At 42.3% G+C, this 57,671-nt stretch carries 45 protein-coding genes, 1 other RNA gene and 1 pseudogene (1 of these 47 running past the window's edge); 37 read left to right on the top strand and 10 right to left on the bottom strand.

Annotation, left to right across the window (positions count from 1 at the left end; all coding sequences use genetic code 11):
* From ORI98_RS16005 to ORI98_RS15995, 3 genes are all read left to right on the top strand, one after another.
* Positions 1-874, top strand: partial view of a flavocytochrome c gene (locus ORI98_RS16005; RefSeq protein WP_306135899.1) — the 3' end only. It extends 908 nt beyond the left edge of the window; 874 of the gene's 1,782 nt are visible here — the last part of the coding sequence; the start codon falls outside the window, past its left edge; the stop codon is at positions 872-874.
* A 245-nt stretch (positions 875-1,119) separates the two neighbouring features.
* The gene (locus ORI98_RS16000; protein WP_261298814.1) at positions 1,120-2,109 is read left to right on the top strand and encodes a 2-hydroxyacid dehydrogenase; all 990 of its coding nucleotides are present in this window, start codon (positions 1,120-1,122) and stop codon (positions 2,107-2,109) included.
* Positions 2,110-2,168: 59 nt separating this feature from the next.
* Positions 2,169-2,906, top strand: a complete 738-nt coding sequence (locus ORI98_RS15995) for a dienelactone hydrolase family protein (protein WP_261298813.1) — start codon at positions 2,169-2,171, stop codon at positions 2,904-2,906.
* Positions 2,907-3,099: 193 nt separating this feature from the next.
* On the opposite strand, the pseudogene ORI98_RS15990 reads toward ORI98_RS15995, so the two are convergent.
* A pseudogene (locus tag ORI98_RS15990) lies at positions 3,100-3,642 on the bottom strand (mechanosensitive ion channel domain-containing protein).
* Positions 3,643-4,007: 365 nt separating this feature from the next.
* Between ORI98_RS15990 and ORI98_RS15985 the strand changes: the two are divergent.
* From ORI98_RS15985 to ORI98_RS15965, 5 genes are all read left to right on the top strand, one after another.
* Complete coding sequence (locus ORI98_RS15985) at positions 4,008-4,751, top strand: spermidine synthase (protein WP_306135897.1); 744 nt, start codon at positions 4,008-4,010, stop codon at positions 4,749-4,751.
* A gap of 243 nt (positions 4,752-4,994) precedes the next feature.
* A complete protein-coding gene (ahpC, locus tag ORI98_RS15980) occupies positions 4,995-5,564 on the top strand; it encodes an alkyl hydroperoxide reductase subunit C (protein ID WP_261298810.1) in 570 nt (189 codons plus the stop codon).
* Positions 5,565-5,697: 133 nt separating this feature from the next.
* On the top strand, positions 5,698-7,263 hold the full coding sequence (ahpF, locus tag ORI98_RS15975) for an alkyl hydroperoxide reductase subunit F (protein WP_306135896.1): 1,566 nt from the start codon (positions 5,698-5,700) through the stop codon (positions 7,261-7,263).
* A 153-nt stretch (positions 7,264-7,416) separates the two neighbouring features.
* Positions 7,417-8,508, top strand: coding sequence for a GGDEF domain-containing protein (locus ORI98_RS15970; RefSeq protein ID WP_306135895.1), 1,092 nt, complete (start codon positions 7,417-7,419; stop codon positions 8,506-8,508).
* A gap of 292 nt (positions 8,509-8,800) precedes the next feature.
* A complete protein-coding gene (locus ORI98_RS15965; RefSeq protein ID WP_306135894.1) occupies positions 8,801-10,420 on the top strand; it encodes a methyl-accepting chemotaxis protein in 1,620 nt (539 codons plus the stop codon).
* 96 nt (positions 10,421-10,516) lie between these two features.
* Here the strand turns inward: ORI98_RS15965 and ORI98_RS15960 are convergent, their stop codons facing one another.
* A complete protein-coding gene (locus ORI98_RS15960; protein WP_306135893.1) occupies positions 10,517-12,718 on the bottom strand; it encodes a S46 family peptidase in 2,202 nt (733 codons plus the stop codon).
* A 126-nt stretch (positions 12,719-12,844) separates the two neighbouring features.
* Here ORI98_RS15960 and dnaB point away from each other — a divergent pair, with 126 nt between their 5' ends.
* The 3 genes from dnaB (at position 12,845) to ORI98_RS15945 (ending at position 16,716) form a co-directional block, all read left to right on the top strand.
* Positions 12,845-14,254: a replicative DNA helicase gene (dnaB, locus tag ORI98_RS15955; protein ID WP_261298805.1), complete on the top strand. Its 1,410-nt coding sequence runs from the start codon at positions 12,845-12,847 to the stop codon at positions 14,252-14,254.
* A gap of 85 nt (positions 14,255-14,339) precedes the next feature.
* Positions 14,340-15,431 carry an alanine racemase gene (gene alr / locus ORI98_RS15950; RefSeq protein ID WP_306135892.1) on the top strand — a complete coding sequence of 364 codons (1,092 nt, stop codon included), beginning with the start codon at positions 14,340-14,342 and terminating at the stop codon, positions 15,429-15,431.
* Between the two features lie 19 nt (positions 15,432-15,450).
* Entirely contained in the window at positions 15,451-16,716 is a 1,266-nt protein-coding gene (locus ORI98_RS15945) for a hypothetical protein (protein WP_306135891.1), read from the top strand.
* Positions 16,717-16,743: 27 nt separating this feature from the next.
* On the opposite strand, the gene ORI98_RS15940 is transcribed toward ORI98_RS15945, so the two are convergent.
* Positions 16,744-17,211, bottom strand: a complete 468-nt coding sequence (locus tag ORI98_RS15940) for a chemotaxis protein CheX (RefSeq protein ID WP_306135890.1) — start codon at positions 17,209-17,211, stop codon at positions 16,744-16,746.
* Positions 17,212-17,454: 243 nt separating this feature from the next.
* On the opposite strand from ORI98_RS15940, the gene dusA reads away from it, so the two are divergent.
* From dusA to ORI98_RS15925, 3 genes are all read left to right on the top strand, one after another.
* A complete protein-coding gene (gene dusA / locus ORI98_RS15935) occupies positions 17,455-18,444 on the top strand; it encodes a tRNA dihydrouridine(20/20a) synthase DusA (RefSeq protein ID WP_306135889.1) in 990 nt (329 codons plus the stop codon).
* Positions 18,445-18,739: 295 nt separating this feature from the next.
* Positions 18,740-19,048 carry a hypothetical protein gene (locus ORI98_RS15930; protein WP_306135888.1) on the top strand — a complete coding sequence of 103 codons (309 nt, stop codon included), beginning with the start codon at positions 18,740-18,742 and terminating at the stop codon, positions 19,046-19,048.
* 173 nt (positions 19,049-19,221) lie between these two features.
* Positions 19,222-19,422: a PspC domain-containing protein gene (locus ORI98_RS15925; protein ID WP_261298736.1), complete on the top strand. Its 201-nt coding sequence runs from the start codon at positions 19,222-19,224 to the stop codon at positions 19,420-19,422.
* A gap of 89 nt (positions 19,423-19,511) precedes the next feature.
* On the opposite strand, the gene ORI98_RS15920 is transcribed toward ORI98_RS15925, so the two are convergent.
* Positions 19,512-20,252, bottom strand: coding sequence for an enoyl-CoA hydratase-related protein (locus ORI98_RS15920; protein ID WP_306135887.1), 741 nt, complete (start codon positions 20,250-20,252; stop codon positions 19,512-19,514).
* Between the two features lie 35 nt (positions 20,253-20,287).
* On the opposite strand from ORI98_RS15920, the gene ORI98_RS15915 reads away from it, so the two are divergent.
* From ORI98_RS15915 to ORI98_RS15875, 9 genes are all read left to right on the top strand, one after another.
* Positions 20,288-20,776, top strand: a complete 489-nt coding sequence (locus ORI98_RS15915) for a copper chaperone PCu(A)C (protein WP_306135886.1) — start codon at positions 20,288-20,290, stop codon at positions 20,774-20,776.
* Positions 20,777-20,788: 12 nt separating this feature from the next.
* Positions 20,789-21,760, top strand: coding sequence for a DUF2333 family protein (locus tag ORI98_RS15910; RefSeq protein WP_306135885.1), 972 nt, complete (start codon positions 20,789-20,791; stop codon positions 21,758-21,760).
* 2 nt (positions 21,761-21,762) lie between these two features.
* Positions 21,763-22,536, top strand: a complete 774-nt coding sequence (locus ORI98_RS15905) for a TIGR04219 family outer membrane beta-barrel protein (RefSeq protein ID WP_306135884.1) — start codon at positions 21,763-21,765, stop codon at positions 22,534-22,536.
* Between the two features lie 286 nt (positions 22,537-22,822).
* A complete protein-coding gene (gene pyrC, locus ORI98_RS15900) occupies positions 22,823-23,854 on the top strand; it encodes a dihydroorotase (RefSeq protein ID WP_306135883.1) in 1,032 nt (343 codons plus the stop codon).
* 735 nt (positions 23,855-24,589) lie between these two features.
* The gene (gene aspT / locus ORI98_RS15895; protein WP_306135882.1) at positions 24,590-26,293 is read left to right on the top strand and encodes an aspartate-alanine antiporter; all 1,704 of its coding nucleotides are present in this window, start codon (positions 24,590-24,592) and stop codon (positions 26,291-26,293) included.
* Between the two features lie 92 nt (positions 26,294-26,385).
* On the top strand, positions 26,386-27,996 hold the full coding sequence (locus ORI98_RS15890; RefSeq protein ID WP_261298729.1) for a bifunctional aspartate transaminase/aspartate 4-decarboxylase: 1,611 nt from the start codon (positions 26,386-26,388) through the stop codon (positions 27,994-27,996).
* Positions 27,997-28,332: 336 nt separating this feature from the next.
* Positions 28,333-29,715, top strand: coding sequence for a TolC family protein (locus ORI98_RS15885; RefSeq protein WP_306135881.1), 1,383 nt, complete (start codon positions 28,333-28,335; stop codon positions 29,713-29,715).
* A 3-nt stretch (positions 29,716-29,718) separates the two neighbouring features.
* Positions 29,719-30,915, top strand: a complete 1,197-nt coding sequence (locus ORI98_RS15880) for an efflux RND transporter periplasmic adaptor subunit (protein ID WP_306135880.1) — start codon at positions 29,719-29,721, stop codon at positions 30,913-30,915.
* A complete protein-coding gene (locus ORI98_RS15875; RefSeq protein WP_261298726.1) occupies positions 30,912-34,037 on the top strand; it encodes an efflux RND transporter permease subunit in 3,126 nt (1,041 codons plus the stop codon). Before ORI98_RS15880 ends, ORI98_RS15875 begins: the two co-directional genes overlap by 4 nt.
* Positions 34,038-34,238: 201 nt before the next feature.
* On the opposite strand, the gene ORI98_RS15870 is transcribed toward ORI98_RS15875, so the two are convergent.
* A complete protein-coding gene (locus tag ORI98_RS15870) occupies positions 34,239-35,078 on the bottom strand; it encodes a DUF72 domain-containing protein (protein ID WP_306135879.1) in 840 nt (279 codons plus the stop codon).
* A gap of 244 nt (positions 35,079-35,322) precedes the next feature.
* On the opposite strand from ORI98_RS15870, the gene ORI98_RS15865 reads away from it, so the two are divergent.
* Complete coding sequence (locus tag ORI98_RS15865) at positions 35,323-38,388, top strand: transglycosylase domain-containing protein (protein ID WP_371931180.1); 3,066 nt, start codon at positions 35,323-35,325, stop codon at positions 38,386-38,388.
* Positions 38,389-38,619: 231 nt separating this feature from the next.
* On the opposite strand, the gene ORI98_RS15860 is transcribed toward ORI98_RS15865, so the two are convergent.
* Positions 38,620-39,540: a manganese-dependent inorganic pyrophosphatase gene (locus ORI98_RS15860; protein WP_306135878.1), complete on the bottom strand. Its 921-nt coding sequence runs from the start codon at positions 39,538-39,540 to the stop codon at positions 38,620-38,622.
* A gap of 179 nt (positions 39,541-39,719) precedes the next feature.
* Between ORI98_RS15860 and ORI98_RS15855 the strand changes: the two genes are divergently transcribed.
* The 6 genes from ORI98_RS15855 (at position 39,720) to ORI98_RS15830 (ending at position 44,708) form a co-directional block, all read left to right on the top strand.
* Positions 39,720-40,109, top strand: coding sequence for a VOC family protein (locus tag ORI98_RS15855; RefSeq protein WP_261298723.1), 390 nt, complete (start codon positions 39,720-39,722; stop codon positions 40,107-40,109).
* 78 nt (positions 40,110-40,187) lie between these two features.
* The gene (locus tag ORI98_RS15850) at positions 40,188-41,111 is read left to right on the top strand and encodes an ion transporter (RefSeq protein ID WP_306135877.1); all 924 of its coding nucleotides are present in this window, start codon (positions 40,188-40,190) and stop codon (positions 41,109-41,111) included.
* A 186-nt stretch (positions 41,112-41,297) separates the two neighbouring features.
* Positions 41,298-42,056, top strand: a complete 759-nt coding sequence (locus tag ORI98_RS15845; RefSeq protein WP_371931182.1) for an AzlC family ABC transporter permease — start codon at positions 41,298-41,300, stop codon at positions 42,054-42,056.
* Positions 42,056-42,355 carry an AzlD domain-containing protein gene (locus ORI98_RS15840; protein WP_261298775.1) on the top strand — a complete coding sequence of 100 codons (300 nt, stop codon included), beginning with the start codon at positions 42,056-42,058 and terminating at the stop codon, positions 42,353-42,355. The genes ORI98_RS15845 and ORI98_RS15840 overlap by 1 nt, the downstream gene beginning before the upstream one ends.
* A 210-nt stretch (positions 42,356-42,565) precedes the next feature.
* On the top strand, positions 42,566-43,291 hold the full coding sequence (folM, locus tag ORI98_RS15835; protein ID WP_306135875.1) for a dihydromonapterin reductase: 726 nt from the start codon (positions 42,566-42,568) through the stop codon (positions 43,289-43,291).
* A gap of 121 nt (positions 43,292-43,412) precedes the next feature.
* On the top strand, positions 43,413-44,708 hold the full coding sequence (locus ORI98_RS15830; RefSeq protein ID WP_306135904.1) for an O-acetylhomoserine aminocarboxypropyltransferase/cysteine synthase family protein: 1,296 nt from the start codon (positions 43,413-43,415) through the stop codon (positions 44,706-44,708).
* 179 nt (positions 44,709-44,887) lie between these two features.
* Here ORI98_RS15830 and ORI98_RS15825 read toward each other — a convergent pair whose 3' ends face one another.
* From ORI98_RS15825 to ORI98_RS15815, 3 genes are all read right to left on the bottom strand, one after another.
* On the bottom strand, positions 44,888-45,688 hold the full coding sequence (locus ORI98_RS15825; protein WP_306135874.1) for a 5-formyltetrahydrofolate cyclo-ligase: 801 nt from the start codon (positions 45,686-45,688) through the stop codon (positions 44,888-44,890).
* Between the two features lie 8 nt (positions 45,689-45,696).
* Positions 45,697-45,879: non-coding RNA, 6S RNA (gene ssrS / locus ORI98_RS15820), on the bottom strand.
* A gap of 43 nt (positions 45,880-45,922) precedes the next feature.
* Entirely contained in the window at positions 45,923-46,231 is a 309-nt protein-coding gene (locus ORI98_RS15815) for a cell division protein ZapA (protein ID WP_188840865.1), read from the bottom strand.
* 218 nt (positions 46,232-46,449) lie between these two features.
* Between ORI98_RS15815 and ORI98_RS15810 the strand changes: the two genes are divergently transcribed.
* The 7 genes from ORI98_RS15810 to ORI98_RS15780 all read left to right on the top strand — a co-directional run bounded on the left by ORI98_RS15810 (position 46,450) and on the right by ORI98_RS15780 (position 56,013).
* A complete protein-coding gene (locus ORI98_RS15810) occupies positions 46,450-47,025 on the top strand; it encodes a UPF0149 family protein (protein ID WP_261298718.1) in 576 nt (191 codons plus the stop codon).
* Positions 47,026-47,064: 39 nt separating this feature from the next.
* The gene (ubiH, locus tag ORI98_RS15805; protein ID WP_306135873.1) at positions 47,065-48,342 is read left to right on the top strand and encodes a 2-octaprenyl-6-methoxyphenyl hydroxylase; all 1,278 of its coding nucleotides are present in this window, start codon (positions 47,065-47,067) and stop codon (positions 48,340-48,342) included.
* Between the two features lie 70 nt (positions 48,343-48,412).
* Positions 48,413-49,636, top strand: coding sequence for an FAD-dependent oxidoreductase (locus tag ORI98_RS15800; RefSeq protein WP_306135872.1), 1,224 nt, complete (start codon positions 48,413-48,415; stop codon positions 49,634-49,636).
* 231 nt (positions 49,637-49,867) lie between these two features.
* On the top strand, positions 49,868-50,962 hold the full coding sequence (gene gcvT, locus ORI98_RS15795) for a glycine cleavage system aminomethyltransferase GcvT (RefSeq protein ID WP_306135871.1): 1,095 nt from the start codon (positions 49,868-49,870) through the stop codon (positions 50,960-50,962).
* Positions 50,963-51,051: 89 nt separating this feature from the next.
* Positions 51,052-51,441: a glycine cleavage system protein GcvH gene (gene gcvH / locus ORI98_RS15790; protein ID WP_188840860.1), complete on the top strand. Its 390-nt coding sequence runs from the start codon at positions 51,052-51,054 to the stop codon at positions 51,439-51,441.
* 206 nt (positions 51,442-51,647) lie between these two features.
* The gene (gcvP, locus tag ORI98_RS15785; protein ID WP_306135870.1) at positions 51,648-54,536 is read left to right on the top strand and encodes an aminomethyl-transferring glycine dehydrogenase; all 2,889 of its coding nucleotides are present in this window, start codon (positions 51,648-51,650) and stop codon (positions 54,534-54,536) included.
* 391 nt (positions 54,537-54,927) lie between these two features.
* Positions 54,928-56,013, top strand: a complete 1,086-nt coding sequence (locus ORI98_RS15780; RefSeq protein ID WP_306135869.1) for a GGDEF domain-containing protein — start codon at positions 54,928-54,930, stop codon at positions 56,011-56,013.
* Between the two features lie 566 nt (positions 56,014-56,579).
* Here the strand turns inward: ORI98_RS15780 and ORI98_RS15775 are convergent.
* Positions 56,580-57,383, bottom strand: coding sequence for a DUF5694 domain-containing protein (locus ORI98_RS15775; protein ID WP_306135868.1), 804 nt, complete (start codon positions 57,381-57,383; stop codon positions 56,580-56,582).
* Positions 57,384-57,671: the final 288 nt, after the last annotated feature.

The following is a 57,671-nucleotide window of genomic DNA, read 5'->3' as shown; positions in this document are numbered from 1 at the left end:
TATCGAAGATGCATCTGGCAAGGTGACTGGTGTATTAGTAAAAGGGACCTACACAGGTTATTACCTGATAAATACCGATGCAGTTGTCATTGCCACAGGTGGTTTTGCTAAGAACAACGACCGGGTTGCCAAGTACGATCCAAGCTTAAAAGGCTTTAAAGCGACTAACCATCCAGGCGCTACAGGTGACGGTTTAGATGTGGCAGAACTTGCCGGGGCCGCAACCAAAGATCTTGAATATGTTCAAGCGCATCCAACTTACTCTCCTGTTGGCGGGGTAATGGTAACGGAAGCGGTACGTGGTAACGGCGCGATATTAGTCAACCGTGAAGGTAAACGTTTCGTCAATGAAATCACCACTCGTGACAAAGCTTCTGCAGCCATTTTGGCACAAAAAGGCGAAAGTGCTTACTTGTTGTTCGATGATTCAGTGCGTAAGAGCTTAAGTAAGATTGAAGGCTACATTCATTTACATATTGTTAATGAAGGTAAAACCTTAGACGAACTGGCTAAAAAGTTAAGCATGCCTGCACCTGAATTAACAAAGACATTAGCGTCTTATAATGAATTTGTGAAAAACGGTAAGGATGCACAGTTCGAACGCCCTGATTTACCAAGACAGTTAACAACAGCTCCGTATTATGCGATTGAAGTTGCACCAGCGGTACATCACACCATGGGCGGCGTAGCAATTGACACTAAAGCGGAAGTCAAAGGTAAAAATGGTAAAAATATTCCAGGTATGTTCGCTGCGGGCGAAATTACCGGTGGTGTTCACGGTGCTAACCGTCTAGGTGGTAACGCGATTTCAGACATTGTTACCTTCGGACGCATTGCTGGTGAGCAAGCCGCTAAGTATGCCAAAGAAAATTAACCCAAGGGCGTTACAGTCACTTTGATTTTAAACCAATATCCGCAAGCGAGCCCAGACATGGGCTCGCTTTTTTATAGGAGGATTAAGGTAAAGGAAGCAATGCTGGATCACATTTACATTTGTTAAATGACGACTGTTAACGACAAAAAAGACCTATTCGCATACACTAGAGGCAGAATTAATTTTGCTGGCAACTCAGGGGAAAGCGCCCTAAGTTGTTAAGCCTTTTGAATGTAGGACATGCTATGAGAATTGGATTTTTTAGCGCAAAACCGTATGACATTCGTCATTTCGATCGCACCAACGAAGCCTTTAATGCCCAAATAGAATATTTTGACTATCGCTTGTGCATGCAAAACGTCAAGCTTGCTGAAGGCTTTGAAGTGGTCTGTGCCTTTGTAAACGACTCATTATGTGAAGAAGTGTTAGTTGAACTTGCCAAAGGTGGTACTAAAGTGATTGCCATGCGTTGTGCGGGTTTTAACAACGTTGATTTAGTGGCAGCGAAAAAATTAGGTATACAAGTCGTGAATGTGCCAGCTTATTCACCAGAGTCAGTGGCTGAGCATAGCGTGGCATTGATGTTGACGCTTAATCGTAAAATTCATAAAGCTTACCAACGTACTCGTGATGCTAACTTTGCTTTAGCAGGTTTAGTCGGCTTTAACATGTTTGGTAAAACCGTGGGTATTATTGGTACAGGTAAAATCGGTTTAGCAACCATTAAGATACTTCAAGGTTTTGGCTGTAAAGTATTAGCCTATGATCCTTATCCAAACCCATTAGTGCTTGAGCTTGGCGTTGAATATGTCAGCTTAGATGAAATTTACCCTGTTTGTGACATCATCAGTTTACATTGCCCTTTAACCGCAGAGAACCATCACTTATTAAACCAGCAAAGTTTTAATAAAATGAAAGCAGGTGTGATGGTCATTAACACGAGTCGGGGTGGTTTACTTAATGCTATCGATGCCATGGAAGCGCTCAAAGAAGGCCAATTAGGTTCGTTAGGATTAGATGTCTACGAAAATGAAAAAGGGCTATTTTTTGAAGATAAATCAAGTGAGATCATTCAAGATGATGTCTTCCGTCGATTATCGGCTTGTCACAATGTGATTTTCACTGGGCACCAGGCATTTTTAACCGAAGAAGCGTTAAATGCGATAGCCTTAACGACCTTGAATAATGTTCAAGCACTGGCGTTAGGTGAAAAATCGGGTAATGAGCTGTGTTAACTTGCATTGAATATTGATAAATTGGAGCCTACGGGCTCCATTTTTTTGCAAGAGACACTATGATTATTTCAACTCAAGTACATGATATTGCCACGCCAACAGGCACTATGCGCACGACGGTCTTTCGTCCAGAACAAGCCGGTCAATTTGCCAGTGTCATTTTTTACTCTGAAATTTTTCAATTAACCGCGCCCATTGCCCGAGCAGCTGCAATTTTGGCGGGGCATGGTTTTGTGGTACTCGTGCCTGAAGTATTTCATGAGCTTAATCCAATAGGCACGGTACTGGCTTATGATGAAGCAGGCAAAGATAAAGGTAATCAGGACAAGTTTGCTAAGCCATTAGAACAGCATGATAGTGACACCCAGGCCTTGATTGATTTTGCTCGTTCACAATCTTACTGCACCGATAAAGTCGGCGCTATGGGGGTGTGTATTGGTGGTCATCTTGCATTTAGAGCCGCTTTAAACCCAGATATTAAAGGGGCATTTTGTTTATATGCCACCGATATCCATTCAAACACTTTACCTTGTAAACCGCAAAATGATTCATTGAGCCGTGCAGGGGACATTAAAGGTGAATTAGTGATGGTATTTGGCAAACAAGATCCCCATGTGTCAGCTGCAGGTCGTAAGCAGATATACCAACAGTTGGAACATGTGAATGCTAATTTCAGTTGGTTAGAAGTGAATGCTCAACATGCATTTATGCGCGATGAAGGCGATCGTTACGATCCTGCGTTAGCATTACAAATGTATCTGCAATCAGTGGCCTTTTTCCAACGTATATTGAATTAGCACCCACCTCGGATGCTAGTACAGGTAAGCATTACATTCGCGGTTGAGAGTTCACCTACGTTTATTTACCTCTGCTTATTATGGCTGGGGCATTAAGATAAACGCATGATTGGAGCCAGCCAATCCTGACGACATCTGCTTAACAGAAAAGGCGCGTAATGCGCCTTTTCTGTTAGGTGTAAATCATTCATGGTTACTTTAAGCGTTTTGGAATAATCCGTTTGCTGGTGGGCTTTTTCTTCGCAACATTGTCATTTGACAGTTTAATCACCCCTTTTTGCAGCATTAAGCTATTTGGATAGGTCATCACGTCGCCTGAGTCGCGTTTAATTAAGATATGAAACAGCGATATTTCAACAATGATGCCAGACATATCTTCATCTTTATCGACAATTTTTATGCGATCGCCAATGCGGTAAGGGAATACAAAAAAGATCAATACCCCTGCCGTAATGTTACTTAAAATCGACCATTGGGCAAATAAGGCCACCCCTAAAACGGCAAAAGCAGAAGAGACGAACAGTGATACTTCTTGATAACCCAATCCTAATGAAATCGCGATAACCGATAGGGTGACAAAAAACATAAAGTATGAAATGAGTCGGGTGACTAATCGACTTCACACTTCGTTAACCTGCTTTTTAATAGCTTGGGTTTTTATCCACTTTTTCAGTTGATGTAGAGCGATAATAAATACGCCTAAATACAACAACACCATCACAATTTGATTCAACATAACCTGCCCTAAAGTAATACTGTCTCACTACCTCTATATGATCCGGTATAATACAATCTTTGCATTATTTTGGCTTGCTGAATTTAGATCTTGTTGAACTTGCGATGTTTTTTGTTAGGCGTTGAACGACGTTTATAACAAGTAGTTCCTTGCTGCTGTGCTATTTACTTTTAGAGGATGTGCAGTAGAAAAGCTCAACTAATTTGCTCTGAGGTGGGTAACAAGACGTTATTTATAGCTAAGTGAATTTGACTTAGATTTGCCAAGCAGCATTTCGCGTGATTCGATTACCCTGCTTTTTAGCACACCTCTGAACAGTAAGACTTAACCGCTCGGTTAATAATTGAACAACAATGTGGAGTTATATGTCTGATTATAAAGTGTTACATACCAGTACGGATGAGTTTGGTGACCTGTTTGTACTTGATGATGGCCACTTTCGAGTTTTATCATTTGGTGATAATGACGAGCAAAGTAAAATGGATAAAACTGAGCCGCATGTGCCTCAACATACATATGTTCAAGCTATGTTGACGGTGCTAATGGCTAAACAGCCTAAAAGTGTCATGATTTTAGGGTTAGGCGGCGGCGCATTAGTACATGCGCTGCGCCACTATGATGCGGCGATTAAAATCACTGCTGTGGAAATTCGTGAGCAAGTTATTCACGCGGCTAAACGATTTTTTCAACTGCCAACAGGTAAAAAGTTAACCTTAGTTCACCAGGATGCTAATCACTTTATTAAGGCAGGTGACTTTAAGAAGACCGACATTCTATTTGTTGATATCTACAGTGAGAAGGGGGTTGATCCTCAATTATTGTCTGCCGAATTTACCCTGTTCTGCCATCAAGCACTTAAATCTGAAGGGATATTAGTACTGAATTGCTGGAAAGAGCACCGTAATAACTCGGCATTATTGAGTCATCTTCAACAACATTTTAGTCATGTCGAAGCTTGTTTAACCGGCGGGGGTAATTGGGTGGTATTTGCCACCAATCAAAGCCAGGGGTTAGCGGCTATGGGCAGTAAAGCCAATCAACAAGCTTTAAGTCAGGCCATAGGTGTGAATGTCGCAAGGGTGTTAACCCGTTTTGAACCTTGGAAGTAATAGCGAGGTGAATCTATCTATTACAAATCAGGCAATTACTTAGTTGCATGAATAAATCGATAACCCATCTCAGTTAAATCAAAAAACCGATTAAGATAATAGTTTTTATCCGTTATACATAATTAAGCTACCAGCGTATTCTAACTCCATCGAATGACGGCACAATGTTTAAGTGAATACAAACTCTCACTTTAACGCCGCATTACAACATCACTTAGTTAGTTAATTACAATGGAGTTAATCATGTCACAATCAATTATCAACAGCACTATCAAGCCATTCAAAGCGACAGCATTTCACAACGGCGCATTTGTTGACGTTACTGAGCAAGACTTATTAGGTAAATGGTCTGTAGTATTTTTTTACCCTGCTGACTTTACCTTTGTATGTCCAACTGAATTAGGCGACATGGCTGACCATTATGAAAAGCTTCAAGCAATGGGCGTAGAAGTTTACTCAGTATCAACTGATACCCACTTCACTCACAAAGCTTGGCATGCAAGTTCAGACACTATTAACAAAATCACTTACCCAATGATCGGTGACCCAACAGGCACTATCACACGTAACTTCGGTGTGATGATCGAAGAAGATGGTTTAGCACTGCGTGGTACGTTTGTGATTAACCCTGAAGGCCAAGTAAAAGTTGCTGAAATTCACGACTTAGGTATCGGTCGTAGTGCATCAGAATTAGTGCGCAAAATCCAAGCTGCGCAATATGTTGCTAGCCATGATGGTGAAGTTTGCCCAGCTAAATGGCAACCAGGTGAAGAAACATTAGCACCTTCTATCGACCTAGTGGGTAAGATTTAATTCTGACCTCCTCTTGTTAGAAAGCGTTATGTCGCCAGTTAATGCCCCCCTGCATTAACTGGCAACCTTCACCTTTATTCGGTTATACAAACTTAGTTTATTTCCTTCATCTTGTTCATCTTTAGGAGTTGTTATGTTAGATGCCAACGTAAAAAATCAACTGAAAACTTATCTGCAGAATCTTAAACACCCAGTTGAACTTGTGGTATCTGCAGATGACTCAAAAAAATCTGCAGAGTTAACCAGCCTGGCTCAAGATATTGTCGATAGTTCAGCACTGGTCAGTAGTATTGCAGTACAAGGTCAGCGCACGCCAAGCATGACTGTGATTAATCCACAGCAAAACACCAGTATTACCTTTGCTGGTTTGCCAATGGGTCATGAATTTACCTCTTTAGTATTGGCGTTATTACACAGCGGTGGGCACCCTATTAAGTTAGAGGCCGACGTTATCGAACAAATTCGCAATTTACCGGGTGAGTTTCATTTTGAAACTTATGTCTCGCTCAGTTGTCAAACTTGCCCTGAAGTCATTCAAGCATTGAATATGATGGCAGCAATCAATCCTAATATCACAAACGTGATGATTGATGGTGCATTATTCCAATCTGAAGTTGAACAGCGCAACATATTATCTGTGCCATCAGTGTATTTAAACGGCGAAGCATTTTCAGTTGGTGCTATCAGCGTCGCTGAAATTTTAAATAAACTGGATAAAAACGCTGCAGGCCGAAAAGCTGAGCAGTTAAATAAAAAATCTGCCTTTGATGTATTAGTGATTGGTGGTGGTCCAGCGGGTGCATCAGCGGCTATTTATGCTGCGCGTAAAGGTTTAACAACTGGAATTGTGGCCGACAAATTTGGCGGTCAAGTTGCTGAAACTGTTGGCATTGAAAACTTTATTTCGGTGGCAAAAACCGAAGGTCCTAAATTAGTCGCCAATCTTGAAAACCACGTTAAAGATTATGATGTAGACGTGATGGAAAACCAAAAGGCAATTAAATTAGCTGCGAATGGTTTATTTGATGTTGAGCTTGAAAATGGCGCAATATTACAAAGCAAAACAGTGTTACTTGCAACAGGTGCCAGATGGCGTGAAATGAATGTGCCAGGCGAAAAAGAATATCGCGGTAAAGGAGTGGCATATTGCCCACACTGTGATGGTCCATTATTCAAAGGTAAGCGTGTTGCTGTTATCGGTGGCGGAAACTCAGGTATCGAAGCGGCAATCGACCTCGCTAATATTGTCGAACATGTGACGGTACTGGAGTTTGATAGCAAATTACGAGCAGACGAAGTATTGCAACGTAAAGCAAAATCAATGGGCAACATAACCATAATTACTCAAGCGCAAACCACACAAGTCAATGGTGATGGTACTCGGGTTAATAGCTTGACCTATACCGATCGTAAAACAGGTGAAAGCCATAATGTCGTTTTAGCCGGTATATTTGTACAGATTGGTCTGATACCTAATACCGAATGGTTAAAAGGCGTGGTCGATTTAACGCCTCGTGGAGAGATCATCGTTGATGCGCGCGGTCAAACGTCTATCCCGGGGGTATTTGCTGCAGGTGATGTCACCAACACACCTTATAAGCAAATCATTATTGCCATGGGGAGTGGTGCAACAGCTTCATTGGGCGCTTTTGATTACTTAATTCGTCATTCAGAGGCTACCGAAGAACAGGCCGCCTAATTTAGGTTACAATACAGCTAAACCGCGCATGAGTTTTACGTGAACCTTTAAGCCAGCATCATTGCTGGCTTTTGTTATTTTTAGGGATAATTTTGTTAATTAACTCGGTAATGCATACACTTGTAATATTAGAAATATAGGTGAAATATCATCATGACTTTTGACGCACAGCTAAAATTAGAAACTCAAATTTATTTGAAGAAAAGTTTCCGTGGATTGACAGCGTTATCATTAGGCCTATTACTTTTACTGTTGTTCAGTCGACCCGTGTTTTTATATCGGGAAATACCACTCTCGACTATGTTGCTAGCCATGCTCCCTTTATTGTCCATTATCGTTTTCTTTAGCCCTGTTAATAAATTGCTGTTTAGGCGTGATTTTTCAATTGAATTATTGTTTGTGGCATTATTTTTCAGCTGGTTGATATTTATTTCATCATTGTTATTTTATTCAGTTAACTTTATTCATGCCGCCACTTCAATTATTGATATTTTAGTTTTAGCATTTGGCATCTCACTACTGCCTAGTCGCAATATGTTTTTTAGTAGTGTTGCAGTGCTATGTGCTTTTCATTTAGGCATTAATTTTATCTATATCTCAGGTGTGGATATTGATGTATGGGCTGATAGCTTGCGCTTAGCGTGTTTTGTGTTGATTCTTTTGGCTGGGCATAAGGTGAGCGAAAAGTGGTTTAAGAGGGCAATAACAAAAGAAGTCGATAACCAACGTTTGATTAAAGAATTAGAAGAACTATCAACGCAGGACGGTTTGACTAAAATTGCCAATAGACGTCATTTTGATAATGTTATTAACCAAGAAATTGCTCATAGCGAAAGAACCAAGCAGCCGCTAGCGATTATTTTAATTGATATCGATTTTTTTAAAAAACTTAACGACAGTTTGGGGCACCAAGAAGGAGATAAGTGTTTAATTAATTTCGCCAATATGCTCAAAAATATTGCTAATCGCCCACGTGATATTTGTGCTAGATATGGTGGTGAAGAGTTTATATTATTACTTGCTGAAACCGATCTTGAGGGGGCGATTGTTGTCGCAGAAAAAGTGAAGCAGCAACTTGAACGATTAGCCATTGCGCATCCAGATTCAAGTGTCAGTGATAAAGTCACCGTTTCACAGGGCATTGCTGTGTTTAAATCGGGGATGTCTGAAGATCAATTATGTCATTTAGCAGATGAAAAACTTTATCAAGTGAAACGCACGTCTAGAAATTATTTTGCTTATTAAGTCGGCTCATTTAAGATAATCAGAAGTTTCAATTATTTAGTTTAGTTTATGTCATAATTGCCGATAAAAAAGAGTCATGGTAAAAAATTGAAGCTAAAGAAAGATTATTTATCGTTTTTCTCATCAACACTGTGTCTGTTGACTATGATATACAGATATCGACGTTTTTTATGTGTGCCACAACTATAAAATCAAAGTAACAGCCTCTCATGGAACGAGATAAGTTCAATTTTTGACACGGTTAGAATCTTTATTAGGTTCACCACTTGTTAGCATCGCTTGGGGGCGAAGTATGAATTGGTTTAATAACATGTCCATTTTCAAGAAAGTGGGATTAATTTTTGTATTATCTGTGGTCATTTTTACCGTCAACTTAGCCATCAGCATAGTCGCGATAAACAAAAACCGCGATACGATGAACTTTATGCAAAGTAAAGTGAGTGAACGTGTAGAGCTTGCCAATCAGAACGTAATTTTTGTTCAACGGCTTGACGAGCTATATACCCAGTCAGTGTCATTTGCTGATGAAGATTTACTGACTAATGCCAGTAAAGTGTTTAAGTCTTTAGATAGCAATCTGAATAAATTAAGCGTCATTGATAATAATCAATCCCAAGCATTATCAACCTTGAACCGCGCCTTAAAAGAATACAATGATATGACCTCCGATCTTGCCAGAGGTATGTTAGATGGCAGTATCGATATGAGTCAGGTTGGCCAAATTAGTCAAAAAAAATCAGCCGTATTTGATACATTAACCAACGGTATTAACCAATATAAAGTTGATAAAGTTGATGAGTTTTCATCAACACTTGCCGAGGCAAGTAATCGCTCTGAACAAAGCTTATATCTTACGTTAGGCATTGGTATTGCGTTACTTATCATTATGGCTATTGCGACTATTTCGATTGCGCGTTCAATTAGTGGCTCAGCCAAAGATGTTGCTAATTCATTAGGTGAGCTTGCTGATGGTAAAGGTAATTTACGTCATCAATTGAACGTGAATGGCACAGATGAACTTGGTCAAGTATCAAGTAACTTCAACCGTTTTTTGCGTTTATTAGCCGATTCGATTCAAGGCGTTGTTAGTGTAACTAACCCGTTGTTAGAAAGTGCTAAATCGCTGAAAGATAAAATGTCGTTAGCGACTAAGGCGACGCAACAACAAAGCCAAGATGCTCGCACTGTGCATGTGTCAATGGAAGAGATGCGTCACTCTGTTAATAATATTTCACTCAGTGCTCAGCAAGCTGCTGAAGCGGCACAAGAAGCTGAACGTGAAGCTACTGCAGGCTTAGCGGTTGTGCAGCGCACCATTAATATCTCCCAAGATTTAAATAAGGGTATTGAGCTAGCGGCTAATTCTATTAATGAACTGGCGCGAGATACCGAGAGTGTGGGTTCTATTTTAAATGTGATTACGTCAATTGCAGAACAGACCAACTTACTCGCGTTAAATGCTGCCATTGAGGCGGCTCGTGCTGGTGAGCAAGGTAGAGGCTTTGCGGTAGTGGCTGATGAAGTGCGTGCACTCGCATCTAAAACTGCCGATGCGACCAAAGAAATTCGTGGTGTATTGGAAAGGCTAAAAGGTGCGGCAGAGTCATCAGTGACCACTATGGGGGCGGCGATCACCAAATCATCAGATAACGAGCGTTATGCGAAAGATACCGGTGATGCGTTGAAGTCGATTCAAGCGAAAATTGTTAGCATTAACAGCATGAATACCCATATTGCGTCAGCAACGGATCAACAGTCTGTGGTGGCGGAGCAAGTAGGGGGCAACGTGATAGAGATGAATGAATCTTTTGAGCATTCATTAAGTATTTTAGCGGAAGTGCATAATATCTCTCAGGGTTTAGATGACTTCGCTATTCAACTAAAAAATGCCACATCTCAGTTTAAACTCTAGATTAAAGGTACCCATGCAGGTTTAGCTTAAACGGGTATGCGGAACTAATAAAAATGGCGCTCATATGAGCGCCATTTTTTTAGATATCATCTAGGATTAAGGGTTACGCACTAAATCTAATTCTTTTATTAAATTATCAGCATGATCAACTTGATCCATCATCCACAAAATGTAGCGAATATCAACATGCACTGCACGGGTAATGATAGGGTTGAAGAACCAATCTTTTGTAATTGCTTCGTAAGTTGAATCAAAATTTAATCCAACTAATTCGCCTCTGCCGTTAAAGACGGGAGAACCTGAATTACCGCCTGTGGTGTCAACACTAGATAAGAAGTTAACCGGAACAGAGTTAAAATCATTTTTAGGCTCAACACACGACACTAGCTTACACATCCAAGAGCGCGGATCGTTATACACTGACTGAATAGTATGCTTACCGTAATCATTGGTTGCGATAGCGGCTAACAATTTAGCTGGCGCATTATAAGGCTCTTCACCTGTATGTTTTGCCGCTATGCCTTCAAGACGGGTAAAAGGCTGTTTGTATAACGCATCTTTAGATTGGTAACCATCCACCATGCCGTAAGTAATACGTAATGTACGGTTTGCATCAGGATATACTGGCCAGTTGTTTGCTTTGTAATAAGCAATCACGGCTTCCATATACTTTGGACGCGCTTTGGATAGCTTACCATCTAATAGCTTACTGGCTTTTTCAAGGTCCATGTTAGTTGCATGAACATCAACCGCTAAACGAATAAACGGATCGCTACTGGTTTCAAACGCTTCAACAGACTTATCCATCCAAGCCAAACGCGTTGCCTGATCAGTGAGTTCTGTTAATGCATACATGCCATCAACTTTAGCAATAAACTCTTTATGGTTGTTGGCATGTTCTAACGCATTATCAAACACTTTTACTTTTAATGGCTGACCAATATAAGCATTTAAGTCCTGTAACCATAAGGTTTTATCTACTTCAACAGCAAAGCTAGAGTCGATACGTTCGAGTTCTGCGCGGAACATCTTCATGTCACGCTCTTGGTAGCCAGACTCACGTTCGGCATCCGGTTTTTGCTTTTCTTGTGCTAAACGATAAAGCTTTTTAGCGGTAGATAGAAGGGTGCTTGATTGCGCGTTTTCAAAGTAGTAATTGGTTTGAGTTTGCTTTTGTTGCTCTGCCAATAAGGTTTCAAGCTCAGCAATTAACTTTGGGTTAGCCGCTTTATCTTGTTTCAGCCAAGCAAGAAAGTCATCTTCGCGGCTTTGCTTAATCCCAACAATATCGGTAGCTTTAAAACCGTCTAATAGGCCGTTGAGCTTTTTCATACGATTTGACATTGAAGCGATAGTGCCTGCGTACTTAATGGCAATATCTCTATCTGTTTCGCCCATTTGGGTAATGGTGTCAATTTGTAATTGATAGCGAGCGGCATACGTTGGGTACAACCATTCACTGGCAAACTTTAGTTCACTGGTTAAGTTATAACGACTTGTTGAACCTGGGTAACCTGCGGCAAATACGCCATCACCTGCTTTAACGCCATCAGCATTGATTTTTAAATAACTTTTTGGGGTAAAAGGCACATTATCTTCAGAATACACTGCAGGCTTACCATCTTTACCTACATATGCGCGTAAAAAGGTAAAGTCACCTGAATGACGCGGATACTCATAGTTATCAATATCACCACCATAGCCACCGACACTTTCAGGTGGTGCATATACCAAGCGCACATCACGAATGATCAGCTGCTTAATTAGATAATACTCTAAGCCATTGTGGTAACTGTTTACCGAGCATCGGTAGTTATCGTCCGCTTCACACTCTTTAATTAACGCTTTGCTGTTGGTTTGGATCTGTTCATAACGGGTCAGCGGCTCATCACTTAAATTAGCAGTAACCTGTTCAGTGACATTTTTGACATTTTCAGTGATGTATAAACGTTCGTTTGGACCCGCTGACGGTTCATCGGCCATTTTTTTGGCAAGAAAACCATCGGCCAGGTAATTATGTTCTTTTTTGCTGTTATATTGAATGCCACGATAGGCGCAATGATGATTTGTGACAACTAGACCTTGGGGAGATACGAAACTGGCGGTACAATAGCCCAGACTAACTACGGCATTCATGGGGTATTGGCCTAAATCTGCCAGTTGTTTAGCGGGAATTTCAATACCACGTTCAGTCAGTTTATCGGCAATCGAAGGCATCTGATAGGGTTGCCACTGGCCTTCATCGGCATAAGCAAAACCCGATGACAACACTAGGGCTGCTATCAATGTAATACGCATGTTTTATCCTTATGTATTTTATTTTTCCGTATTTTTAGCATCGCCGCTAGGGTAATATTACCCTAGCTAAATTCGACCACGGTGTTATACCATATTTTTTAAAGTCGTTGGAAACTTGGAGTGTCAATGTCGCAACAATCAACCGTATTTAAGGCTAGAAATAGGCAGAAAGATGCCGAAGTCAATGCATTAAAGTTACCCCCTCATTCGATAGAGGCTGAACAGTCTGTATTGGGTGGGCTTATGCTCGATGCGGAAGCCTGGGATCGCGTTGCTGAAGCGGTTGTCGCAGAAGACTTTTATTCACGTTCTCACCGTATGATTTTTCAGGCAATGCAACGCTTAATGGAGCGCGGCCAGCCTATTGATTTGATCACCGTCTCTGAACAGTTAGAAATTGAAGACCAACTTGATGATGCGGGGGGGTTTTCTTATCTCGGTGAAATTGCTAAAAATACTCCCAGTGCCGGTAATATTCTGTCGTACGCTCAAATTGTGCGTGAACGCGCCGTTGTAAGAGACATGATTGGTGTTGCCCACGAAATTGCTGATGCAGGTTATAACCCAGAAGGGCGAGACTCTAGCCAACTGCTAGATCTAGCTGAAAGCAAAGTATTTAAAATTGCTGAATCACGAGCTAATTCAAGTGAAGGTCCTGAAGGGATTAAATCGATTCTTGAAAAAACTGTTGATAGAATTGAGCAGCTATACAATAACCCACATAATGGGGTGACAGGGGTTTCCAGTGGTTTTGCTGATCTTGATAAAATGACCTCTGGATTTCAATCCGGAGATTTAGTGATTGTTGCTGCGCGTCCGTCTATGGGTAAAACTACCTTTGCGATGAACCTGTGTGAACAAGCGGCAATGAATGAAGATAAGCCAGTATTAATCTTCAGTTTAGAGATGCCGTCTGAACAAATTATGATGCGTATGCTGGCCTCGTTAGGCCGGGTTGATCAAACCAAAATTCGTACAGGTCAATTGGATGATGAAGATTGGGCTCGTGTGTCTTCAACCATGGGGATTATGCTTGAACAAGGCAAAATGTACATCGATGATAGCTCTGGTTTGACGCCTACAGAAGTGCGCAGCCGAGCCAGACGTATTGCGCGTGAATACGGCGGTTTATCAATGATCATGATCGATTACTTGCAGCTAATGCAGGTGCCAGCGTTAAAAGACAATCGTACCTTAGAAATTTCAGAAATTTCTCGTTCATTAAAAGCCTTAGCCAAAGAGTTGGAAATCCCCGTTGTGGCATTATCTCAGCTTAACCGTTCTTTGGAGCAACGAGCAGATAAGCGTCCAATTAACTCAGACTTACGTGAGTCGGGCGCGATTGAGCAGGATGCTGACCTCATCATGTTTATTTATCGTGATGAGGTTTATCATGATGATTCTGAAGACAAAGGTACGGCTGAGATCATTATTGGTAAACAGCGTAACGGCCCTATCGGACGAGTTAAATTGGCGTTCCAGGGGCACTTCTCTCGATTTGATAACTATGCTGGGCCGCAATTCGAAGAAGATTAACCCAGTAGTATTGAATTGATAACACCAACAGAATTAACAATGGCTTAGCTTTGCGGCCATTATTTGCTTTTATAAGGCTATATTTTTGAAACCTTTTCCTCGCGCAGAAATCAGTCGTCATGCCTTACAGCAGAATCTTGCCAGATTGCGTGAAATCGCACCTCATAGTCAAATTATGGCGGTAGTCAAAGCTAACGGCTATGGCCATGGTCTATTGAATGTTGCCCAATGTGTTGGCAATTATTCTGGCGGGGCTGATGGTTTTGGGTTAGCACGTTTTGAAGAAGCATTAGAACTGCGAGATGGTGGCGTGAAAGGCCGTTTATTATTGCTTGAAGGTTTTTTCCGCGCCTCTGATTTACCGCTTATTGTGGCGCACGATATTGAAACGGTCGTGCATCACGAATCACAAATTGAAATGTTAGAAAAGTCCAGCTTATCAAAGCCTGTGAAAGTTTGGCTTAAAGTGGATTCAGGCATGCACCGTTTAGGGTTCAGTTTGACACAGTTTACGGATGTTTATCAGCGACTAATGTCTTGCCCATCTGTGGCAAAACCCATTAATTTAATGACCCATTTTGCCTGTGCTGATGAACCGCAAAATCCATTAACTCAAAAGCAAATACAAGCATTCGAAGATCTTATTAAAGGATTAGATGGCGAACGCACCCTAGCCAATTCAGCCGCAACCTTGTTCTGGCCCCATAGCCAAGCCGACTGGATACGACCAGGCATTGCACTTTATGGCGTATCTCCCGTTGTAGGCGATAAAGGGGTCAATCACCAACTTATTCCAGCAATGGAACTGGTATCTAATCTTATTGCAGTTCGCGAGCATAAAGCAGGAGACACCGTGGGTTATGGTGCTTACTGGCAAGCCAAAGAAGATACCTTACTTGGCGTTGTTGCCATAGGGTATGGCGATGGTTATCCGCGTAATGCTCCTGAAGGCACACCAGTATTAATCAACGGGCGAAGAGTGCCAATCGTTGGGCGTGTTTCTATGGACATGTTGACTGTGGATTTAGGCAAAGATGCGACCGATAACGTCGGTGACAGTGTTCAACTTTGGGGGAAAGATCTGGCTGTAGAAGAAGTTGCTGAACATATTGGCACTATAGCTTATGAGTTAGTGACCAAGTTAACGCCAAGAGTTGTGGTTGAACTTTTATCGTAAAGTTTGCGGAGATGAGATAATGAAACACTGCTTGTATAGTGTCGCGCTATTTTGTTTAGTGGTTGTTGATGCCAATGCTAATTCTGTTGTTGAACCGCTAATTGCTTCACAAGCGCAAAGTACTCAGCACACAGATGCCCTAAGCAAAAATAAAGATCCTGACGCCGAATTTATTGCGCTACCGTTTATTTTCTCTACCGAAACCTTAAGCACTGCAATGGGCGGCGCGGCAGTGATAAAGCATGCTGGCCAGCCTCAAGCCGCAGCGCTTGGGATAGGTTTATACAGTAGTAATGACAGTTGGATAGGTTTTTTAGGGCTATATAATTATCAAATTCCCACCATTGAGCAGTGGCTTTTTTCATTTGAAAGCTATCAAGGCCATTACGAACAGGGCATTTATTTCTTAGATGCTAATGAAACCTCTAATAATCAAACGGAGAAAATCATTTCTGAAGGGGATGAAGGATTTAGCCGTTTACACTTTAAATATATTTTGCCTATTGCAACGGGGGCAAATGGGGCAAAACAGTCTCTGTTAGATCGTCGCGATGATATTAGCTGGAATCCGTTAGCATCCGGTGTCAGTAGCATTAAAATCACGCCTTACACCCAACACCGAAAGTTAGCAGTCAATGATCAGCTTGCTGATAAGGCTCGAGGGGTTGAACTGAAGTTTGAGTGGGATAATCGTGATGCGCAAAATGATAGTAAAGATGGTGGAAAAACCAGCGTTAAAATAAAGCATGGTTTAGCCATCGATGACGACCCTCACTGGACATTGTGGGAGTTTGAGCAAAGTCTTTTTTATGATATTGGCGGCAATGGTTGGTTTGATGAACAAGTGCTTGCTGCAAATGTGTTTGTTGCTGACACTCCCACCTGGAACGACTATGAAAATTCTACCCAAGATTACCGTCGTCCTCCCAGTTTTGCAGGAGTGTATTTAGGTGGATATGACCGTTCAAGAGGTTATTCGTCTAAATCATTTACAGGTAGAAGCGCTGTAAACTATGCGCTTGAATACCGCATAAAACCCCAATGGCAACCACTACAAAATTGGCCAATTTTTAATTTGTACCATATTCCATGGTGGCAATGGGTGATGTTTGCTGAGGTAGGTAAAGTGAGTGATGAATTTGATGTCCAGGCATTACATACAGATATGCATCATACCTTTGGTGCTGGTGTGCGTTTTGAAGTCGAAAACATCGTGATCAGAACTGAATTTGCCGTTGGATCAGTTGAAAGTGAATTTTGGGTGATGGTGAATCAGCCATTTTAGCTGTGGCTGATTTATATAAAATAAACGTTAAATGTCTTCAAAACAGATTTCGATGAAGGCCATCCCGTTTGGATGGGTAAATGGCATTAAAATCTTCTTTCCTTTGGATTTATGCGAGATCGTGTGGTTTTTACCTGACACCACAACAGGTGTTGCCATGTCAAAATCATAACCCTTGTCACTGAGTAAATTTTTGGCGCCACCAGTCACCATATTGGTGATTTCACCGACTAAATCGGTAATTTCCTCATTGATACTATTAGGCTTTTCACCCAGCATTTTATGCATAATTTCTAAAATGAGAGGTGCTTCAAAGGTAATCGATAATGAACCTTTGGTTTTCGGACCGACCATGCCAATTAAACCTGACACATCACCCTTTGCTATATCGTGATTTTTTAGCTGCGGCTTACCCGGTTTTAAATCCATCGTGGCCATGGTTGATATTACGTTAACTAAAGACACAAGAAAGGGGTTAATAAATTCAACGTTCATAAAAGACTACTTCCTTATGGGAAAATGCAATGGTGTAATAAAGAGGCATAAGAATAATCACTGTATCACTAAGTTATAGTCTAGAACACCCTAAGGGATTTGGGTATCTGAACCCAAGGCTTACATGATATAATTTTAAACAAGCATCAAATGCTTTTTTACATGTGTCATTTTTAATGGCGATTGAGTTATATCATTCGCAGTTAAATCGGATTTTCGCTTCAGCAATAATGTTTGGTTTTTATGACTTCTACTGCAAAACTTGATCGCACTTTTTCCATCGCACCTATGCTTGATTGGACCGATCGCCACTATCGTTATTTCGCACGCCTTATGTCTGCTAATACCTTGTTGTATACCGAGATGGTGACAACGGGGGCTATTATTTATGGTAGTGGGGACTATTTAGCCTACAACGAAGAAGAGCATCCGCTGGCATTGCAATTAGGTGGTTCGAATCCTAAAGATTTGGCTCATTGTGCTAAGTTGGCAGCCGATCGTGGTTACGATGAAGTCAATATTAATGTGGGGTGCCCTTCTGATCGAGTTCAAAATGGTCGTTTTGGTGCATGCTTAATGGGTGAGCCTGAATTAGTGGCAGAAAGTGTTGATGCGATGAAGCAGGTGGCAGATATTCCCATAACGGTGAAAACGCGCATTGGGATTGATGAGCAAGACAGTTATGAGTTTCTAACCCGTTTTGTTGATGTGGTGAGCGACAAAGGCTGTACTGATTTTACAATTCATGCCCGTAAAGCCTGGTTACAGGGACTTAGCCCGAAAGAAAATCGCGAGATCCCGCCATTAGATTATGATCGCGTGTATCAATTAAAACGGGATTATCCTCATTTAAATATCAGCATCAACGGCGGCGTGACCAGTCTTGAGCAGGCAAAAGCACATCTACAGCATGTTGATGGGGTGATGGTTGGTCGCGAGGCTTATCACAACCCTTATATTTTAAGCCAAGTTGATCAGTTACTTTGTCACAGTGACAAACCTCAATTAAGCCGTGAAGAAGTGATTGAATTAATGCTGCCTTATATTGAGCGGCATATTCAACAAGGTGGGCGCTTGAATCATGTGACTCGCCACATGATAGGGTTATTTCAGGGGTTACCGGGTTCAAGAAGTTGGCGCCGTTATTTAAGCGAAAACGCGCACAAAACAGGTGCTGGAATTGAAGTTGTTCGAGGTGCTATTGCATTGATGAATGAGAACGCACCTACCTAACAGTCATTCTTAGGCATCATTAACTCTGAATTAAGCGCTCCTTTGAGCGCTTTTTTTGTTGCAAATTTATGTTGGTCTAATTGACTAACTTTGGTAGTGAACTTTACTAACTGTTCGTTTTTTATTCTTTATAGTAATTATTTAAAAAGTGACTTCTTGAATGATCATGTTTTATTTTATTTATTAATCATTGGTTTAACTGTTTATTTGAAAGTTGGCACAAGGTTTGTAATACCTATGTTGTCCCGCAATGAAAAAGGTTTTCATTGCAAACTAAACAGAAAAGGAAGCCATCATGTTTAATTCAAATTCTAAAATTCGTTTAAATCGTGTTGCAGGTGCAGCCGTTGTCGCCGTAATGATGTCAGCAAGCAGCTTTGCAGCACAAGCAAATGACGCAATGGTGCAAGATACCCTAAACGTACTAGAGCAAAACATCTCACAAGCCAGCCAAGATTTATTTATATCAGCTAAACAAGAGTTTGTGTTGTCGTTGAGAACTCAAATTGCAGAACAAATTTTTGATGTTAATACCGATAGCCAAGAAAAACTGTTAGCCAGTGATGATGCAGAGCAATCAGTTACCACTGCGAGCCAAAAGTAATGATGTTTGTTGATCCTCTTGGAATGGTGACGCCATTATTAGCAATCTTATTGCTACCACTAATGAGCTTTGTATGTTGCGCCGTCATCGCCAACTTGCTCACAAAACTGCGCATCACCCCGAGTAACTCAACTGATAATGTTTAATTTTTGAATAAGAGATTAAGGAATACAATGGAAAAACTAGTAGAGAAACTCATCGATAAGCCTAAAATTGTTTCTGGAGTTTGTCATTATTTCGCGAAACAATTTGGCTGGTCGGTGATGTGGGTTCGAGTCATCAGTGCGCTGATTTTATTGGCTAATCCCGTTGTCACACTTATTGCGTATTTGGTGTTATCTGTTTTACTGGATAAAAAATCTACCCATTATTAAGTGCTCTTTCATTCAAACAATCCCTTGAATGGAAGAGCAGTGGCAGGCAGTAATACAAGCCACTGCGAATTGCGTTGTTGTACAAATGGTTAAGATGATTTATTTAGAAACGCTTGGAACAGCTTTTTTGATTCATCACTTTTTAATCGCTGTCCAAAATGCACTAGTTCAAGCTGCATTTGTTGTTTAACTTGTTGTTGGTTGTAGCGCAGCAATTGACGAGATGCTTGCAGTGATTCTGGTGGTTGGCTAGCTAATCTTCTAGCTTTAGTGAGTGCAAATTCAATCACGTCGGATTCCACAACCTGATTGATAATATTTAATTCACAGGCCGTTGCAGCATTAAATGCATCACCTAATAAAATGAGTTCAGCCGCTTTTTGTTGGCCTACGATTAACGGTAACAATAAGCTCGACGCCGCTTCAGGCACTAATGCCAGATTGACAAAAGGCATTTGAAACTTAGCACTATTATCGGCATACACTAGATCGCAGTGTAGTAATAAGGTCGTGCCAATACCCACAGCAGCACCAGATACGGCTGCAACTAATGGCTTTTTTAAATCAACAAGACAGAATAGAAACTTAACCGTTGGGTGATCTTCATTTAAGTCGCCACTTTGTAAAAAATCTGCGATATCATTACCAGCGGTGAAGCAATTTCCTTCACCATGTAGCATAAAGGCACGAATCTCGTTGTTGCTATCGCCCTCGATAAGGTATTCTGTGAGTTGTTGATACATCTCTAGATTAAAAGCATTACGCTTGTCTGGACGATTAAAGCTGATGATACGAACACCTTGTTCATCACGCATTTTTATAAGACTCATTCGTTGTTTCCTTTGTGAACGCGAGCAGGGATTAAATGGAGTTTAAGACATTGAAAATAATATTCAAACACTTGTTTAGTTTTTTAGTGCTAACATCAGTATCATTAACAGCCAGTGCCAACGTTATTTTAGTCGATGGTCATGTGCGTGCAATGCCGGCATCAGTACCAAATACCGCGGCATACTTAACTTTAGAAAACCATGGTGACGATGCGGTAAATTTAATTGCCGTGAAAACGCCGGCAGCAAAAGAAGCACAGTTACACACTATAGTTGATGAAAATGGCATGGTAAAAATGCGCCAGGTAGAAAGTTTTCCAATCACTTCCCATGGTGCTTTAGCGTTAAAACCCTCGGGAGATCACATTATGATCTTAGGGCTAAATAAGCCATTGTCTGAAAACGATAAGGTTGTATTAACATTGATATTTGATAATGACCAGCAATTACAGGTTGAATTGCCTGTATTGAAAAATGCTGACTCATCGCATCAAGATCATAGCGAACATCATCACCATCATTAAGGAATCGTATTGATGCAGTTTACAAGGAATAAAGTATTTTCTGTCGCCGCTGTCGCAGGCTTAATTGGCTACGCTGTTAGTGTGTGGTGGAGTATTGAGCCCAGTCCAATTGAACCAGAAGCATTGCAAAATGAGCAGGGGAAATTGATTGTCGGTTATGCGACAACGCAATCATTGATTGTCACCATGGAAACCTTACTGGATAAACCGGGTGGTTGGTTATCAAATGATATGATGCCGCCTTCAGTCTTGATGGACAACATGCCTGCGTTCGAATTTGGTGCGCTAGAGCAAACACGTGATTTAGCATTGGTCATGCGTAAAGAGTTCAGTCGTTCACAGTCGCAGTCCGCGGCTGATAAAGATTTATCTGCGGCACATTCAAAGCTTAATATTGAACACACTAGTTGGTTGGTGCCAAGTGCTGAAAGTGAGTACACTGATGCGATAAAGTTAGTCAAGCTTTACCAAGCAAGAATTAGCGATACTGGTAACCCATCAGCCCAGTTTTATGCCCGAGCGGATAACCTGAATGAATGGTTAAAAGAAGTGCAAAAACGCTTAGGGAGTATTTCGCAACGCTTATCTGCCAGTGTAGGGCAAGACCGATTAAACACCGATTTAGCTGGTGATACATCGGCTCGTCAATCTACCCCTTCAGCCATGAGCGATGAGATAAAAACTAGCTGGTGGAAAATTGATGATATATTCTATGAAAGCCGTGGTTCAGCATGGGCTTTACTAAACTTTATGCGCGCAGTAGAAGTTGATTTTGCTGATGTGTTAGAAAAGAAAAATGCTGAAGTTAGCTTAAGACAGATTATTCGAGAGCTAGAAGCCACTCAGGAAACAGTGTGGAGCCCTATGGTATTGAATGGTGATGGCTTTGGTTTAGTCGCAAACCATTCACTTGTCATGGCTAATTATATTTCGCGTGCAAACGCAGCAGTAATTGATTTAACTAATTTACTTTCACAGGGATAAAAATGAACAAAACTCTTGTAGCAACAGCCTTATTTGGTCTGTTAAGTGTTTCTTCAGCGCAAGCTGCAACTGTTATGGGTTTTAAAGTCGGTGGTGATATTTGGAACACAGATGCATCGGGTACTTTTAATGCTGACAGTAATGCAGGTAATGCCACAGGTCCTGCTCAAAATTATGACTATGGTTCTAAAACACAGGGCAGTGTGTGGTTGGCTATTGAGCATCCAATTCCACTTGTACCGAACATAAAGATCCGTGAAAATCGTTTAGAAGCTTCAGGTTCAAAAGATAGCAGTGGCTTTTACTACAATCAGGTTAACTTTACTGGTGCTTCAACTGTTTATAACGACCTAAGTAATACGGATTTTGTACTGTATTACGAGATTTTAGACAATGATTTAGTTGCGCTAGATTTAGGTGCAGCTTATAAGCAAATGCACGGTTCACTTCGTGTTGACGGTTTTACAGGTAGTGGGTTAACCCGTACCGCGACCCAACGCGATATCGACAGTGGTGTGGTGATGGCATACGGTAGTGCGCAAGTGGGCGTGCCGGGCTTAGGGCTTTTTGCATTTGCCGATGTGATGCTAGGTGTAGATGAGAGCGGCGTACATGATTACAGTGCTGGTCTTGGTTGGCAGTTTGATGGTGTTGCATTAGATACGCTAGTTCGTGTCGGATACCGTGACTTCAACTTTGATGTCAATGGCTTCTCTAATACAACCCAAGATATGCAGTTCAAGGGTGCTTTTGCCGGTGTTGAATTGATATTTTAATGTTGTAAATTGATTTTCAAAGGGCACTTATCACAGGTGCCCTTTTTGTTAGCTGCAAATCCGCGCAGCAGTATGTTGAATGCAAACCGTGAATAAAGCGGGATTATGGTATCGGCAAATGAGTATTTATTTGCCATAGCAAAGTCAGCGTTCAAATTACGCATCTATTAAGCCAAGTTGTTTTCAGGCACAATAACGGCAAATTTGGCACACATCTTCCTCGCTCATTTATCTAGCCCACTTTGATGGTTAAACCTGAAATGAGCGGCACTAATTAGGACTCATTATGACGCAAATTACGATCACAACCCCTGATGACTGGCATTTACATTTTCGTGATGGCGATATGCTGCAAGAAACTGTGCCAGCAACAGCGCGACTATTTCAACGCGCGATTGTGATGCCAAACCTTGTGCCACCCGTTACTACCGCTCAAATGGCGGTAGATTACCGTGAGCGTATTCTGACCGCGCGTCCTCAGGGAAGCAGCTTTCAGCCTCTTATGACCTTATTTTTAACCAACAACACCACAGCACAAGACATTATTGATGCCAAAGCCGTCGGTGTTGTGGCTGCTAAGTTATATCCTGCGGGCGCAACCACTAACTCCGATGCAGCGGTTAAAGCATTGGATGCACTGTTTCCCATTTTTGAAGTGATGGCCGAACAGGGCATGTTGTTGTTGGTTCATGGTGAAGTTACCGAATCGCACATTGATATTTTTGATCGTGAAAAGTTGTTTATTGATCGTTATCTAGCACGTATTGTCGAAACCTTGCCTCAGCTTAAAGTGGTGTTCGAACACATCACCACTAAAGAGGCCGCTGAATTTGTTGCCGCTGCGTCAGCCAATGTAGCCGCAACGATTACGCCTCAACATTTATTATTAAACCGTAACGATTTGTTAGTTGGTGGCGTTCGTCCGCACAACTTCTGCTTACCGGTTTTAAAACGTAATATTCATCAGCAGGCATTACAAGCCGCAGTGGCAACGGGTTCAAGTAAGTTTTTCTTAGGTACAGACTCAGCGCCGCATGAAAAACACCGTAAAGAATCAGCTTGTGGTTGCGCAGGGTGTTACAGCGCCTGGAGTGCATTAGAGCTATATGCGCAAGTGTTTGATAACTTAGGTGCGTTAGATAAGTTAGAAGGTTTTGCTAGCTTACATGGTGCAGATTTTTATGGGTTACCACGTAACACAGGAACCGTCACCTTAGTGAAAGAAACCTGGACAGTACCAGAAGAAATCATTTTACCTAATGGTAACCCAATTGTGCCATTTTTTGCAGGCCAACAAGTTAATTGGAAAGTGAAGTAAATCGGTATCATAACAATAGCTCTCCAGTTTTGGGTTAGCTGTTTTTAAGTGAGCCTTGAGATAGCATTGTTGAATACTGTCGCGAAACCGCAGCGTTGAAATAACTATTTTGAAATAGCTGTTATCAAACCACTTTATCAATCGTTAATGTTTCAACGTTATATGAAAAACCAGCATCATTGCTGGTTTTTTTGTTTATTATTCACACGTTATTCGTGCAATTAGCGAAAATCACGATTTAAGTCGCTAATGCTGCGCTGTCAATCTCAACCTTTTTGATGAATTTGAAGCGGTATTTTCTGATGCTTCCCCACCTTTTACCTAAGCCGTAAGTTTCATATTGGTGATAAAACATCAGTATATTTTCTGAGTTTATTGGCACCATTTTTTACATAATCATCATTTTGATTGTTTTTTAAAGTTTTTTTATTTGTACATCACTTAAATCTCAAATTAACAATATTAAAATTACTTATCATTCAGTAGCTTATTTGTTATGTGTTTGATGTGTTTGATGTGTTTGATGTGTTTGAATGGTTCAGTCCATCAAATGCGATTCATTTAAACATTCCTCCGACGATATTATCGCTTCCAAGGCAAAGAGAGACATTTGGGTAATACCGGCGTCACAGTGTTCTGGTAGCTTGATGTGGTTTCTCACCTGTATCTATAAACCAGCGATGTTCCTTTAAAACATCGTCCCTAATTTAGTTAACAATGAAGGCAGCATTGATTATGAGTACTATCAGCAATCTTTTTGCTATTTCGCCCTACATTGCACTGTTTATTACACTCGCACTGGGGTACCTAGTCGGTAAAATAACCATAGGGCGTTTTGTCCTTGGTGGTATTGCCGGAACCTTATTGATGGGTGTGTTGATCGGTCAATTTGGTGTGCAAATAGACCCTGGTGTCAAAACCATATTTTTCGCTTTATTTATCTACGCCGTAGGTTATCAAGGCGGCCCACAGTTCTTCGGGGCATTAAACTTTAAAACGATTAATATTCTGCTTTCAGCAGTGGTGATGACAGTTACAGGCTTAATTACTGTACTAGTTGCAGCCAAGTTATTTGATTTAGACAGCGGAACAGCAGCCGGTCTTGCGGCGGGTGGCTTAACTCAATCAGCCATTATTGGTACTGCTGGTGATGCGATATCTCAATTAGGTGGCATGACCGAAGAAGCTAAAAGCTTGATGCAAACTAATGTTGCAGTAGGTTATGCAGTAACATACATCTTTGGTTCGTTAGGCCCAATTTTAATGGTGTCATGGTTAATTCCATCATTCATGAAGTGGGATATCCGTGAAGAAGCACTCAAGCTAGCTGAAAAAATGTCTGACGGTAAGCCTGAGCTGGCGCCAGGTGAATTTAATGCGATGACAGATCTTGTGTCACGTGCTTATAAAATTCCAACAGACAGTCAATTAATTGGTCAAGATATTCAAACTGTAAACGGTGATCTGCTTGATACCGCTATCGAAATGATTTCACGTGATGGTCAAAACATTGAAATTGATAAATCAGTGGTGATAAAAGCGGGTGACATCTTAGTGGTAACCGGTCTTCGCCAAGCTATCGCTGGACACATAGAGTCAGCCAAGCATGAAGTGGCATTACCACGTGGCACCGTATTAATTGAAGAAAATCGTCAACTTGTTGCTAATGACAAGCAATTAATTGGTAAAACACTTGCACAGATTAAAGCTGAAACTAACGTGGATACCTTACGTGGTGTGTATGTTACCGACGTGATCCGTGGTGGTAACTCGCAAAATATTTCAGCCGATTTTATCGTCCATAAAAATGACATTATTCAAGTTACGGGCTCTGCAAAAGATATTAACCGTATCGAAAAAAGCATTGGTAAGCGTTTAGTTTCATTATTTTCAACTGACTACGTACTGTTTGGTTTAGGTATGGTAGGTGGCTTATTGATTGGTCTGATTAACTTTGAAATAGCCGGTATTCCAGTCACGATTGGTTCAGGTGCAGGTTGTTTGGTTTCAGGTCTGTTCGTCGGTTGGTTACGTAGCCGTAAACCTAATATGGCAACACTGCCATTAGGGGCTTCTAACTTCTTACGTGATTTTGGTTTAGCCGTATTCGTCGGGGTGGTGGGACTACAAGCAGGACCTCAGGCAATCGATATGGTTAAAGAAAACGGTTTAACCTTATTGTTCCTAGGTGTCGCGGTAACCATTATTCCACAAATCGTTTCGTTCTTTATTTCGTATTACGTATTAAAGATTAAAAACCCGATTGAAGCGCTCGCTTGTGTTGCGGGAGGCCGTAGTGCTAACCCAGGCTTTGCAGCCCTACTTGAAAAAGCAGGTAATGCGACACCAGTATTTGCTTTCACGGTCACTTACGCCATCGCCAATGTATTACTCACCCTTTGGGGTCCAATCATTGTCGGCATTATTTCAACCCAATAATTACCCTAGATAGTCGATGAGAGTGACGTCTCCTCTTATCGATTATCACCCCCCAAATTCACCCTTTTAAATTGATAAATAGGTAAAATATTATGACTACATCAAACACCCAAGCGTTACCAACAATTGATTTCACTAAATTCGCTAACTTAAGCCCATTTGAGTTAAAAGATAAATTGATTGAAGTGGCTAAAGCCGTTCCAGATCGTATTTTATTAGATGCGGGTCGTGGTAACCCAAATTTCTTAGCGACCTTACCGCGCAAAGCATTCTTACGTTTAGGCGATTTTGCTATCGAAGAGTCAGAGCGCAGCTACTCATACTTAAACGAAGGTTTTGGTGGTATTCCTGATGGTGTTGGCGTTGTAGAACGTTTTGACACTTTTGCAAAAGAAAACCTAAACAGAGATGGCGTTAAGTTTTTACAAAAAGCAATTAGCTATGCTAATGACCGTTTAGGCATCGATAAGCAAGCTTTTTTACACGAATTTGTAAACGCGTTTTTAGCCTGTAACTACCCAGTTCCTTCACGTATGTTAACCAACATTGAAAAAGTGGTTAAGCAGTACATAGGGGAAGAAATGTATGGTCCAATGCCAATGACAACAGACTTTGACCTGTTCGCTACTGAAGGTGGCACAGCATCAATGGCTTATACATTTGCATCAATGTTTAACAATGGTTTACTTAAAAAAGGTGACAAAGTGGCGTTAGTGACGCCAATCTTTACGCCTTATTTGGAAATTCCAGAGCTTGTTGAATATGAGCTAGAAATTGTTGAATTACGCTTAGATGAAAAAACATGGCAGTTACCCCAATCTGAAATTGAAAAATTAGCAGATACCGGGATCAAACTATTGTGTGTGGTTAACCCTGCAAACCCTGCATCGGTTAAATTTTCAAACGATACGCTAGACCGTTTAACCGACTTTGTTAACACACAGCGCAAAGACTTGTTCATCATTACAGATGATGTTTATGGCACATTTGCAGACAACTTTATTTCGCTATTTGCCAAATTGCCATACAACACCTTATGTGTGTATTCATTCTCAAAATACTTTGGTGCAACAGGTTGGCGTTTAGGTACTATTGGTATTCATTATGAAAACGTATTTGATGATGCAATGCGCGCGTTACCAGAAGCACATCAATTACAGTTAGATAACCGTTATAAAACGCTAACGCCAGAACCACGAGACATTAAGTTTATTGACCGTATCGTTGCCGATAGCCGTGCTGTAGCCCTAAACCACACAGCAGGTTTAGCATTACCACAACAGGTGCAAATGGCATTATTTTCATTAAGTTGTTTAATGGATTTAGAAGATAACTACAAAGCGGCCTGTAAACGTATTATTCGTGAACGTTACACAACCTTGTATAAAAACATGGGCGTTGAAATTGAAGAAAACGAAGACCGTGTTGATTACTATACCTTACTCGAGTTAGACACATTAGGTGGCAAACTTTACGGTGAAGAGTTTGTACAATGGTTTAAAGACAACAACAAAGGTAAAGACTTCCTCTTTGTGTTAGCACACAAAACCGGGGTGATTTTACTTCCTGGTAAAGGGTTTGATGTTGTTCACTCTTCAGTACGGGTATCACTAGCCAACTTAACTCACCATGATTATGAGCTAATTGGTCGTGAAACAAGAGCCGTGCTTGATGCTTATTATGCAGAGTATCAAGCTCGCTAGTCGAATTAAGCCTTAGCGAGTGAAGCCGTTCATCCACTAAACAAAAAACGCCAACATCATGTTGGCGTTTTTTTGTCTGTAAAAAAGCTGACAAACAATACCCAGTGTACAAGCGTCAAAACGTTAATACGGTTCGGTGCTGTAGTGCAACCCTCTACCCCAATAATCAACTCCCACCATTAACGCTAAAAATCGACACACTGGGCAGGACTTATGTAAAACTATGCAAAGTTAGATCATAGCGGTATTAATTAAATAGTGATCTATTTAGAATCAAATACGTAACAATTTCACTCCATTAAGTCATTAATAAAAATAAAAATGGATTTACCGTTAATGAACAGACATTTTAACCTTCTGGCTGTTACAACTGCCTTAGTTTTCTTAATGGCTTGCAGTAGCGCTTCATATGTGGATGACCCTTTGGTTAAGCCACAACTTCCTCTGTCTTGGCATACCGATGCTAAGTCACTTAAAGACAATCAAACTTGGGTTACGCCAATTGCAACAGAGCAGTTGTTTGAGCTGATCAGTATTGGGCTAAATCGCAACCAGCAATTGATCCAGCTTGCGTTAGACGTTGAAGTCAAAAAGCAACAGCGCAATATCAGTGACTCAAACTTTTGGCCCGAGTTAAGCCTTGCCGCCAATAGTCGTAGAAGTGGTGATAATGACACTCAGTCAACCATCAACAATCTGAGTTTAGATCTCAGCTATGAATTAGACATCTGGGGCAAGTTATCTGATAGTGCCAGAGCATCAAAATTAAATTTATTGACCGCGCAGGCTAACTATCAACAAGCAAGAGATTCATTGGTTGCCGATGTGATTATCGCCTACTACAAAGTGGTAACATCGCAAGAGTTAGTTAAGCTTTTTGAACGCCGAACTGAGAACGCTCAACTGAATTTTGAGATTATAGAATCGGGCTATCTACAAGGGCTAAATACCGCGCTTGATGTATATTTAACTCAAAATGAATTCCACAGTGAAAATTCAAATCTTTTGTCACAGCGCAGCCAACTTAATAAAGACATAAGAACTTTAGAACGTTTGTTAGGTGGTTATCCAGCAGGGGCGTTAGTGATTGATGCCGCACTGCCTTTATTGCCTCAGGGGATTAAAATTGGCGTGCCCAGTGAGTTAGTTAAACGTAAACCTCAACTACAAGCGGCTTGGTATCAGCTGTTGGCACAAGATGCTTTGGTCGCTTATACACAAAAACAACGCTACCCATCATTACGGTTGGGAGGCGATATCAGCAGTGTTAGCAGTGACATTGGTAACCTATTAAATGGGGATTATAGCTCTTGGTCGGTGTTTGCTGGAATTACGGCACCCATTTTTAATGCTGGCCGGTTAAAGTCACAAACTGAACAACAAAAACTGATCCTCAAACAACAAGAACAGCAGTACTTAAGTACACTATTTAGTGCTTTTGAAGTGGTTGAAAATAACCTCGATCTCGATGCCAGTCTGCAGCAACAATATCGTGCTACGTTAAAAGCCCAAGATAATGCGCTTCAAGCTGAAACCTTATCGTTTGAGCAATACCAAAGTGGATTGGTCAGTTACACCACGGTATTGGATGCTCAGAATCGTGCATTTGTGGCTCAAAGCTCCGTCATTAGCTTAAAAAACCAAATTATTGCCAACCGAATCGGCTTACACCTTGCGTTGGGTGGCGATCTTGATGCCAGTGTTACAGAAGAAGAATAAAATATGATGAATAAGAAATACCTTATCCCAGTCGGTATTATTGTCTTGGCTATTGTGATCATTGCACTTATCACTGCAAATCCACCCACCTCAAAGCGTGGAAAACCAATGGCTGTTGCGGCCATGACGGTTGAGACTCAAGTGCTTAACCCCCAAGATTATCAAGTTCAGGTGGGCAGTTTCGGGGTGGTAAAGCCACGAACGCAAAGCTCGTTAGTGACTCAGGCTTCTGGGCAAATCCTCTCTATTAGCCCTAATTTTCGTGAAGGTGGCTTTTTCGAAAAAGGTGAGGTGTTAGTTCAGCTTGATGACAGAGACTATCAAGCGGAAGTTAAAATTGCTGAAGCGGGATTACTACTGGCTAGACAACAATTACTAGAAGAGCAGGCGCGAACTAATCAAGCTTTGGCTGATTGGCAACGTCTTAGCAACGGCCGAGAACCCACTTCACTTGTGTTACGTGAACCGCAATTAGCGGCAGCAAGAGCTGCTATGCTATCTAACCAAGCGAAACTTGAAAAAGCCAACTTAGCATTAGAGCGAACTAAAATCGTAGCACCTTTTTCGGGACGTATTTTAGAAAAGCATGTTGATATTGGTCGAGTCGTGACAACCAATGGGCAATTGGCAATTATCTATGCCACCGACTATGTCGAAATTCGTTTACCTATAAACAATAGTGATTTATCGCTAGTGGAACTGCCTGAGCAAGGTAAGTCTGAAGTGGCTACTGTCACCTTTGAATCAGACTTAATCGGGATCCAGAATTGGAAAGGACAGTTAATTCGCACCGAAGGTGCCATAGATAGCAGTTCACAACAACTTTATGTGGTTGCGCAAATTGACGAACCTTTTAATTATCAAAGTAATCAACCTATTCCGTTAAAAATAGGCCAATATCTGACCGCAAATATAGCCGGTAAAAAATTAGATCAAGTGTTAGTTATTCCTACGAAAGCGATATATCAAGGCACCTATGTTTACGTGGTTAACGATGGCAAGTTATTACGTAAAGAGGTCACCACTCTCTGGCAAAATAGCCAAGATGCAGTCATTAAGACCGGTTTAAACCGTGGTGATGAGCTGGTTATTACCACTCTAGGGTTAGTGAGTTCAGGTACACCTGTGACGATATTAGCAAAGACAAAACCCGGTGATTCACCTGCAAAAGCAACCACTAACCAGGAGCCACTAAGATGATTGCTTGGTTTACTAAAAACCATGTCGCAGCCAACCTATTAATGTTGCTGCTGTTGGTATTAGGTTTAGGCTCCCTTTCAACGCGTATTCCACTTGAAGTCTTTCCCACGGTTGAGTCTGAAATGGTGTCCGTAGGAATATCGCTTCGTGGCGCTACGCCTGAAGATGTTGAAAAAGGGGTTACGATTCGTGTTGAAGAGGCGGTGCAAGATCTTGAAGGGATTAAAAAAATCACTTCTAATTCTTCAGAATCATCATCTCAAGTGTTTATTGAGGTTGAAAGCGGTTACGACCCTCGTGAAATGTTGGCAGACATAAAAAGTCGTGTTGATGCCATTAACACCTTTCCTGTTGATGCTGAAAAACCCGTTGTTGCCCTAGCCCAGCGTAAGCGTGAAGTCATAGCCGTAACGGTTACAGGAAAATATAGTGAAAAAGAGACCAGACAATTTGCCGAAGTTGTACGTGATGAGCTGCTTCGCCTTGATGGGGTAACACAGTTAGATTTAAGTGGTGTGCGTGACTATGAGGTCTCGCTAGATTTATCACAAAACAAATTGCGCCAATACAATTTAACCTTAGCAGAAGTCTCCCGTGCCATTAATGCTTCAAGTACTGATATTTCTGCGGGTAATTTAAAAACCCAAGGTGGTGATATTTTATTGCGCTCCAAAGGCCAAGCATACTACAAGGATGAATTTGCTAATATTGCCATCAAAACAGCAGCTGATGGCACCATTATTCGGCTAGGAGATATAGCCAATGTGGTTGATGGCTTTGAAGAAACACCTGTCAGAACTCGCTTTAACGGCCAGCAAGCCGCTTTTATTGATGTTTATCGTATTGGCCAGCAAAGCGCGATCGATGTTGCCGATAAGGTCAAAAACTACATTGATTCGCGTCAGGCAACACTACCTGAAGGCTATGGATTAAGTTATTGGGATGATGATTCTGAAATTGTAAAGAACCGCATTGCAACCTTAACTAGCAGTGCACTGCAGGGCGGAATATTAGTACTCTTGCTATTGACGCTATTTTTACGGCCGTCAATCGCATTTTGGGTGTTTATTGGTATTCCGGTATCCTTTATGGGCGCTTTTATCTTTATGCCCTTTTTTGGTGTATCGCTCAATGTAATCAGTCTTTTTGGATTTATCTTAGTGTTGGGGATTGTGGTCGATGATGCGATTGTCACTGGCGAGAATATCTACACTCACCTTAAAACGGCTGAAAATGGTGAGCAAGCAGCGATATTAGGCACACAAGAGGTTGCCGCGCCGGTGACCTTTGGCATTCTCACAACGGTAACGGCATTCTTACCTATGCTGTTTATTGAAGGCACACGCGGTGCGATATTTGGGCAAATTGCTATCGTGGTGATCCCCGTATTATTGTTTTCACTCATTGAATCTAAGTTCGTACTTCCCGCTCATCTTAAAAATATTAAATTGCGTCATGAGAAGGAAAACTACAACAAACTAGAACAACTACAACAACAATTTGCTGATGGTTTCGAGCGGGCGATTATTCAGTTTTATCAACCCATTTTACGTATCGCATTAAAGCATAAAGCCGCAACCTTGAGTTTGTTTATCAGTGTGTTATTCATCATCGCGGCTTTATTAGCAACCGGATGGACTAAGTTTACTTTCTTCCCGCGCATCCCTAGTGAAACAGTGCGACTAGACTTGACCATGCCAGCAGGCACCCCCTTTGAAGTGATCAATGCTCATATCATTAGCATTGCTGCCAAAGCTGAATTTTTACAAGAAAAGTATACCGATGAGGACACGGGTGAAAGTGTCATCATTAATATTTTGGCCACCACAGGTGGCCGCGGCGGTATATCCAATGCGGGTGAAGTGCGGTTTGAAATAACACCAGCAGAGAAAAGAAAGTCAGACATTACCTCTCGGCAATTATTGAGCGAATGGCGTCGCAGTGTTGGCGAAATTCCTGGGGCAGAATCTGTCACTTACCGTGCTGAAATTGGACGTAGTTCTGATCCTATCGACATACAACTCAATGCTAACTCTCTGGATACGCTTAGTGAAGTTGCAGATAAAGTGAAAGAGCACTTAAAAACCTATCCGACGGTGTTTGATATTTCAGATAGCCTGTCTAATGGTAAAGAAGAGCTGTTAATCGAACTAACGGAACAGGGAAAAGCGCTAGGGTTAACTCGTCAAGAGGTTTCCAGCCAAGTAAGAAGCTATTATTTTGGTTCAGAGGTGCAGAGGATCCAGCGTGGACGTGATGATGTTCGAGTTATGGTGCGTTTACCGCTTAACGAACGCCAGTCATTGGACGACCTTAAAAAGGTGTTGATCACTACGAGTCAGGGAATGCAGGTGCCGCTAGGCCATGTGGCGACAATGACTTCAGGAAAAAGCCCATCAAGTATTCGGCGTATTGATCGATATCGAGTGTTAAATGTGACTGCAGACGTCGATAAAGAAAATACCAATATGACGGTACTTCAAGCGGATCTGAAGGATTACCTTGATAATTTAATGGTGCAATATCCAGGTGTTAGACATTCGCTAGAAGGAGAAGCTCGCGAGCAAAGTGATAGTTTTGGCTCGTTACAATGGGGCTTGGTATTTGTTTTATTTATGATCTACAGCCTATTGGCGATACCTTTTAAATCTTACATTCAGCCACTTATAGTGATGAGTGTGATCCCATTTGGTTTAATTGGTGCCGTCATAGGCCACTGGTTTATGGGCTCACCTTTAACCATATTCAGTATATTGGGAATGCTGGCTTTAGTTGGGGTTGTGGTTAACGACTCACTGGTGCTGGTAGATTTTATTAATAAAAAACGCGCAGAGGGCATGGATTTAGTGCAAGCCGTGTTAACCGCAGGAGCCAAACGATTTAGGCCTGTAATGCTGACCAGTTTAACCACCTTTATGGGGCTAATGCCGCTGCTTTTAGAACAATCGACCCAAGCACAGTTTTTAATCCCCATGGCGATATCATTGGGCTTTGGGATTATCTTTGCCACTTTTATCACCTTGATATTAGTGCCTGTTAACTATTTGGTGGTTGAACGTCTAAAAGGTAATAAAGTCAACCAAGCCCTTTTTGATCAACAATATACTGATAGCTTTAGTTAACTAGCCGAGTTATCAAATAGATTAAATGTTTTATTAAGCCAGTAGGTATCCCCAACTGGCTTTTTTATCCATTTAATTTGGGCTTCGCATGATTAAACTTAGAAGTCGCTCATTAATGATAAATCGCAATGGATTGCTTAACTAAAGCGTTAAGTGTCCGAAGTTTTTTCAGGCGCTAACCTAATATAGGTTTGAGTGGGTTTAGAATAACAAGTCTAACTGATCAGCCTGATTGGGCGCTGGGTCGATTAAATTGATTGTGGGTAAATCGCTTAAGGTGTCTATTAGCATGTCATTTAAGCGTGCGGCTAATTCTGGGGCGTACACATTATCAGGGGTATGGATAAAGACATAAGGCTGTTTACCTTCAGTAATCCACAGGGCCAGTTTATTACACCATTTTTGAAAAAATGCACTATTAACATCTTCATCTAATTGGCCAATAAAACGCACCACAGGCTGATTTGCTGTGGCAATGGGATGCACAGGTACCTTAGGCTTTTTTTGTTGAACATCAATTAACACAGGGTTGTTAGGAACGGCGGCAAATAGTGGACGGCTATCCATAATAATGCGATTACATTGATGTTCGAACAGTAAACGATTGAGTGCTTTTTCCGCTTCGCCTTTGCTAAAAAATGCCCGATGACGTACTTCCACACCAAACTGCATATTGGCTGGTAGTTGTTGTAAAAACGTCGCTAAAGTGGGAAGTGCATTTGGGCCAAACGTTGCTGGTAGCTGAATTTTCCAAATGGCGGTTTTTTCAATTAATGGCGCCATGACATTAAAAAAATGGCTTAAATCTGCTTGGGCATTTTGCAGTTGTAAATCATGGGTGATTTGTTTGGGTAATTTAAAGGTGAACTTAAATGTATCTGGCACAGCATCACGCCAAGTCATTGCTGTAGCAAGTTTAGGTAAAGCATAAAATGTAGTATTGCCCTCCACGGTATTAAATATTTGTGAATATTGGGCTAACCGCGCTGAGATGGGCGCATCGCCGTAAAGGCTTTGTTTCCACTGTGTTTGAGACCACATGGCTAAGCCTAATCTTAGCAAAGGTTCACACTTCATTGGCTGTTACCTATTAACTTATCTTAGTAAAATGGACATTTATGGTCTTTTGGGGCCATAAACCGATAAAAAGACACTTCTTAGTGATTACCCATCTATCTCAACACTATCGCTATCTGATAAAATGCAGTGGCAATTTTGTGTTATATTCAAATTGCGGATGCATTGCTGGCATGTTGTCAGTGTTTTGGTTTTCAATGGAGTGATTGTGTCAGATCCAAATCTAGATATGAAGTTTGATAATTATCGGCCTCAATCTTCTCAACAAAAGCAAAAAGCCAAATCTAGCCGTAGAGGTAAACTGCTGTTTATCTTTCTTCTCATTAGCTTATTAGTGGCGGTGGGTGTTTTTGTTTCCTTTGAAGTTAAAACCTCTCACTATCAATCTAAATTAGTTAACCATTACGGTACACAGTTGACTTATCAGGTGGTGCCTTTTGCTAGCGATAAAGTGATTTATCCGCAGTATGGGCCATTTGATATTCGTCATGGCTACACTAAGTTACCCCAGTATATAGATAAATTGGTTAAAAATGGCTTCATTATTGAACAGCAAGCCAGCTTTTCGCCCATGTTGATGGACTACACCCGCTATGGCTTTTTCCCGCCATACCATGAAAAAGCCCAATCAGGTTTAATCATTAAAGACTGTCGTGATGAGAATGTATTTGATGCACTGTATCCAAGCAGAGCGTATCAAGATAGTGATCTTATCCCCAGCGAAGTCACTAATACCTTATTATTTATTGAAAACCGTGAGCTATGGAATCCTGAGCCTAACCACAACCCCGTGATCGACTGGCCACGATTTGTGGTTGCCAGCATTAAGCAAATTGCCGAAAAAGTTGGCGTTAATATGTCAAAAGCGGGTGGCAGTACATTGGCGACCCAGATTGAAAAATTCCGTCATTCTGAGTTTGGTTTAACCTCCAGTATTGAAGACAAGTTACTGCAAATTGGCTCGGCGATGGTGCGCGTGTATCAGCAAGGTGAGAACACCTTGGCAGCAAGGCAGCGGATTGTTCAAGACTACTTAAACACAGTGCCGTTATCTTCAGCGCCAGGCTTTGGCGAAGTTCATGGTATTGGTGATGGTTTATGGGCTTGGTTTAAAACCGATTTTAATCGAGCAAATCAGTTATTAATGTCGCCGCATAATCCTAAAACCGCTGATGAACGTGGCCAGGTTTTTAGGCAAATTGTGGCATTAATGATTGCCCAGCGTCGCCCCTCTTACTACCTATTACAGGGGCACGATGATTTAGAAAAACTGGTTGATAGCCACCTACGTTTACTGGTGAGTTATGCACTAATCGACCCGCAATTGATGAACTCGGCGATGCAACAAAAGCTCAAGTTTGACCGCCGTAAAGGTGTGCCAGACAAGCCGAATAACAAAGGGGTGAATGCAGTGCGGATAAGAACCGCAGGCATGTTATCAAGCAACTTATTTGATTTAGACCGCCTAGATTTAACCGTGCAATCAACTTTCCATGGTGATTTACAGCAGCAAGTGGGTGATTACTTACGTGGCCTAGGCACTCAGGAGAATGCCCAGAAAGTTGGATTGTTAGGTGAGCGATTACTTACCCCAGATCAACTGCCTAACGTGTTGTATAGCTTTACGTTATTTGAAAAAGATCGCGGTGTGAATCGGGTGAGGGTGCAAACCGACAGCACCGACCAACCTTTTGATATTAATGAAGGCAGTAAGCTTGAATTAGGGTCAACCGCCAAGTTAAGGGTGTTAGCTACTTACCTTGATATTGTGGCTGAGCTGCAACAGCGTTTTGCAGATAAAACTGTGGCCGATTTATACCGTATAGATGTAGAACCTAAAGACAAAATTACTCGTTGGGTGGTCGATTATCTCATTGAAACCCGTGACAGAAACTTAACCCGTATGTTAGATGCTGCATTACAACGAAAGTACTCGGCATCGGTTGATGAGCGTTTCTTTACCGGCGGTGGTTTGCATGCGTTTAACAACTTTCAAAAGAAAGAAAATACTCGCAACCCCACGTTATATGAAGCCTTACAAGACTCAGTAAACTTGCCGTTTGTGCGCCTGATGCAAGACATAGTTAACTACAGTAGCAGTTATAACAGCGAAGGTAGTATGGCGCAGTTACTGCGAAATGATAAAGATCCGCGCCGTGAAGAATACTTAAAAGCCTTTGCCAAACGTGAAGGCAGCACTTTTGTCCGCCGTTTTTATCGCAAATATCAAAATTTAGCCCCACAGGCCAGATTAGAGACTTTCTTTAATGGTGTGCAAGCGTCTGAACATCGCTTATCGGCTACTTATCGATACTTACAACCCTATAAAAGTACCGAGGATTTAAAGCAGTTTTTGCGCGAAAGAATGCCTGAAAAACCGCAAACTGATAAGCAGATCAATAGCCTATACAATAAATATGGCCAAGATAAATTCAATTTGGCCGATCAGGGCTTTATTGCGCGGGTGCATCCATTAGAATTATGGGTTTTAAGCTATTTAAATGATTACCCTGATGCCAAGTTAACCCAGGTGTTAGAAGACAGTCAGGCAACACTGCTTGAAGTTTATCGCTGGTTATTCCGCACTCGTCATCAAAATGCCCGTGATCAACGGATTAAAGTGATGTTAGAGGTAGAAGCATTTTTAAGTATCCATCAGCGCTGGCAACGAATGGGGTATCCATTTGATTTTATCGTGCCTTCACTCGGTTCTGCATTAGGCAGCTCTGGCGATCGCCCGGCGGCACTTGCCGAGTTAATGGGTATTATTCAAAACGATGGTGTGCGAGCCCCAACCATGCGCATTGAAAAATTGCACTTTGCCCAAGACACCCCGTATGAAGTGAAGTTTGCTAATGACATTAAACAGCCGATTCAAGCCTTGCGCCCTGAAGTGGCAATGGCGTTAAAAAATGCTCTCGCCAATGTGGTTGAAAAGGGCACTGCAAGACGCTTAAAAGACAGCATTATCAATGCAGAGGGTCATATTGTACGCTTAGGAGGTAAAACGGGCACAGGTGATAACCGTATTGCTACTGAAATACGCAATGGCCGCAAAGTGTCATCTACCGCGATGAACCGCACCGCAACCTTCGTGTTTTACTTAGGTGATAACTACTTTGGTACCTTAACCGCCTTCGTACCGGGATCCAAAGCAGATGATTTCAGTTTTACTTCAGCATTACCTTTGCAAGTGCTTAAGGGCATGTTGCCAATACTGACACCGCAATTGTTCGCTACTCAACCTTTATGTTTAGTCGATGAACCTGAGTAAACATGCTAACAACCATTGAGTGAATTTGGGCTTAGATTGCTTAGCTACAATTCACTTAAGCTTAACCAGCCGTTATGGGTGATGAGTAAAAAGCCCATTGTGCAATTTGTGTCGATAGCAACTGTCAGATAATAACAAGCTAGCCAATAAAAAAGTCAGCTAAAAATAGCTGACTTTTTTGTATCCGTTAGTCTATTAACAACTTAACGGATGAACACCTATGATATAAGCTTAAGCAAATGCTTGCTGCAGTGATGGCACAACTTGCTTTTTACGGCTCAATACCCCATCTAACCACACTTTACCGTCTACAGTCGCTTTGCCGTATGCACGTTCGGTGAGGTCAGCACTGTCAGAAATAACCAGCATTTCACTGCCTTCTTTCATGATATCTGTCAGTAGCAATAACACACTGTGACGATTGCCTTCTTGTTTAAGTGCCGCAATATCTGCTGCTAAATCAGCTTTAATGGCATCAAATACAGCTAAGTCGATTACTTCTAATTGGCCAATACCCACTAGATTACCGTTCATGTTGAAGTCTTTAAAATCACGCATCACAAGATCACGTACAGGTGTACCTTCAACAGCAGACTTCACTTTAAACATGTCCATGCCTAATTCTTTAAAGTCTTCAATGCCGGCGATTTCAGCTAGTGCTTCAACGCAACGAATATCAGCAGTAGTGCAGGTGGGTGATTTGAAAATAACGGTATCGCTTAAAATGGCACACATCATGATGCCAGCAATGTTTGCTGGAATTTCTACTTGATAGAAATCATACATCATCTTAATCACAGTGTTACTACAGCCCACTGGACGGATCCAACACTCTAACGGTGTAGATGTGGTTAAATCGCCTAGCTTATGATGATCAACAATACCTACGATAGTGGCTTGAGCTATATCGTCTGGCGCTTGGGTGATCTCAGAATGGTCAACAATATAGACATTTTCGCCAGCGTAACTGGTTTTATACTCAGGAGCGTCAAAGCCAAAACGGTCTAGAATAAATGCCGTCTCAGGTGATAACTCACCTAAACGTGCAGCAATTGCAGGTTCGCCAATTTGATTTTTTAAATAAGCTAACGCGATTGCACCACAAATTGAATCTGAATCAGGGATTTTATGACCCACTACATACATTGACATTGTTAAGACTCCTCTAAATTTGCGCCGATTTTAGCAAGATTTAAATGCTTGACCAATCCTTATACGAAAAAAAGCTATTATGGCGAGTTAAAAACCTCACATAAGCCGTCATTCCAACCTCGCGTTGAGCTTAGGTGTGCTATAACATCAGCATTCACATGCTTTGCAATGGAATTTTTATGTTACTGGGTATTCATCATGTGGCGATTATTTGTGGCGATTACGCCCGCTCGAAGCACTTTTACCATCACATACTTGGTTTGCCTATTTTAGCTGAAAACTATCGCGCTGAACGGGACTCGTATAAGTTGGATTTAGCCTTACCCGATGGCAGCCAAATTGAGCTTTTCTCGTTTAACCATGCGCCAGTTCGCCCCAGTTATCCGGAGGCACAAGGGTTACGCCACTTAGCATTTAAGGTTGATGATATTGAGCAGGTTGTCGCGTATTTGGTGTCACACAATATCGATGTAGAGCCAATTAGGGTTGATGAATACACAGAAAAACGCTTCACGTTTTTTAATGACCCTGACGGTTTACCTTTAGAACTTTATTCTCACCACTTTTAAGGCAAAATTAAGCCTAGCTCTGTAGTCTCCTGCAACATTTTATCCGTTGTACTTATGTTTGCAGGAGCGCTGATTTTTATGTCTGTTACCGCCATACAAAATAAACTTAAAATCATTGATCAAAGTAAGGCCTTCCAGGGCTTTGTGATTTTTGTCATTGTGGTGTCGGCATTATCGATTGGTGCTCACACCTATCATTTACCGCCATGGCTAGAAAAAAGCTTACTGGTGCTAGATATCGGTATTACGGTATTTTTTCTCTTCGAGTTAATTATTCGCTACCTAGCTAGCGACGGACCTAAAAGCTTTTTCTCTAAGGGTTGGAATATTTTTGACACTGTGATTGTGATTGGCAGCTTAATTCCATTAGGAGGTTCAACCGTATTATTAGCACGATTATTGAGAATCTTCCGCGTGTTGCGTTTAGTGTCTATGGTGCCAGAACTGCGAATGCTGATTAATGCCTTATTTAAAGCTATCCCACGCATGGGCTACATAGTGTTACTGATGTTTGTGATTTTTTATATTTATGGCGCAGTGGGTAGCATGTTATTCGGGCATATTAATGCATTTTTATGGGGAGATGTGTCTATTGCCATGTTGACCTTGTTTCGTATTTCTACCTTCGAATCATGGACATCTATTATGTACGAAACCATGGCCGTATACCCACTCAGCTGGATGTTTTATTTAAGCTTTATCTTCCTGACGACCTTTACCTTTTTAAACATGATGGTGGGCACGGTATTAGATGTGATGAGTGAAGAAAGCCGTTTAATGAGCGAAGCCAAATTGCAATTCGCCATTGAGCAGCAGGGCATATTGACCACTGAAAATGTTGGCAGCATAACAGCGCCTAATGGATTGGAGCCAACAAGTGAACGAGTTGCTGATAATGAAAATAGGCCCGCAACAGCGGCAGAAATAAAACAGCTGCATGCAAAAATTGATCAACTGACGGCTTTATTACTTCAGCAACAAAACACACAACGCCAGCCTTAACGTAAGGTTAAATATTCTCAAATCCGCTCACAACACCTCGCCCTTGATATTTTATCAGGGGCTTTTTTTATCGAATTCAGTTAGGTTAAGTTAGCTTTACCTTATTCAACTCAATTTGATTCAATCTTACGGTTAATCGATTCTTCATTTTTACAAGGAATGCCATTGCCATTATCTGCAAATGATATTAAAGCTCAAAACCATAGCCGCGCTAAGTCATATTGGCTTGGTGCACTGGCGGTCATGCCGTTAACTATCGCGGTTATCCCTTGGGGTATCTTAGCGGGTTCGCTTGCCCTTGAAACAGGTTTAACTGGCTTACAAAGTCAAGCCATGTCAGCGATTATTTTTGCCGGTAGCGCCCAGCTAGTGGCGTTAGGGATGATAAAAGCCGGCGTTGGTTTAAGCGGTATTCTTATCACCACCTTATTGATCACTTCACGCCATGTGCTATATGCCATGGCAATGCGTCACCGCATTAGCCCATTACCATTAAAATGGCGTTTATCCTTGGGTTTTTTATTAACCGATGAGCTATTTGCCATTGCGAATCAGGGGCAGCAACACAAGTTTGATCGCTGGTTTGCATTAGGTGGTGGATTAACCTTTTATTTAGGTTGGAATACTGCAACCTTCATTGGCATTGTTGCAGGGCAAAATATTGATAACTTGGGTGAATTAGGGCTCGATTTCGCCATTGCCGCCACTTTTATTGCCATTGTGGTGCCCAGCGTCACTAAGCCCTCGGTATTGATTTGTGTGTTGGTATCGTTAGTGCTGGCAGTGGTGTGCGCAGTGTTAGAAATACAATCAGGATTATTAATTGCCACGCTTACGGGGATGTTTGCGGGGTACGGTTACGCTAGTATTACCGCAGAGTCAGTGCATGATTCGGCTGGATCAGATAAACCAGATACGCCCGTGTCAATTGAGGAGACAAAATGATGATTTGGTTAACCATAATATTGATGGCAATCATCGTATTTGCCAGTCGTCATGCGTTACTTGAACCGAGAGTACCGATTAGATTAAGCCAAAAAACACTGACGTTTTTAAGTTATTCCGCCCCCGCAGTGTTAACCGCTATTTTTGCGCCAATAGTGTTTGCCCCAAATAATCAACTGGATTTATCGCTTTCTAATCCTTATCTCATCTGCGCTTTGGTTGCCACATTGCTGGCGTGGTTTACTAAAAATACCCTGTTAACGATAGTGATCAGCATGGGACTGTTTTTTATGCTGTAAGTCAGCGTTGATCAGTCAAACGTTGGATTAATGCTAGTTTGAGCATAAAATTTTAAACCTAATCAAGCTTGCCAGCGTAATGTACTGTCATCGAACTGTATTACGTTCACGGTAGTGTGGGTTATTAACAACAGTCCCTAGTATGCGACTTTGTCGATATGCTAAGGTAATGAAAAATAACAAATCTATCCTGATGAATAAGAGAAGTATATGAATAAGACGGTATTGATTACAGGCGTAGGTAAACGCATAGGCTATGCACTCGCAAAGTACTTTTTAGCCCGTGGGGATAACGTTATTGGTACTTATCGCAGTCACTACGACAGCATAGAGCAGTTACGTAAATTAGGCGCAACGCTGATCCAATGTGATTTAACCGAGAGTACCTCAATTGCCAATTTAATTGAGCAGGTTAACGGTGCTGCGCGTTTAGATTGCATTATTCATAACGCTTCAGATTGGTTACCCGACAACAACTCATTAAGCCCTGGCGAAACCATTAATCGCATGATGCAGGTCCATGTGAACGCACCCTATGAAATAAACTTGGCATTGGCCGACTTATTAATAAATAGCGCTCAACTAAATAACGATGCGATAGGGGCCAGTAATATTATTCATATCACTGACTATGTAGCCGAAAAGGGAAGCAAAAAACACATCGCCTATGCTGCCAGTAAAGCAGCACTTCACAATTTAACCTTATCTTTTGCCACCAAACTTGCACCACACGTTAAAGTTAACTCTATTGCGCCCGCGATGATTTTATTTAACGAACACGATGATGATGCTTATAAAGCTAATGCGTTAGCTAAAGCCATATTGCCAAAAGAAGCCGGAAATCAGGAAATTATCGCCCTAGTGGAGTACCTGCAATCAAGCCACTATGTCACTGGCCGTAGCTATGCGGTTGATGGTGGGCGGCAGTTAATGTAATGCTAGAGAGCAATTTACAAATAAAATATTTAGACTTCTAGATGGCTATTTGCTAGTGTGAATATCAGTGCAATATTCACACTGCTTATCATCAAAGGAAGGTATTATGTCAACGGCAAATTTGAAACTCGAATCGCTCGCGCTGCACCACGGCTATAAATCTGAAGCAACCACCAAGGCAGCAGCCGTGCCCATTTACCAAACCACCTCTTATACCTTTGATGACACCCAACATGGTGCTGATCTATTCGACTTAAAAGTGGCTGGTAATATTTACACCCGCATAATGAATCCCACAACAGATGTATTAGAGCAGCGTCTTGCCGCCATTGAAGGCGGTATTGCGGCATTAGCCGTAGCTTCAGGTATGGCGGCAATTACTTATGCGATTCAAGCCTTAACTCAGGTGGGTGATAACATCGTAAGCACCAGTCAATTATATGGTGGCACCTATAATTTATTTGCCCACACATTGCCACGCCAAGGCGTGGAAGTACGCATGGCCGCTTATGATGATTATGCTGGCCTTGAAGCCCTAATAGACGATAAAACCAAAGCCTTATTTTGTGAGTCGATTGGTAATCCTGCGGGTAACGTGGTCGATTTACAGCGTTTAGCCGATATTGCCCATAAACATGGGGTGCCGCTAGTGGTCGATAATACTGTGGCCACTCCGGTGCTGTGCCGCGCATTTGATCACGGCGCCGATATTGTTATTCATTCATTAACCAAATATATCGGCGGCCATGGCACCACTATTGGTGGGGTGATTATTGATTCCGGTAAATTTGATTGGGTTGCTAATAAAGCGCGTTTTGCCCTACTTAACCAGCCAGATCCGTCTTATCACGGCGTGGTTTATACCGAAGCATTTGGTCCCGCGGCCTTTATTGGTCGTTGTCGCGTAGTACCACTGCGCAACACCGGTGCAGCGTTATCGCCTCAAAGTGCCTTTTTATTACTGCAAGGCTTAGAAACCCTTAGCTTACGCATGGAACGCCACTGCAGTAATGCTTTGGCGTTGGCTGAGTATCTTGACACACACCCACAAGTGAGTTGGGTTAACTATGCAGCATTGCCAAATAGTCCACAGTTTGAACGTTGCCAAAAAATCACGGGTGGTAAAGCTTCAGGTATTATCAGTTTTGGTATTAAAGCGGCAGATGCGCAGGCCGGTAAAGTGGCGGGCGGTAAGTTTATTGATGCGCTACAAATGGTGTTACGTTTAGTCAACATTGGTGATGCCAAATCATTAGCCTGTCATCCAGCCAGTACCACCCACAGACAACTCGATGCAGCCGAACTAGCTAAAGCGGGAGTGTCGGAAGACTTAGTTAGAATTTCAGTGGGCATTGAGCATATCGACGATATTATTGCCGATGTCAGTCAAGCACTGGAAAAAGCATTAATAAGCTAAGTAACCAGAGTTCAGGTTATTGAGCCCATCTCTAAACCCGAGTTGAGGTTAATCACTTTGCTATTATTGAGTGAGTTTTACTAAGCTATAAAATAAGAATCCCCAATACAGCAAATGTACTGGGGATTTTTATCTTTACGCTACACAAGCCTTAGCACTTTCGTGCTTAGCTTGCGCATTTAGTTACGGGCTAAGCGTCTAGTTGGCGTGATCACTAATGGCAATGGTACATCCCAACACTCAACAGGCAAATGGCTCACCTGTTGGCAGTCGTGGGCAAATCCAACCGCAAAAGGTTTGTTGTCTACGCTGTGTTTCAAGGTTCTATCGTAATAACCGCCGCCCATGCCCATACGGTTACAGGCACCGTCAAATGCCACTAATGGGGTGACGATCATGTCTAGTTTAGGTGTTGGGAGCACGTCTTGTACATTCAGCTTCGGCTCAGAAATACCAAACTTGTTTCTCACTAATACCGACTCACTGTGGTAGTGACAAAACAATAAGTGTCCAGGGCAAAAAGGATGAATAATTGGCAAATAGGTTTTCACCCCAATGTGCCATAAGGCTTCAATCAATTTTTCAGTGGCCAATTCACCATCGTGGCTGAAATACAAAGCCACATGTTGGGCATTTTGTTGCTGAATTTCTGCCAACATATGACGGCTAGCAATTAATGCTAATTGATGTTGCTCAGCTGAGGTAAAGCTTTTACGTTCTTCACGAATATGACGGCGAATGAAATCGCGGCCCATTCCCTGGCTATCAAATAGGGCATAGCGCTCTTGTTTGCTTAATTCAAAACCAGAGTCTTGATGGGCTAGGTTGTCGATATTCACATGCTGATTATCAGCATCCACTGCAGACAATGCCTGATTAGCACTGTCTAAGTGTTTATTAATAGACGAGAAATAGGTGGTTTTAGCCGATGATAACCCTACTGGTGTTTCAGCAGTGTTCATGTAGCGAGTGATGGTCATAAATTAGGATGCTCCCCAGAATACCGTGGCTGGTGTAAGCCCTTGAACCGTAGGTTCAAGGCGGGTAAATGTTCATATCCTAAGGCTTCTCGATACGAGCCGAGCATGCACAATGTCAATGAAAGCATTCACCCTGGGTTTGTAAATATCGGCACAGGGACATTACCAACACACGCATATCCCAGGGAGCAAAACAGGTTGATAGTTGCTTAAGGCAAATATCTAAAACTGATTTTAGTCGTCCTTGCGACTTCGTTCAATCAACGAATTTTCAAGCGTAGATTGTAACAAAGAAATACGCTCGTCCATTTGCGCCATATAGTGTTTATTTTTCTGCTTTTCTTCAAACAATTCATTACCAATATTTAACGCGGCCATAATGGCTAATTCTTCGCGGCTTAAACTATTGGTACGGGTTTTAAGATTGGTGAGCTGTGCCTCAACCTCTCTGGCCACTGAGCGTAGGTTATCCTCACGTCCTTTTGGACATGCGATGGAGTAGGTGCGCCCTAAAAGGGTTATTTCAACAGCGCTGGTACTCATAACGTCGCGGCAAGATCCTTTATAAAAAAAGCATATATTGTTAAAGCCGAACTATATAGGTGTGGATTTAAAAGCGCAAGGCAAGCAGGCGCCTTTTTATCTATTTGCTGTATGTCTGAGCAAATCTGGCTTTTATCTCACATCGTGGCTGCAAGTATTTGGCGCTAATAGCGAACTCTGCTAGCATTGGGAAAGTTATCGCCCTTTAGGAAAGTACCATGGCAATCCCACCTTCATTATGTATCGACAACCTTAAAAAAGCCCTCGACGCCGCCGAAATTGGCCAGCACCCAGTAGAAGTTCACGGTGCATTGGTCGGCTTAATCTGTGGTGGTGTTGAACAGGATAACCAAACTTGGGTTGGCCCATTAATAGATTTAATGAATGATGGTAAGGCACTAGAAAGCAACTTACTCCAACTGATCACCGAGCTTTACCAAGATACCGTCACCCGTTTGGTTGATTTTGAATTCGGCTTCACCTTATTGTTGCCTGAAGAAGAAGTGTCGCTATCGCATCGCGTAGAAGCGCTATCATTATGGACCCAAAGCTTTTTAACGGGTATTGCCATTATTCAGCCTAAATTGAATCAGGCATCAGACGACGTAAAAGAAGTGATTAAAGATCTTGCTGAAATTGCTCAGGTAGAATTTGATGTAGGCGACGATGAAGAGTCAGAAGCAGCTTATATTGAGTTACAAGAGTTTGTGCGGATGGCCGCTATTTTATGTTATTCCGAGTTTGGCCCAGAGCCGGAAATGGACAATACCGAAACCACTCAAACCGTTCACTAATCATTTAGCCATATAATACATAAGCGATTGAGTTGAGATATGAATTCAGCATCAGCAGCATTGCAACCCTTTGATATTGTCATTATTGGCGGCGCCATGGCTGGCGCAACCCTAGCGTTAGGGCTTGCCAAGCTCAATCAAGGCCGAGCACAACCACTATCTATCGCCCTGATTGAAGCGCAGCAAGCCGACGACAGTCACCCTGGGTTTGATGCCCGATCGATTGCTATAGCCCACGGCTCTATTTTTGAACTCAATCGCTTAGGCATTTGGCCTGCGCTAAGCCATTTAGGCACAGCAATTCAAGATATTCATATTTCAGATCGCGGCCATTTTGGTATGACCGAACTGAACGCCAAGCCATTGGGCCTATCGGCACTCGGTCAGGTGGTTGAGCTCGCTCAAGTCGGACAGGTGCTATTTGAACAACTTAAACAAGCAGATATCACCTTATTCTGCCCCGCTAAACTTAGCCAACTCACCAGTGACGCGCACGGCCATTACTTAACTTTAGATAATGGTATTACCCTTAGTGCTAAATTGCTGGTGGCGGCAGACGGTGCTAATTCAGTGGTGCGCCAACAGTTAAAGCAAGAGGCCGAACAAATTGATTTTCAGCAAAGTGCTGTTGTCGCCAATGTTGAAACCGACAAACCGCATCAACACTGGGCATATGAAAGATTCACTGAAACCGGCCCGTTAGCCTTATTACCCATGAGCAATCAACCTGCGGTAAAAGGCCAAACGCTGCGTACATCAGGCCATGCCAGATTATCTCTGGTGTGGGCGGTTTCACCTCAACAGGCTGCGCAATTGGCACAGGCCGATGAAGCTGACTTTTTACAGCAATTACAACAGGCTTTTGGCAATCGGGCAGGGCGCTTTACCCAGGTTGGCAAGCGCGTGACTTACCCGTTAACCTTAACCACAATGGCGCGACCTATATTCCACCGTTGTGTGTTTGTTGGTAATGCCGCGCAAACCCTGCACCCCATTGCTGGACAAGGGTTTAATTTAGGCTTGCGCGATGTTGTTGGGCTGATCCAGGTGATTGAAACTGCACTTAAACAGGTTGACGATAACGCCCAGGGTAACCTAGTTCCTTTTGATGTTGGCTCCAGTGAGATTGTCCATCAATATTTGGCCGCACGTCAGAACGATCGTCACAGTACTTTGCGCAATATCGAATTTTTAGTGCGTGGCTTTTCAAATCAACATTGGCCACTGGTGGCAGGGCGCTCATTGGGGTTAAGGTTACTGTCATGGTTGCCACCGCTAAAACGGCCTGTGGCACAAATCGCCATGGGCTGGCGTTAACCTGTAATTCCTATACGCCAAGATTATGCACCGATTTACTTTTTCACTGATGCTTTAAAAGGACACTGCTATGTATACCAGCCAAACTTTTGATGTTGCCATTGTCGGTGGCGGAATGGTGGGATTAGCGACCGCCATTGGCTTAGCCGAAGCCAATTTAAAGGTGGTGGTCATTGATGCTAGTAGCACACAAGCCCCTAGCGGTGAGCCTAAACTGCGCGTTAGCGCCATTAATAAAGCCAGCCAACAGCTGCTCATTAACCTTGGTGCATGGCAATACCTTGACCACAGCCGCGTCAGCCCGTATCAAAAAATGATGGTATGGGACAAAGACGGCATAGGTAAAATTGAATTTGATGCCCACGCCATCAGCGAAAACCATCTTGGGGCGATCATTGAAAACGATGCCATTAGCTTTGCACTTGCCAAACGAGTCAGCGAGCTCAGCAATATCACCCATATCGAACAACAAAAACTGCAACGCGTGGCATTTGGCGAACGCGAAGCATGGTTAACCCTTGAAAATGGTGACAATATGTCAGCCGCGTTAGTTATCGGTGCTGATGGTGCTAATTCATGGGTACGCCAACAATGCCAAATTCCATTAACTTTTTGGGATTACGGCCACCATGCCATTGTTGCCACAGTGCGCACCGAACTCGCCCATGATGCCACCGCTCGTCAGGCCTTTTTACCCGACGGTCCACTGGCCATGCTGCCTCTTTATGAAGACAATCTGTGTTCAATTGTCTGGTCAACGTCACCACAACATGCCGAGCAATTGTTAGCGTTAGATGATGTCACGTTTGGTCATGCGTTAACTGCGGCTTTAGACAGTCGTTTAGGTGTGTGTGAAGTGGTCAGTGAGCGCCATGCCTTTCCGTTACGTATGCGTTATGCGCGTCATTTTGCCCGCCATCGTTTAGTGCTAGCCGGAGATGCGGCCCACACGATACACCCATTGGCAGGACAAGGGGTTAACTTAGGCTTTTTAGATGCCGCCAGCATTATTCAAACCGTGACAGAGTTGCATGAGCAAGGCAAAGATATTGGAGATTATCGTCATTTACGCGCTTTAGAGCGCTGGCGAAAAGCCGAGGCGATGGAAATGATTGCCACCATGGAAGCCTTCAAACGCCTGTTTGCTGGACGCAATCCATTGAAGAAAGCCATCCGCGACATCGGATTATCACTGGTTGATAATGTTGCTGGTCTGAAAACAGTGTTCGTCAGACAGGCCATGGGCAACAAGATGACATTACCTAAACTGTGTCGTGAATCAATTTCATCTTGAGAATCTTTAAAATCGCTTATATATCAGGTGATCTAGCCCTATAGATGATTTTTATCTAAAAGGGTTGTAAATTTATTACATATGTCGCATTAGCTAAACTAATGATGACTCGGTCGGATTAGAAAATTTTTTTGTATACAATCCAACTCTGCCGAGTATAATTTTGGCCGAATTTTAGCAAATACCTAGGCTGTGTTTTTAACATGGCACTACCCACAATAAGGGATAAGAATGGCTAGCAAAACGGTACTCTTCAACAAGCATTTAGAATCGAACGCCAAGATGGTGGATTTCCACGGCTGGGAAATGCCAATTAACTATGGTTCGCAAATCGAAGAGCATCACGCTGTTCGTCAAGACGCGGGTATGTTTGACGTGTCACACATGACAGTGGTCGATGTGACTGGCACTGATGCATGTGCATTCTTACGTAAGCTTTTAGCTAACGATGTCGCCAAACTTACCGTACCAGGTAAAGCCTTATACGGCGGTATGCTAGACGAAAACGCTGGCATCATCGACGACCTTATTACTTACTACTTAACTGACACCCATTATCGTGTTGTGGTTAACTCAGCGACCCGTGAAAAAGACCTAGCATGGATCAACAAGCAAGCTGCTGCCTTTGATGTCACCATCACTGAGCGCCCAGAGCTAGCAATGATCGCCGTGCAAGGCCCTAACGCTAAAGCAAAAGCGGCTAAAGTATTTAATGCCGAGCAAAATGCTGCAATTGAAGGCATGAAGCCATTCTTTGGAGTGCAATCTGGCAGCCTATTTATTGCTACCACAGGATATACCGGTGAAGCTGGCTACGAAATTATCGTGCCAGAAACCGAAGCAGAAGCTCTATGGCAAGCGCTATTAGATGTAGAAGTGCGTCCATGTGGTTTAGGCGCTCGTGACACATTACGTTTAGAAGCTGGTATGAACCTATACGGTTTAGACATGGACGAAAGCATTAACCCACTTGCTGCTAACATGGGTTGGACCGTAGCTTGGGAGCCAAGCGATCGTGACTTTATTGGTCGCGCCGCATTAACCCAATTAAAAGCTGCGGGTACCGACAAATTAGTTGGCTTGGTTATGGAAGAAAAAGGCGTTTTACGCCATGATATGCCAGTGTTTTTCACCGACGAAAACGGTGTAGAGCATCAAGGTGCGATCACCAGCGGGACTTTCTCGCCAACTTTAGGCTATTCTATTGCCATGGCGCGTGTACCAAATGGTATTGGTGCAGTTGCCGAAGTTGAAATGCGTAAAAAACGCGTTGCGGTAAAAGTGATAGCCCCAAGCTTTGTACGTAACGGCAAACAAGCATTCTAAATTAAGCAGTTTGCTAGGCATGGATCATGTCTGGCTAGCTGGACAATTTTTTACAACAGATTACAGAACCAGATTAAAGGACAACGACAATGAGCAACATTCCAGCAGATTTGAAATATGCTTCTTCACACGAGTGGATCCGTCTTGAAACTGACGGTAGCTACACAGTAGGTATTACTGAGCACGCTCAAGAGTTATTAGGTGACATGGTATTCGTAGAATTACCAGAAGTGGGTGACACGGTTACAGCGGGTGAAGACTGTGCTGTGGCTGAATCTGTTAAAGCTGCATCTGACATCTATGCGCCAATTTCTGGTGAAGTGATTGCCATCAACGAAGCCTTAGAAGACTCGCCAGAGTTAGTTAACAGCGATGCATTTGGCGATGGTTGGTTCTTCCGCGTTATGCCATCTGATGCATCTGAAGCAGACGGTCTATTAGATGCTGAAGGCTATCAAGAAGTTATCGACGAAGAGTAAATCTTGTCGGCACTGAGAAGCTCCCTCGGGAGCTTCTTTGTTTTGTGTGGCGCGCTGTAACACGTCATTAGATAAAAATATCAACAAAAAAACACTTTTTGGAAGATATCGACGTATAACACCCACTCACACGTACCACTATTTCACACATACCCAGTAACTGTGCCCTACAGCCCACTACTGGCAAATTTGGAACAAGGTTAATCATGACCAAGCAAACGCTTACACAATTAGAACAGCACGAATTATTTTTAACGCGTCACATTGGCCCTAATGCTGCTCAACAACAAGAAATGTTGAACTTTGTTGGTGCTGAATCGTTAGAAGATTTAACCGCGCAAACTGTGCCGGGTAAAATTCGTTTACCGCAAGAATTAACCATTGGTGATTCATGTGGTGAAGCTGAAGGTATCAGCTACATCCGTAACATTGCCGATAAAAATAAAGTGTTCAAAAACTATATCGGTATGGGTTATTACGGCGTACAAGTACCCAATGTTATTTTGCGTAATGTGTTTGAAAATCCAGGTTGGTATACAGCGTACACGCCTTATCAGCCAGAAATCGCCCAAGGTCGTTTAGAAGCTATTCTTAACTTCCAACAAATGTCGATGGACTTAACCGGTCTTGATTTAGCATCAGCATCATTATTAGATGAAGCCACCGCAGCGGCAGAAGCCATGGCACTCGCTAAGCGTGTGTCGAAAGCGAAAAAAGCCAATACTTTCTTCGTTGCCGACGATGTGTTCCCACAAACATTAGACGTGGTTAAAACCCGTGCTGAATGTTTTGGTTTTGAAGTTGTAGTAGGCCCAGCGCATGAAGCCGTTAACTACGAGCTATTTGGTGCATTGTTCCAATACACAAACCGTCACGGTCAAATTACTGATTACACAGAGCTATTTGCTACCTTACGTGAAAGCAAAGCGATTATTACTGTTGCTGCTGACATCATGTCGTTAGTGTTACTTAAATCACCAGGCGCTATGGGCGCAGACGTGGTATTTGGTAGTGCACAACGTTTTGGCGTACCAATGGGATACGGTGGACCACACGCTGCATTTTTCGTTGCCCGTGATGAGCACAAGCGTTCAATGCCAGGTCGTATCATTGGTGTGTCAAAAGACACCCGTGGTAACCAAGCATTGCGTATGGCCATGCAAACGCGCGAGCAACATATTCGCCGTGAAAAAGCCAACTCAAACATCTGTACTGCGCAAATTTTACTTGCCAACATGGCATCGTTCTACGCAGTATTCCACGGCCCACAAGGCTTAAAAACGATTGCATCACGCATTAATCGTTTTACAGATATCTTAGCAACAGGCTTACAGGCTAAAGGCTTAAACCTAGTAAACAGCACTTGGTTTGATACCATCAGTGTTGCAGGCGCAGACGTAGCAGCTATCAATACCCGTGCACTTGCTGCAGGTATTAACTTACGTATCGACGCCGACGGCGTATTTGGTGTCAGCTTAGATGAAACCACAGTACGTGCCGATGTTGCGGCATTATTTGATGTGATTTTAGGCGCAGGCCATGGTTTAGACGTTGGCGCGTTAGATGCACAAGTGATTGCTAATGCGAGCTCATCCATTCCAGCGGCGCTTATCCGTCAAGACGCAGTATTAACCCATCCAACATTCAATCGCTACCAAAGCGAAACTGAAATGATGCGTTATATCAAGCGTTTAGAAAACAAAGATTTAGCATTAAACCACTCAATGATTTCATTGGGTTCATGTACTATGAAGCTAAACGCTGCAGTAGAAATGCTGCCAGTTAGCTGGCCAGAATTTGCTAACATGCACCCATTCTGTCCGTTAGACCAAGCGCAAGGCTACACTCAGTTAATTACTGAGTTATCAGACTACCTAGTTAACATCACAGGTTACGATGCAGTTTGTATCCAGCCTAACTCTGGTGCACAAGGTGAATACGCTGGTTTATTAGCCATCAAAAAGTACCACGAGTCTCGCGGCGACGCGCACCGTGATATCTGTTTAATTCCACAATCGGCACACGGTACTAACCCAGCATCTGCACAGCTTGCAGGTATGAAAGTGGTAGTAACCGCCTGTGATAAAGAAGGTAACGTTGATTTAGAAGATCTACGCGCTAAAGCAAGCGAGCTTGCAGACAGCTTATCGTGCATCATGATCACGTACCCATCTACCCACGGTGTGTATGAAGAATCCATCCGCGAAGTATGTGAAATTGTTCACCAATACGGTGGTCAAGTGTACCTAGACGGTGCCAACATGAACGCACAGGTTGGGTTAACTTCTCCTGGCTTTATCGGCGCAGACGTATCGCACTTAAACTTACACAAAACCTTTGCTATCCCGCACGGCGGTGGTGGTCCAGGTATGGGCCCAATTGGTGTTAAAGCACACCTAGCGCCATTTGTAGCGGGTCACGTTGTGGTTAAGCCTGGTCGTGAAAGCGACAACAACGGCGCAGTTTCTGCCGCGCCATACGGCAGCGCCAGCATTTTACCTATCAGCTGGATGTACATTAAGTTGTTAGGCACTAAAGGCGTAACTCAATCTACGCAAACAGCGCTGTTAAATGCTAACTACGTGATGAAAAAGCTATCAGCATACTACCCAGTATTATTTACTGGCCGTAATGACCGCGTCGCCCACGAATGTATTTTAGATTTACGCCCGCTAAAAGAAGCATCAGGCGTGACTGAAATGGACATCGCTAAGCGTCTAAACGACTACGGCTTCCACGCCCCAACCATGAGCTTCCCAGTAGCGGGCACGCTAATGATTGAGCCAACAGAATCAGAGTCGAAAGTAGAGTTAGACCGCTTCATCGAAGCTATGGTTTCTATTCGCGCTGAGATTGCTAAAGTGGAATCAGGCGAGTGGCCAGCGGACAACAACCCATTACACAATGCACCACACACCATGGCCGACATTATGGATGTAGAGTTTGACTCACGCCCATACAGCCGTGAAGTGGCCGTGTTCCCAACCGCATCAGTTAAGGCCAACAAGTTCTGGCCAACGGTGAACCGTATTGATGATGTTTATGGGGATCGTAATTTGATGTGTTCTTGTGCACCACTATCTGATTACGAATAATTGCTGCTTAGGCTTGATAATACGGCTTCAGTTTAAGGTTTTCGCTGCTCATTGACACCAGTCAACTCCGCGGCGAAAACCTCAAACTTCATTGTCTTATCATCGCCAGCGACGCAATTATGGTGGTAGTGGGCTTCATTGAAGTATTCTGTGTAAAAGCATTTAAAAAGCGACCTTCTGGTCGTTTTTTTGTTTTTGTTAAGTTGATATTGAACAAGTTAGTTGGTATAAGTAATTGTTTTTATAGCTATAATCAGAAAGGTGACTAGGTGTGAATATTAGTGGAGTTGTGGTTGCCAATAATTATAGACTGACTAAAAATTAACTAATACTATAATGCTAACTGAAGGTTTTAGTCGTTTCTTGCAGTATTAATCGAAGGAATTCAATAATGAAATGGTTACCTGCTAAGTGGGTGTTAGATAAAGAGGCAGAACTATCATTTCAACAATCTTTAAATCAACGCTCACGCACAAATGCAGAAATGATGAGTTACATCTTAATTACGGTGTTGCTATTTTTTACCCTTTCTTCATTTGCAGCCGCTAATTATACTTTCACCGATATCTTAACCCGTATCATCAGCCTCATAATTGCAATGGTAATGATTTTCAGTATTAAAAAATCAGCCGCCTGTTACCTTGATTCGATAATGTTATTTTTTGCGGTACTGTTTACCCTCATCAATGGTTTATTCTTTTATAGCTATGCTATTAATCATCAAGAGCTTCATGAAGGCGGCCCTATGCTGTCAGCCATTTTTATTACAGCCATTCCCATACTTCACTTAGGGCAAAAGTTCATTATTTGGCTGTTGCTGGGTGTCGCTCTGCTTATAATCCAATTCAACACCGAGGTGGATATCATTTGGAGTATAAACTTCTATGTGATGACAGTTGCCATCATGACCGCGATGCAATATCAAACGGATGTGCTGCTGAGAAAACAATATAAATACGAGTTAATTCAAGCACAAAAGGCGCAAACTGATGAGTTGACAGGAATTCATAATCGCTATAATTTCGAAAAGCAATTCTCGACTCTGTTACATAATTTAAAACAGGGGCAGTACCTTTCATTGGCTATGATCGACGTTGATCACTTTAAAAAATATAATGATCGCTACGGGCATTTAATGGGCGATAAAGCCTTGGTCAGCTTTGCCCAGTTACTTTCAATCCAAGGTGCCGATATGGTGGTGCGCTTTGGTGGCGAAGAATTTATTTTGGTTTCTGTTAGTTCAAATCAAAATCAGCACTGGCTTGAAGATCTCCCCATGCAGCTTAAGCGGCTCGAGATTGAGCATAGCGATTCAGCAACCGGGTACCTGTCAGCATCAGCTGGGGTGGTAAGTGTTAGTGCCAATCAGCGTCATCTAGTTAATAAAACCAAGCTTTTAACCTTAGCCGATCGCTGTTTATACCAAGCTAAAAAAGCAGGTAGAAACCAAGTGAGCCGCCAAAAGGTATCTCTTTAAGAATAAGACTTAAGTTACGGTTGAGGCAAAAGTTGAAGTTGATGCTGAGAATAAACTTGAGTTCACCGCCAAATGGCATCATTCAGAAGGGTATTTGGTTTATGGGCGCATCGCTGGGTAACTTAATACCAGGGGTAGCAGGATAAATTAGTACTTTACCGATGCAAGAATTATTGACTATTGTGGCGAGCGTTTCAGTGATTGCGGGAGTCATCTATTTGCTAATTTCGCCCTTGGAGAGGCACGTAAAAGTAAACGTGAAAGCCAAAGAACTTGTGATTGATTAATCGTGGGATAAGTGGTGGGTAAATGAGTGGAGAAATTGGGTCTAGACGAAGTAAGTAGTTTCGTTCAAATGCTAAACGAGAACCTTGGTACTACATCACTACGTAGCACCAAGGATACAGCTAAAAGGGCAGTTAAGCGGCTGATAAACATAAGTCTTTGAGGCTGCTGAAGCCTCACTGCCCCCCGTTATTCTGTTAGGGAAACACTCAAACCAAGAACCGCAGCATTGCCCAACCAGGTCAAAAACACAGCAACTTGGTTGAGCAAACACGTGAATATTATAAAAAATTGTCAACAGACACCGCTTTGCGCTGAGTGTCATTGGCCAGAAAATCTTTGATAACAGCAATATGGCCTTGCCCAGCAATCACCAAAACTCGCTTGCCCGGGCTGGCCGCTAGTTGAATGTTGGCATACATGCGAAAGTTTCTGTGCCACCAACTTGCCGAAGCATCTGCGCCAACAAAGTTATCCCCAGCACCCACTTCATTGCTGAGTAAGTAAATGGATTGATTCAGCCGATATTGTTGTTCTGAATTCATCGCACGCAACACGCCTGCCAGGCTCAATGTCTGATGCATTTCGTTACTTTGGGCAGTAACCTCCGCAATCAAGGTATCAAAAGCCGCTTGAATGGCCGGTGCCTTTCTTGGCATTTGTTCAAACAGCTGCTCAGCATTCCAATGTATGTCCTGCTCGTCGAAGCAGCGCACGGCGCTACCGCCTGCGGCTTTAGCCACCCTGAATCCGAGTTGATAACTCTCATTCACTGGCAGTGTAAATTCGCCTTTTAAATACTGTTGATATTGCTCATCAAGCTTACCCTGAAAGCTTATAGGACACTCCAGCAAAACATCTGTTGGGGTAAAATCCTTCGCCAGTTTTTGGCTGAAGGTTTGTAAATACTGCTGACTGTCAGCAGAGGTAACATCCAGCACAGACGTTTTTACCGTGTCCAAACCAGGGTTAGTAAAGTGAAAAGTACCCAGTAACATAATTTGCGCTGGCTCTTCAGCACGAACAGTTTGAGCCCCTATTAACAGTGTGGTTGCTAGAAAGACTAAAGCGGATAATTTTTTCATTAAAATAACCTTATGAGTTTTTGAAATTAAACATCAATCAGCGAAAAACATGCCAAAACTTAAGTTGTTGTTTTATATGTAATTACAATATAAAAATGCAAGCTTCTACTTTATAGTTTGAGAGCTATTAGTAGAACTGACCATTTTTTCGTGTGTCACGCTAAAGATAAGAGGGAATTCCTCAGACTCTGCGGAAAAGTGGGGTCAGAGTCTGACGAATCCCCACAAAAGAATGAATAAAAATAATGAGATAGGTTAAAAACTGAGGAACATTCATGGCATTTGGTG

This window comes from Shewanella sp. ULN5 (assembly GCF_030731885.1).
GTDB lineage: Bacteria > Pseudomonadota > Gammaproteobacteria > Enterobacterales > Shewanellaceae > Shewanella > Shewanella holmiensis.
The sequence above is the reverse complement of the archived record's forward strand: the minus strand, read 5'-3'. Positions and strand labels throughout refer to the sequence as shown.

What these genes read in the sequence shown, in the direction of transcription:
- ORI98_RS16000 (WP_261298814.1), top strand. Translation starts at nt 1,120, where the DNA reads ATGAGAATTGGATTTTTTAGCGCAAAACCGTATGACATTCGTCATTTC.
- ORI98_RS15995 (WP_261298813.1), top strand. Translation starts at nt 2,169, where the DNA reads ATGATTATTTCAACTCAAGTACATGATATTGCCACGCCAACAGGCACT.
- ORI98_RS15985 (WP_306135897.1), top strand. Translation starts at nt 4,008, where the DNA reads ATGTCTGATTATAAAGTGTTACATACCAGTACGGATGAGTTTGGTGAC.
- ahpC (WP_261298810.1), top strand. Translation starts at nt 4,995, where the DNA reads ATGTCACAATCAATTATCAACAGCACTATCAAGCCATTCAAAGCGACA.
- ahpF (WP_306135896.1), top strand. Translation starts at nt 5,698, where the DNA reads ATGTTAGATGCCAACGTAAAAAATCAACTGAAAACTTATCTGCAGAAT.
- ORI98_RS15970 (WP_306135895.1), top strand. Translation starts at nt 7,417, where the DNA reads ATGACTTTTGACGCACAGCTAAAATTAGAAACTCAAATTTATTTGAAG.
- ORI98_RS15965 (WP_306135894.1), top strand. Translation starts at nt 8,801, where the DNA reads ATGAATTGGTTTAATAACATGTCCATTTTCAAGAAAGTGGGATTAATT.
- ORI98_RS15960 (WP_306135893.1), bottom strand. Translation starts at nt 12,718, where the DNA reads ATGCGTATTACATTGATAGCAGCCCTAGTGTTGTCATCGGGTTTTGCT.
- dnaB (WP_261298805.1), top strand. Translation starts at nt 12,845, where the DNA reads ATGTCGCAACAATCAACCGTATTTAAGGCTAGAAATAGGCAGAAAGAT.
- ORI98_RS15945 (WP_306135891.1), top strand. Translation starts at nt 15,451, where the DNA reads ATGAAACACTGCTTGTATAGTGTCGCGCTATTTTGTTTAGTGGTTGTT.
- ORI98_RS15940 (WP_306135890.1), bottom strand. Translation starts at nt 17,211, where the DNA reads ATGAACGTTGAATTTATTAACCCCTTTCTTGTGTCTTTAGTTAACGTA.
- dusA (WP_306135889.1), top strand. Translation starts at nt 17,455, where the DNA reads ATGACTTCTACTGCAAAACTTGATCGCACTTTTTCCATCGCACCTATG.
- ORI98_RS15930 (WP_306135888.1), top strand. Translation starts at nt 18,740, where the DNA reads ATGTTTAATTCAAATTCTAAAATTCGTTTAAATCGTGTTGCAGGTGCA.
- ORI98_RS15925 (WP_261298736.1), top strand. Translation starts at nt 19,222, where the DNA reads ATGGAAAAACTAGTAGAGAAACTCATCGATAAGCCTAAAATTGTTTCT.
- ORI98_RS15920 (WP_306135887.1), bottom strand. Translation starts at nt 20,252, where the DNA reads ATGAGTCTTATAAAAATGCGTGATGAACAAGGTGTTCGTATCATCAGC.
- ORI98_RS15915 (WP_306135886.1), top strand. Translation starts at nt 20,288, where the DNA reads ATGGAGTTTAAGACATTGAAAATAATATTCAAACACTTGTTTAGTTTT.
- ORI98_RS15910 (WP_306135885.1), top strand. Translation starts at nt 20,789, where the DNA reads ATGCAGTTTACAAGGAATAAAGTATTTTCTGTCGCCGCTGTCGCAGGC.
- ORI98_RS15905 (WP_306135884.1), top strand. Translation starts at nt 21,763, where the DNA reads ATGAACAAAACTCTTGTAGCAACAGCCTTATTTGGTCTGTTAAGTGTT.
- pyrC (WP_306135883.1), top strand. Translation starts at nt 22,823, where the DNA reads ATGACGCAAATTACGATCACAACCCCTGATGACTGGCATTTACATTTT.
- aspT (WP_306135882.1), top strand. Translation starts at nt 24,590, where the DNA reads ATGAGTACTATCAGCAATCTTTTTGCTATTTCGCCCTACATTGCACTG.
- ORI98_RS15890 (WP_261298729.1), top strand. Translation starts at nt 26,386, where the DNA reads ATGACTACATCAAACACCCAAGCGTTACCAACAATTGATTTCACTAAA.
- ORI98_RS15885 (WP_306135881.1), top strand. Translation starts at nt 28,333, where the DNA reads ATGAACAGACATTTTAACCTTCTGGCTGTTACAACTGCCTTAGTTTTC.
- ORI98_RS15880 (WP_306135880.1), top strand. Translation starts at nt 29,719, where the DNA reads ATGATGAATAAGAAATACCTTATCCCAGTCGGTATTATTGTCTTGGCT.
- ORI98_RS15875 (WP_261298726.1), top strand. Translation starts at nt 30,912, where the DNA reads ATGATTGCTTGGTTTACTAAAAACCATGTCGCAGCCAACCTATTAATG.
- ORI98_RS15870 (WP_306135879.1), bottom strand. Translation starts at nt 35,078, where the DNA reads ATGTGGTCTCAAACACAGTGGAAACAAAGCCTTTACGGCGATGCGCCC.
- ORI98_RS15860 (WP_306135878.1), bottom strand. Translation starts at nt 39,540, where the DNA reads ATGTCAATGTATGTAGTGGGTCATAAAATCCCTGATTCAGATTCAATT.
- ORI98_RS15855 (WP_261298723.1), top strand. Translation starts at nt 39,720, where the DNA reads ATGTTACTGGGTATTCATCATGTGGCGATTATTTGTGGCGATTACGCC.
- ORI98_RS15850 (WP_306135877.1), top strand. Translation starts at nt 40,188, where the DNA reads ATGTCTGTTACCGCCATACAAAATAAACTTAAAATCATTGATCAAAGT.
- ORI98_RS15840 (WP_261298775.1), top strand. Translation starts at nt 42,056, where the DNA reads ATGATTTGGTTAACCATAATATTGATGGCAATCATCGTATTTGCCAGT.
- folM (WP_306135875.1), top strand. Translation starts at nt 42,566, where the DNA reads ATGAATAAGACGGTATTGATTACAGGCGTAGGTAAACGCATAGGCTAT.
- ORI98_RS15825 (WP_306135874.1), bottom strand. Translation starts at nt 45,688, where the DNA reads ATGACCATCACTCGCTACATGAACACTGCTGAAACACCAGTAGGGTTA.
- ORI98_RS15815 (WP_188840865.1), bottom strand. Translation starts at nt 46,231, where the DNA reads ATGAGTACCAGCGCTGTTGAAATAACCCTTTTAGGGCGCACCTACTCC.
- ORI98_RS15810 (WP_261298718.1), top strand. Translation starts at nt 46,450, where the DNA reads ATGGCAATCCCACCTTCATTATGTATCGACAACCTTAAAAAAGCCCTC.
- ubiH (WP_306135873.1), top strand. Translation starts at nt 47,065, where the DNA reads ATGAATTCAGCATCAGCAGCATTGCAACCCTTTGATATTGTCATTATT.
- ORI98_RS15800 (WP_306135872.1), top strand. Translation starts at nt 48,413, where the DNA reads ATGTATACCAGCCAAACTTTTGATGTTGCCATTGTCGGTGGCGGAATG.
- gcvT (WP_306135871.1), top strand. Translation starts at nt 49,868, where the DNA reads ATGGCTAGCAAAACGGTACTCTTCAACAAGCATTTAGAATCGAACGCC.
- gcvH (WP_188840860.1), top strand. Translation starts at nt 51,052, where the DNA reads ATGAGCAACATTCCAGCAGATTTGAAATATGCTTCTTCACACGAGTGG.
- gcvP (WP_306135870.1), top strand. Translation starts at nt 51,648, where the DNA reads ATGACCAAGCAAACGCTTACACAATTAGAACAGCACGAATTATTTTTA.
- ORI98_RS15780 (WP_306135869.1), top strand. Translation starts at nt 54,928, where the DNA reads ATGAAATGGTTACCTGCTAAGTGGGTGTTAGATAAAGAGGCAGAACTA.
- ORI98_RS15775 (WP_306135868.1), bottom strand. Translation starts at nt 57,383, where the DNA reads ATGAAAAAATTATCCGCTTTAGTCTTTCTAGCAACCACACTGTTAATA.